Origin of the sequence: Streptomyces zinciresistens K42 (genome assembly GCF_000225525.1) — a bacterium.
GTDB lineage: Bacteria > Actinomycetota > Actinomycetes > Streptomycetales > Streptomycetaceae > Streptomyces > Streptomyces zinciresistens.
The window spans coordinates 1-57,671 of sequence record NZ_AGBF01000021.1; the positions used below are offsets into that span (position 1 = coordinate 1).

At 72.7% G+C, this 57,671-nt stretch carries 44 protein-coding genes and 3 pseudogenes (1 of these 47 running past the window's edge); 25 read left to right on the top strand and 22 right to left on the bottom strand.

The window, feature by feature from the left end:
• A partial coding sequence (locus SZN_RS09855; RefSeq protein ID WP_007493824.1) for a PucR family transcriptional regulator ligand-binding domain-containing protein occupies window positions 1-581 on the bottom strand: 581 nt, incomplete at its 3' end.
• Between the two features lie 180 nt (window positions 582-761).
• Between SZN_RS09855 and SZN_RS09860 the strand changes: the two genes are divergently transcribed.
• Genes SZN_RS09860 through SZN_RS09870 form a run of 3 tightly spaced genes read left to right on the top strand, consistent with a single transcriptional unit; the run spans window position 762 to window position 4,942 of the window.
• The gene (locus SZN_RS09860; protein ID WP_007493826.1) at window positions 762-2,222 is read left to right on the top strand and encodes a sodium:solute symporter family protein; all 1,461 of its coding nucleotides are present in this window, start codon (window positions 762-764) and stop codon (window positions 2,220-2,222) included.
• A 54-nt stretch (window positions 2,223-2,276) separates the two neighbouring features.
• Window positions 2,277-3,257, top strand: a complete 981-nt coding sequence (speB, locus tag SZN_RS09865) for an agmatinase (RefSeq protein WP_007493828.1) — start codon at window positions 2,277-2,279, stop codon at window positions 3,255-3,257.
• The gene (locus SZN_RS09870) at window positions 3,254-4,942 is read left to right on the top strand and encodes a thiamine pyrophosphate-binding protein (protein WP_007493830.1); all 1,689 of its coding nucleotides are present in this window, start codon (window positions 3,254-3,256) and stop codon (window positions 4,940-4,942) included. Before speB ends, SZN_RS09870 begins: the two co-directional genes overlap by 4 nt.
• On the opposite strand, the gene SZN_RS09875 is transcribed toward SZN_RS09870, so the two are convergent.
• Window positions 4,932-5,183, bottom strand: coding sequence for a hypothetical protein (locus SZN_RS09875; protein WP_007493832.1), 252 nt, complete (start codon window positions 5,181-5,183; stop codon window positions 4,932-4,934). The genes SZN_RS09870 and SZN_RS09875 overlap by 11 nt on opposite strands.
• A gap of 215 nt (window positions 5,184-5,398) precedes the next feature.
• Here SZN_RS09875 and SZN_RS09880 point away from each other — a divergent pair, with 215 nt between their 5' ends.
• Both SZN_RS09880 and SZN_RS09885 read left to right on the top strand, forming a co-directional pair.
• The gene (locus tag SZN_RS09880) at window positions 5,399-6,697 is read left to right on the top strand and encodes an AAA family ATPase (RefSeq protein WP_007493834.1); all 1,299 of its coding nucleotides are present in this window, start codon (window positions 5,399-5,401) and stop codon (window positions 6,695-6,697) included.
• Window positions 6,697-7,377: an RloB family protein gene (locus SZN_RS09885; RefSeq protein ID WP_007493836.1), complete on the top strand. Its 681-nt coding sequence runs from the start codon at window positions 6,697-6,699 to the stop codon at window positions 7,375-7,377. Before SZN_RS09880 ends, SZN_RS09885 begins: the two co-directional genes overlap by 1 nt.
• Window positions 7,378-7,701: 324 nt before the next feature.
• On the opposite strand, the gene SZN_RS09890 is transcribed toward SZN_RS09885, so the two are convergent.
• The 5 genes from SZN_RS09890 to SZN_RS42415 all read right to left on the bottom strand — a co-directional run bounded on the left by SZN_RS09890 (window position 7,702) and on the right by SZN_RS42415 (window position 13,292).
• On the bottom strand, window positions 7,702-8,505 hold the full coding sequence (locus SZN_RS09890; protein WP_043729614.1) for an endonuclease I family protein: 804 nt from the start codon (window positions 8,503-8,505) through the stop codon (window positions 7,702-7,704).
• 729 nt (window positions 8,506-9,234) lie between these two features.
• Entirely contained in the window at window positions 9,235-10,548 is a 1,314-nt protein-coding gene (locus SZN_RS09895; protein ID WP_043729617.1) for an ABC transporter permease, read from the bottom strand.
• Window positions 10,545-11,234, bottom strand: a complete 690-nt coding sequence (locus SZN_RS09900; protein ID WP_007493843.1) for an ABC transporter ATP-binding protein — start codon at window positions 11,232-11,234, stop codon at window positions 10,545-10,547. Before SZN_RS09900 ends, SZN_RS09895 begins: the two co-directional genes overlap by 4 nt.
• Window positions 11,231-12,613 (bottom strand): efflux RND transporter periplasmic adaptor subunit, encoded by a 1,383-nt coding sequence (locus SZN_RS09905; protein WP_244313327.1) that lies wholly within the window; start codon window positions 12,611-12,613, stop codon window positions 11,231-11,233. Before SZN_RS09905 ends, SZN_RS09900 begins: the two co-directional genes overlap by 4 nt.
• A 31-nt stretch (window positions 12,614-12,644) precedes the next feature.
• Window positions 12,645-13,292 carry a hypothetical protein gene (locus tag SZN_RS42415; RefSeq protein ID WP_244313328.1) on the bottom strand — a complete coding sequence of 216 codons (648 nt, stop codon included), beginning with the start codon at window positions 13,290-13,292 and terminating at the stop codon, window positions 12,645-12,647.
• A gap of 145 nt (window positions 13,293-13,437) precedes the next feature.
• On the opposite strand from SZN_RS42415, the gene SZN_RS09915 reads away from it, so the two are divergent.
• From SZN_RS09915 to SZN_RS09940, 6 genes are all read left to right on the top strand, one after another.
• The gene (locus tag SZN_RS09915; RefSeq protein ID WP_007493846.1) at window positions 13,438-14,172 is read left to right on the top strand and encodes a response regulator transcription factor; all 735 of its coding nucleotides are present in this window, start codon (window positions 13,438-13,440) and stop codon (window positions 14,170-14,172) included.
• Window positions 14,162-15,946, top strand: coding sequence for a sensor histidine kinase (locus SZN_RS09920; RefSeq protein ID WP_007493847.1), 1,785 nt, complete (start codon window positions 14,162-14,164; stop codon window positions 15,944-15,946). The genes SZN_RS09915 and SZN_RS09920 overlap by 11 nt, the downstream gene beginning before the upstream one ends.
• A 305-nt stretch (window positions 15,947-16,251) precedes the next feature.
• Window positions 16,252-17,130, top strand: coding sequence for a serine hydrolase (locus tag SZN_RS09925; protein ID WP_078508517.1), 879 nt, complete (start codon window positions 16,252-16,254; stop codon window positions 17,128-17,130).
• 51 nt (window positions 17,131-17,181) lie between these two features.
• Entirely contained in the window at window positions 17,182-18,210 is a 1,029-nt protein-coding gene (locus SZN_RS09930) for an esterase-like activity of phytase family protein (RefSeq protein WP_007493851.1), read from the top strand.
• An 87-nt stretch (window positions 18,211-18,297) separates the two neighbouring features.
• The gene (locus SZN_RS09935; RefSeq protein ID WP_043729628.1) at window positions 18,298-22,041 is read left to right on the top strand and encodes an ABC transporter ATP-binding protein; all 3,744 of its coding nucleotides are present in this window, start codon (window positions 18,298-18,300) and stop codon (window positions 22,039-22,041) included.
• A gap of 102 nt (window positions 22,042-22,143) precedes the next feature.
• Window positions 22,144-22,536: a hypothetical protein gene (locus SZN_RS09940; protein ID WP_007493853.1), complete on the top strand. Its 393-nt coding sequence runs from the start codon at window positions 22,144-22,146 to the stop codon at window positions 22,534-22,536.
• Between the two features lie 102 nt (window positions 22,537-22,638).
• Here SZN_RS09940 and SZN_RS09945 read toward each other — a convergent pair whose 3' ends face one another.
• The 4 genes and pseudogenes from SZN_RS09945 to SZN_RS09960 all read right to left on the bottom strand — a co-directional run bounded on the left by SZN_RS09945 (window position 22,639) and on the right by SZN_RS09960 (window position 26,849).
• Window positions 22,639-24,474 (bottom strand): glycoside hydrolase family 3 protein, encoded by a 1,836-nt coding sequence (locus SZN_RS09945; RefSeq protein ID WP_007493854.1) that lies wholly within the window; start codon window positions 24,472-24,474, stop codon window positions 22,639-22,641.
• 280 nt (window positions 24,475-24,754) lie between these two features.
• The gene (locus tag SZN_RS09950; RefSeq protein ID WP_007493856.1) at window positions 24,755-25,555 is read right to left on the bottom strand and encodes a sugar phosphate isomerase/epimerase family protein; all 801 of its coding nucleotides are present in this window, start codon (window positions 25,553-25,555) and stop codon (window positions 24,755-24,757) included.
• A 64-nt stretch (window positions 25,556-25,619) separates the two neighbouring features.
• Window positions 25,620-26,264: pseudogene (locus tag SZN_RS09955) on the bottom strand (GNAT family N-acetyltransferase); the annotation flags it as partial.
• Window positions 26,265-26,297: 33 nt separating this feature from the next.
• On the bottom strand, window positions 26,298-26,849 hold the full coding sequence (locus SZN_RS09960) for a TetR/AcrR family transcriptional regulator (protein WP_007493860.1): 552 nt from the start codon (window positions 26,847-26,849) through the stop codon (window positions 26,298-26,300).
• A gap of 110 nt (window positions 26,850-26,959) precedes the next feature.
• Here SZN_RS09960 and SZN_RS09965 point away from each other — a divergent pair, with 110 nt between their 5' ends.
• The gene (locus tag SZN_RS09965) at window positions 26,960-28,009 is read left to right on the top strand and encodes an aldo/keto reductase (protein WP_007493862.1); all 1,050 of its coding nucleotides are present in this window, start codon (window positions 26,960-26,962) and stop codon (window positions 28,007-28,009) included.
• 42 nt (window positions 28,010-28,051) lie between these two features.
• The gene (locus tag SZN_RS09970) at window positions 28,052-29,080 is read left to right on the top strand and encodes an SDR family oxidoreductase (RefSeq protein WP_007493864.1); all 1,029 of its coding nucleotides are present in this window, start codon (window positions 28,052-28,054) and stop codon (window positions 29,078-29,080) included.
• Between the two features lie 210 nt (window positions 29,081-29,290).
• Here the strand turns inward: SZN_RS09970 and SZN_RS09975 are convergent, their stop codons facing one another.
• Window positions 29,291-30,337, bottom strand: coding sequence for a LacI family DNA-binding transcriptional regulator (locus SZN_RS09975; RefSeq protein ID WP_007493866.1), 1,047 nt, complete (start codon window positions 30,335-30,337; stop codon window positions 29,291-29,293).
• Window positions 30,338-30,643: 306 nt separating this feature from the next.
• Between SZN_RS09975 and SZN_RS09980 the strand changes: the two genes are divergently transcribed.
• Genes SZN_RS09980 through SZN_RS09990 form a run of 3 tightly spaced genes read left to right on the top strand, consistent with a single transcriptional unit; the run spans window position 30,644 to window position 33,779 of the window.
• Window positions 30,644-31,801 carry a Gfo/Idh/MocA family protein gene (locus SZN_RS09980; protein ID WP_043729648.1) on the top strand — a complete coding sequence of 386 codons (1,158 nt, stop codon included), beginning with the start codon at window positions 30,644-30,646 and terminating at the stop codon, window positions 31,799-31,801.
• Window positions 31,798-32,949, top strand: coding sequence for a dihydrodipicolinate synthase family protein (locus tag SZN_RS09985; protein ID WP_007493868.1), 1,152 nt, complete (start codon window positions 31,798-31,800; stop codon window positions 32,947-32,949). Before SZN_RS09980 ends, SZN_RS09985 begins: the two co-directional genes overlap by 4 nt.
• Window positions 32,950-32,981: 32 nt before the next feature.
• The gene (locus tag SZN_RS09990; RefSeq protein ID WP_050815041.1) at window positions 32,982-33,779 is read left to right on the top strand and encodes a sugar phosphate isomerase/epimerase family protein; all 798 of its coding nucleotides are present in this window, start codon (window positions 32,982-32,984) and stop codon (window positions 33,777-33,779) included.
• Between the two features lie 375 nt (window positions 33,780-34,154).
• Here the strand turns inward: SZN_RS09990 and rbsD are convergent, their stop codons facing one another.
• The 5 genes from rbsD to SZN_RS10015 all read right to left on the bottom strand — a co-directional run bounded on the left by rbsD (window position 34,155) and on the right by SZN_RS10015 (window position 40,057).
• A complete protein-coding gene (gene rbsD, locus SZN_RS09995) occupies window positions 34,155-34,544 on the bottom strand; it encodes a D-ribose pyranase (protein WP_007493870.1) in 390 nt (129 codons plus the stop codon).
• Window positions 34,541-35,443 carry a ribokinase gene (locus tag SZN_RS10000; RefSeq protein WP_007493871.1) on the bottom strand — a complete coding sequence of 301 codons (903 nt, stop codon included), beginning with the start codon at window positions 35,441-35,443 and terminating at the stop codon, window positions 34,541-34,543. Before SZN_RS10000 ends, rbsD begins: the two co-directional genes overlap by 4 nt.
• Before the next feature lie 105 nt (window positions 35,444-35,548).
• The gene (locus tag SZN_RS10005) at window positions 35,549-37,501 is read right to left on the bottom strand and encodes an ABC transporter permease/substrate-binding protein (protein ID WP_007493872.1); all 1,953 of its coding nucleotides are present in this window, start codon (window positions 37,499-37,501) and stop codon (window positions 35,549-35,551) included.
• Window positions 37,491-39,032: a sugar ABC transporter ATP-binding protein gene (locus tag SZN_RS10010; RefSeq protein ID WP_007493874.1), complete on the bottom strand. Its 1,542-nt coding sequence runs from the start codon at window positions 39,030-39,032 to the stop codon at window positions 37,491-37,493. Before SZN_RS10010 ends, SZN_RS10005 begins: the two co-directional genes overlap by 11 nt.
• Entirely contained in the window at window positions 39,029-40,057 is a 1,029-nt protein-coding gene (locus SZN_RS10015; protein WP_007493876.1) for a LacI family DNA-binding transcriptional regulator, read from the bottom strand. The genes SZN_RS10010 and SZN_RS10015 overlap by 4 nt, the downstream gene beginning before the upstream one ends.
• A 445-nt stretch (window positions 40,058-40,502) precedes the next feature.
• Here SZN_RS10015 and recD2 point away from each other — a divergent pair, with 445 nt between their 5' ends.
• Together recD2 and SZN_RS10025 are read left to right on the top strand one after the other, a co-directional pair.
• On the top strand, window positions 40,503-42,794 hold the full coding sequence (gene recD2, locus SZN_RS10020) for an SF1B family DNA helicase RecD2 (protein WP_050815040.1): 2,292 nt from the start codon (window positions 40,503-40,505) through the stop codon (window positions 42,792-42,794).
• A gap of 229 nt (window positions 42,795-43,023) precedes the next feature.
• On the top strand, window positions 43,024-44,313 hold the full coding sequence (locus tag SZN_RS10025; protein ID WP_007493880.1) for a citrate synthase: 1,290 nt from the start codon (window positions 43,024-43,026) through the stop codon (window positions 44,311-44,313).
• 771 nt (window positions 44,314-45,084) lie between these two features.
• Here the strand turns inward: SZN_RS10025 and SZN_RS10030 are convergent.
• From SZN_RS10030 to SZN_RS10040, 3 genes are all read right to left on the bottom strand, one after another.
• Window positions 45,085-47,496 (bottom strand): heavy metal translocating P-type ATPase, encoded by a 2,412-nt coding sequence (locus SZN_RS10030; protein WP_007493882.1) that lies wholly within the window; start codon window positions 47,494-47,496, stop codon window positions 45,085-45,087.
• 8 nt (window positions 47,497-47,504) lie between these two features.
• Window positions 47,505-47,744 (bottom strand): heavy-metal-associated domain-containing protein, encoded by a 240-nt coding sequence (locus SZN_RS10035; protein ID WP_043729633.1) that lies wholly within the window; start codon window positions 47,742-47,744, stop codon window positions 47,505-47,507.
• A gap of 471 nt (window positions 47,745-48,215) precedes the next feature.
• On the bottom strand, window positions 48,216-48,917 hold the full coding sequence (locus SZN_RS10040; RefSeq protein WP_050815042.1) for a TetR/AcrR family transcriptional regulator: 702 nt from the start codon (window positions 48,915-48,917) through the stop codon (window positions 48,216-48,218).
• A gap of 176 nt (window positions 48,918-49,093) precedes the next feature.
• Between SZN_RS10040 and SZN_RS10045 the strand changes: the two genes are divergently transcribed.
• Window positions 49,094-51,322 (top strand): MMPL family transporter, encoded by a 2,229-nt coding sequence (locus tag SZN_RS10045; RefSeq protein WP_043729635.1) that lies wholly within the window; start codon window positions 49,094-49,096, stop codon window positions 51,320-51,322.
• 499 nt (window positions 51,323-51,821) lie between these two features.
• Entirely contained in the window at window positions 51,822-52,985 is a 1,164-nt protein-coding gene (locus SZN_RS10050; RefSeq protein WP_007493890.1) for a zinc-dependent alcohol dehydrogenase family protein, read from the top strand.
• On the opposite strand, the gene SZN_RS10055 is transcribed toward SZN_RS10050, so the two are convergent.
• A complete protein-coding gene (locus SZN_RS10055; protein ID WP_007493892.1) occupies window positions 52,957-53,550 on the bottom strand; it encodes a GNAT family N-acetyltransferase in 594 nt (197 codons plus the stop codon). The two genes, SZN_RS10050 and SZN_RS10055, sit on opposite strands and share 29 nt — an antisense overlap.
• A 54-nt stretch (window positions 53,551-53,604) precedes the next feature.
• Entirely contained in the window at window positions 53,605-53,805 is a 201-nt protein-coding gene (locus tag SZN_RS10060) for a helix-turn-helix transcriptional regulator (RefSeq protein ID WP_007493894.1), read from the bottom strand.
• A gap of 410 nt (window positions 53,806-54,215) precedes the next feature.
• Between SZN_RS10060 and iolC the strand changes: the two genes are divergently transcribed.
• The 5 genes and pseudogenes from iolC to mmsA all read left to right on the top strand — a co-directional run.
• Entirely contained in the window at window positions 54,216-55,196 is a 981-nt protein-coding gene (gene iolC / locus SZN_RS10065) for a 5-dehydro-2-deoxygluconokinase (protein WP_007493896.1), read from the top strand.
• Complete coding sequence (locus SZN_RS10070; RefSeq protein ID WP_007493897.1) at window positions 55,193-56,074, top strand: Cgl0159 family (beta/alpha)8-fold protein; 882 nt, start codon at window positions 55,193-55,195, stop codon at window positions 56,072-56,074. Before iolC ends, SZN_RS10070 begins: the two co-directional genes overlap by 4 nt.
• A gap of 119 nt (window positions 56,075-56,193) precedes the next feature.
• Window positions 56,194-56,301, top strand: a pseudogene (locus tag SZN_RS43455) (5-deoxy-glucuronate isomerase); the annotation flags it as partial.
• Window positions 56,302-56,488: 187 nt separating this feature from the next.
• A pseudogene (locus tag SZN_RS42420) lies at window positions 56,489-56,687 on the top strand (hypothetical protein); the annotation flags it as partial.
• Window positions 56,684-57,671, top strand: the 5' portion of a protein-coding gene (mmsA, locus tag SZN_RS10075; protein WP_007493898.1) for a CoA-acylating methylmalonate-semialdehyde dehydrogenase. 515 nt of this gene lie beyond the right edge of the window; 988 of the gene's 1,503 nt are visible here — the first part of the coding sequence; its start codon is at window positions 56,684-56,686; the stop codon falls past the right edge of the window. The pseudogene SZN_RS42420 and the gene mmsA, both read left to right, overlap by 4 nt.

Sequence of the window (57,671 nt, forward strand, 5' to 3'; positions counted from 1 at the left end):
CCCGCCGAGGCCACCTCCGTCCCCTCCGGGCCGTACAGCACGGTCCAGCCCTCCAGGCGCCGGGCGAGCTGCCGCAGCACGGCCCGCACCGGGTCCGGGCGCGAGGCCGCGGCCGCCAGGCCCTGCTGGGCCTCGGCGACCCGGCGCAGCTCGGCGAGCCGGGCGCGCGCCATCAGCTGCCACACCGCGCGGGCCACGCCCGAGAACGTCGTGCGCGGCGGGACCTCCAGGAGCGGGAGCGCGTGGGTGTCGCACGCCCGTGCCAGCGCGGGCGGGACGCTGTCGTGCACGGGGGCGAGGCCGAAGCCGAGGGCGGCGCCGCCCGCCGCGACGATCCGGGACACATAGGCGTCGAAGTAGGCCCCGCTCCCCGCTCCCCCGGGGATGTGCAGCCCGGCCGACAGCAGCAGCTCCCCGCCCAGCAGATAGGGGTACGGATCGGCCATCTCCGAGGTGTGCGCCCAGTGGATCACCGTGTCCGCGCCGACGGGGCCGGCGATCTGCCGCAGCCCCAGGTCCTCCCGGGCCAGCAGTGCCGCGAGCGGCACCGGCGGGGTGGGCGGAACGGCGGGGTCCGACATGGACGTTTCCTCCACTCGCACGGCCTGGGATGGATGAAACGTACACTTCGCAGTCGCTTTCCGGCCACCTACTGTCGTTCCGACCGGCGGCCGCGGGTACGGGCGGATGTCCCCGCGCGGCGCCGGGACCACCCCCCTCTGCACGACACGCCACCGGATGTCCGCGAAGGAGGCCCCACCATGGCCGTCGACTACACCGTCATCGTCGTCTATCTGGCCGGCATGCTGGCCATGGGCTGGTGGGGCATGCGCCGCGCCAGGTCCAAGAGCGAGTTCCTCGTCGCCGGGCGCAGGCTCGGGCCGGTCATGTACTCCGGCACCATGGCCGCGATCGTCCTCGGCGGCGCGTCCACCATCGGCGGTGTCGGGCTCGGCTACCAGTACGGGCTCTCCGGCGCCTGGATGGTCTTCACCATCGGCCTCGGCCTGCTCGCGCTGTCGGTGTTCTTCTCCGCCCGCATCGCCCGGCTGAAGGTCTACACCGTCTCCGAGATGCTCGACCTGCGCTACGGCGGCCGGGCCGGGGTCATCTCCGGCGTCGTGATGTGGGCGTACACCCTGATGCTCGCCGTCACCTCGACCATCGCCTACGCCACGATCTTCGACGTCCTGTTCGACATGAACCGGACCCTCGCCATCGTCCTCGGCGGCTCGATCGTCGTCGCCTACTCCACGCTCGGCGGCATGTGGTCCATCACGCTCACCGACATGGTGCAGTTCGTGGTGAAGACCGTCGGCGTGCTGCTCCTGCTGCTGCCCATCGCCGTCGTCAAGGCCGGCGGGTTCAGCGAGATGAGGGCGACGCTGCCGACCGAGTACTTCGACCCGCTGGGCATCGGCGGCGAGACGATCTTCACCTACGTGCTGATCTACACCTTCGGCATGCTCATCGGCCAGGACATCTGGCAGCGCGTCTTCACGGCCCGCGGCGACCGGACCGCCAAGTGGGGCGGCACGGTCGCCGGTACCTACTGCCTCGTCTACGCCCTCGCGGGCGCCGTCATCGGCACCGCCGCCAAGGTCCTCTACCCGAGGCTCGGCAGCCCGGACGACGCCTTCGCGACCATCGTCAAGGACGAACTCCCGCCGGGCGTACGGGGCCTGGTGCTCGCCGCCGCCCTGGCCGCGGTGATGTCCACCTCCTCCGGCGCCCTCATCGCCTGCGCGACCGTGGCCAACAACGACATCTGGTCACGTCTGCGCGGAGCGGTGCGGCCCGCGGGCGGGGAGCGCGACGAGGTCAGGGGCAACCGGGTCTTCATCCTGCTGATGGGGCTCGCCGTGATCGGCACGGCCATCGCGCTGAACAACGTCGTCGAGGCGCTGACCGTCGCCTACAACCTGCTGGTCGGCGGGCTGCTCGTACCGATCCTCGGCGGTCTGCTGTGGCGGCGCGGCACCGCGCAGGGCGCGCTCGCCGCGGTCGCGGTCGGCGGCGTCGCGGTGGTGGCGCTGATGGCGGCCCGCGGCATCCTGGCCAACGAGCCCGTCTACTGGGGCCTGCTCTCTTCCCTCGCCGCCTACCTCGCCGTCTCCTTGATGACGAGGCCCACCGACGCCGCGGTCCTCGCCGTCTGGCGTGAGCGCCTCGCCGGACGGGACCCCGCACCCGTGTCCGAACCGGTGCCGGCCGGCCAGTAGAGTCGTCGGTATATGTACATAAGCAACGAAACGTAGGAAAGAAGACATTCAGCTATGACTGGCAACGAGACGCCCCGCGGCCCCGTCGACTCCTCACGCGTCCCCCGGTACGCGGGCCCGGCGACCTTCGCCCGGCTCCCGCGCCTGGACGAGGTCGGCCGCGCCGACGTCGCCGTGATCGGTGTGCCGTTCGACTCGGGCGTCTCGTACCGGCCCGGCGCCCGCTTCGGCGGCAACGCCATCCGCGAGGCGTCCCGGCTCCTGCGCCCGTACAACCCGGCGCAGGACGCCTCGCCCTTCGCGCTCGCGCAGGTCGCCGACGGCGGCGACATCGCGGTCAACCCCTTCCACATCAACGAGGCCGTCGAGACCGTGGAGGCCGCCGCCGACGAACTCATCGGCACCGGGGCCCGGTTGATGACCCTCGGCGGCGACCACACGATCGCGCTGCCGCTGCTGCGCGCGGTCGCCAGGAAGCACGGGCCCGTCGCCCTGCTCCACTTCGACGCCCATCTCGACACCTGGGACACCTACTTCGGCGCCGAGTACACCCACGGCACGCCCTTCCGGCGTGCCGTCGAGGAGGGCGTCCTCGACACCTCGGCCCTCTCCCACGTCGGCATCCGCGGCCCGCTCTACGGCAAGCAGGACCTCACCGACGACGAGAAGATGGGCTTCGGCATCGTCACCGCCGCGGACGTCTACCGCCGCGGCGCCGACGAGGTCGCCGACCAGCTGCGCCAGCGCGTCGGGGAGCGCCCGCTCTACATCTCCATCGACATCGACTGCCTCGACCCGGCCCACGCGCCCGGCACCGGCACCCCCGAGGCCGGCGGCATGACCTCCCGCGAACTGCTGGAGATCCTGCGCGGCCTCGCGTCCTGCAACCTGGTCTCGGCCGACGTCGTCGAGGTGGCCCCCGCGTACGATCACGCCGAGATCACATCGGTGGCCGCGTCCCACACGGCGTACGAACTGACCACGATCATGTCCCGCCGGATCGCGGCGGCCCGTGAGGAGAACGAGGGCAAGTGACCCACGACCACGACCTGGTGCTCCGGCCGACCCCGGCGCAGATCACCGCCGCGCTGCACCCGCCGGCCGGCCGCAACGGCGGGGACCTGGTCGTGGAGACGCTGGCCGGGCTGGGCGCGACGACCGTCTTCGGGCTGCCCGGCCAGCACGCGCTCGGCATGTTCGACGCGCTGCGCCGCTCCGACCTGCGCTACATCGGGCTGCGGGTGGAGAACAACGCCGGGTTCGCCGCCGACGCCTACGGCCGCATCACCGGCGAGGCCGCCCCGCTGCTGCTGTCGACCGGGCCCGGCGCGCTCACCTCGCTCGCCGCGCTCCAGGAGGCGGCCGCGGCGAGCGCCCCCGTGCTGGCGATCGGCAGCCAGGTCCCGACGGCTGGGCTCGGCGGCGGCCGCCACGGCTATCTGCACGAACTCCCCGACCAGGCCGCCTCGTTCCGGGGCGTGGTGAAGTCCGTGCACACGGTCCGCACCCAGTCCCAGATCCCCTCCGCCCTGGAGGCCGCCTGGAAGTCGGCGCTCACCGCTCCGCACGGCCCGGTCTGGGTGGAGATCCCGCAGGACGTGCTGCTGGCCGAGACGTCGGTCCCCGTCGTCACCGGCGGCGACGCCTTCCCCGAGGAACTCGTGCCGCGCCCCGAACTGACCGCGGTGGCGGCCCACTTGCTCTCCCACGCCGAGCGTCCGGCGATCATCGCGGGCGGGGGAGTGGTACGCGCGGACGCCTCGGAAAAGCTGAGGCGGCTCGCCGAGGCGGTGCGGGCCCCCGTCGTCACGACCCCCGGCGGCAAGGGCGCCTTCCCCTGGACGCATCCGCTCTCGCTCCAGTCCTGGATCGAGGACCGGCACACCACCGACTTCCTGGAGGACGCCGACGTCCTGCTCGTCGTCGGCTCCGGGCTCGGCGAACTCTCCTCGAACTACCACACGTTCACGCCGCGCGGCCGGGTCGTGCAGATCGAGGCCGACCTCGGCAAGCTGGAGTCCAACCACCCGGCCCTCGGCATCCACGCCGACGCCCGCCTCGCCCTCCAGGCCCTGCTGGAGACGGTCACCGAACGCCCCGACCCGGGCGCGGCCCTGCGTGTGAGGGACGTCCTGGCGAAGGTCGCCGAGCGGATCGCCGGCCAGGAACTCACCCTGGAGCAGGAGGTGCTGGCGTCCGTGCGCCGTGCGCTGCCCGCCGACTCCCCGTCCTTCTGGGACATGACGATCCTCGCGTACTGGGCGTGGTCGGCCTTCGACGCCAAGGGCCCCAACCGCATGCACTCCGCGCAGGGCGCGGGCGGACTCGGCTACGGCTTCCCGGCCGCCCTCGGCGCCGCCGCCGCGGACCCCACGCGCCCGGTGCTCGCGGTGTCCGGCGACGGCGGCGCCCTGTACTCGATCGCGGAACTGGCCACGGCCCGCCAGTACGGCCTGGACGTCACCTGGCTCATCGTCGACGACGGCGGCTACGGCATCCTGCGCGAGTACATGACGGACACCTTCGGCGAGGCCACCGCGACCGAGCTGACGCGGCCGGACTACGTGGCGCTCGCCGAGTCCTTCGGCGTCCCCGGGGTCCGCACGACCCCGCAGACCCTGGAGGCCGACCTCGCCGAGGCACTGTCCGCCCCCGGCCCGTCGGTGGTCGTACTCCCGGCGGTCCTGCGGATGTTCGCGCCGACGCATCTCACGGCGTGAGAGCAGGCCCGGCGGCCCGGTCGCGCATCTCCTCGTGGTCGCGGTCGCGGCAGGCGTCGTCCACGGCGGGGCCGGTCAGCGGCAGGGCCCACGGGACGAGCGCGAGTGTCTCCTCGCAGAGGCCGGAACCGGAGTAACCGGCGATGCTGACGCGACCCCGGCCGGTGTCGTCGGCGTGGGCCGGGGCCGCGAGCCCGAGGGCTGCCACGGTGAGTGCGGCGAGCGCGCTGATCGTCTTCATGACCGGGCCAACGGGCGCGGAACGGGGCAGGTCACTCCGCTGCACAGGTGGTGTGCCCGGTGGCTGCCGGATCGCCTCGACAGACCCGGGCTCGGGCTGATCACCCGATCGGCTGTTCCTGCTGACCATGACGGGATACGTTCCGTGAGCCGCCGGGTATCGGCCGGGCCGATGTCAGACGCGGCCACTACTCTGAGCCCGGAGAGGAGGACAGTGTGCTGCTGCGGTTCCGTGTGGCAAACGTACGGTCCCTGCGAGACGAGCAGGAGCTGTCCTTCGTCGCGCCTGGCGGCGAACAGGGCCGGCCGGCGCATCCGGTGGATCTCGCAGGCGGTGCATCCATTCCCGTCCTCCCGCTGATCGGCGTTTTCGGGGCCAACGCCTCGGGCAAGTCGAACGTGCTGACCGCGATGACCGACATGCGCAACGCGGTCCTCGACTCCTACGCGCGCTGGGCCTCTCACGACGGCATCCCGCGCCAGGTGTTCGCCCTGAACCCCAGGAGCGAGAGCGAACCCTCCTTCTTCGAGGTCGACATCGCCATCGACTCGGTCCGCTGGACGTACGGCTTCGAGCTCAGTGCCACCCGCGTCGAGTCCGAATGGCTGCACAGCTATCCGCTCGGCCGCCGCCAGGAATGGCTCGACCGCGACGCCTCCCGGCCGGACGTCTTCAAGTGGCCCGGCGGACGTGTCAGGGACCGGGCCCAGCTCGTCCGGCGCACGCGGCCGAACGCACTGCTGCTCTCCACGGCGGGCACGGACAACCACCCGCAGCTCTCCCCGCTCTTCCACTGGTTCCGCCGCAACTTCCGGATGATCAGCCCTGAGGTCGAGCGGGACGAGCGCGCGCGGTACACCACGAAGGAACTGTCGGGTCCGAGGGCCACCAGGATCCAGGAGCTGTTGAGGGTCGCCGACCTCGGCATCACCGGAGCGACGGTCGTCCAGGACGGCCCGGGTCAGGACGCGGTGAAGCTGACGCACCGTTCGGCCGCCGGGGACGTGTCCTTCGACTGGCAGGAGGAGTCCTACGGCACCCGCTCCTGGTTCGCCCTCCTGGGCCCTCTGCTCCTGGCCCTCGACGAAGGCGCGGTACTGCTCGTCGACGAACTCGACGCCAGCCTGCACCCCCGCTTCGCAGCCGAGGTCGTCCGGCTCTTCCACGACCCGTACGCGAACCCCAGGGGCGCCCAGCTGGTCTTCACGTCGCACGACGCGACGGTGCTGACCACCCCGAGCGGTGAGCGACTCCTCGACCCGGCACAGGTGTGGCTGACGGAGAAGGGCAAGGACGGTGCGACCGCGCTGTACCCGCTCACCGATGCGGAGCCTGGCGAGGACGAGGACCTCACGCAGTCCTATCTCGCAGGGGCCTTCGGCGGCGTTCCGGCTCTTCTGGAGGGGCAGATCGCGCGGCGGCTGCTGGTCGCGCGCGAGGCCGACACGTACGACGAGACAGGCCAGCGAGCGGACGGGGCGGGCGAGCGAGCGGACGGGGCGGGGCGCGACTGATGGGGCGGGCGCAAAAGGGCAGGGACTCGTGGGAGCGTCCGGCCCGGCGGGGTGGACAGCGCAAGCGCCAGGTCTTCGTTCTCACCGAGGGCAAGGTGACCGAGCCCTCGTATCTCGACATCCTCAAGGACCACGGCGTCCCCTTCGCAGACAAGGTCCCGGTGGAGATGCACATCGCCAACCGCAGGGCCGACAGCGGACGCAAACCGCTCGACCTCGTCGAGCAGGCGATCAGCCTGAAGCGCGAAGAGGACCGCAAGGCGAAGCGGGCCAAGCTGGAGGCGAAGTACCTGCCCCAGGTCTGGTGCCTCTTCGACCACGACAACTACACCTACGTCCGTGACGCACTGGAGCGGGCGAGGGCGGCGGACATCGGAGTCGCCTTCTCGCATCCGTGCTTCGAGGTGTGGCGCCTCGCGCACTACAAGCCGGTCAGCGGCTCGTTCGCCGGGGTGTGCGACGGGGCGGCCGAGCGGCTCCCGTTCCAGCGGGGTTCCCAGGACGCCAAGACCCCCAAGGTCGTCCTGCCGCACCAGGTCCTGGGCCGCTACGGGACGGCCCGGACGAATGCCGAGCGGATGAACGAACAGCACCCGGCACACAAGGGCGAGTGGGACAAGGACCCTTACACGGACGTGCACGAGTTCGTGGAGAAGGCCCTGAACATCTCCACGTACTGATCTCTCTCGGTCGTGGTCACGAGCTGGCCCCGGGATGGCCCCGGCCGGGCCGTAGGGCTCGAAGCGGCTACCCCGCGCCACCGATCTGCTCGCGGACCGCGAGGTCACCGCACCCCCACTCCGGTACTGCGTCGCGTGACTGACCGAATCCCCGCTGACGTGCACCGCATCGCGCGGTCGCCGGGCTCCTGCCCGTGGCGCACGCCGATGGCGAGGTTCCCGAGGAGGGCCGTGACGCCCGGGCCGCCTGTCCCGCCGGACGTGCGGACGTACGTGCCTCAGCAACGCCTCGTACGTCCGCACGCCCGGTTGCCGTCACGGCGTCTACCAGATCGACTCCACCCACTCCGGGTGGTCGATGAACGGGTTGCGGTTGCCCTGGTAGGAGTCGTAGATGACCTGGTTGCGGCGCTTTTCGAAGGCGTCCGGCGGGTCCTCGTCGTTCCACTGCTTCAGGACCGACAGCCGTCCGTGGAAGGGGACGCTGCCGTTGATGGCGTCGTTGGCCTCCAGGTCGGGCCAGCTGTCGTCGCCCTCGTAGCGGACGGCCATGTAGAGGATCATGCGGGCCACGTCGCCCTTGACGGCGTCGCGCGGCTCGAAGGAGTCGGAGTCGGTCAGGCTGCCGCCCGAGTTGGTGAAGGCGCTGCCGCCGTTGTCGAAGTCCTTGTTCCCGCGCGCGCCGTTGACCTGGACGTCCTCGGCCCGCAGATGGTGCAGGTCGGTGCCGGGGCCCGTGGCGGTGCCGAAGTTGCCGTGGGACTGCGCCCACACGTGCTCGCGGTTCCAGTTGCCGGTGCTGCCGCCGTTGAGCGACTTGCTGCGCGAGATGCCGCTGTACAGCAGGATCACGTTGCCGCTGTTGTTCGGGTCCTGGTCGGTGACCTTCAGGGCGTTCCAGACGGCGGAGTAGGAGATCGTGCGCTGCGCGCTGATGATCTCGTGCAGCGAACTCTTCAGCGTGGCGCCCGTCTTGCCCATCGCGTCGGCGTAGTACGTGGTGTCGTACGGCGTGGTCGTCGCGGCGGCGGGGGTGGCGGTGAGGGCGGGGGTGGTGAGGCCGGCCAGGAGGGCGGCGGTCGCCAGTGCCACTGTCCTCCAGCGGCGGTGGCGTATGGGTGTCGCCATGTGGGGTTCCCATCTACGCGGGTTGAATGAAGGCGGCACTCGGGAGAGTGACATGGACATGGAGCCCTGTCGAGGGCCTGCGCGTGTCCATCGGGTGACGGGAGACGTCAAAGAGGGTCAGGGGCGGGCGAGTCGGATGGGCGAGCCGGAACAGGGGCGCCCCCCGCCCCCGGCCCCGCGGATAACCACCGGCCCCCGCCTCCCGCCCCGCGGCAGACCACCGCCCCCGAGCGGCGGCGCTCGCTGCCACGGGTGGGCCGGATGACATCCAGCGGGGCGTGAGCTGGGTGGCGTCGTTCAGACCTGCCGCGTCCCTCGGTGTGCCGACTTCGCCCGGCCACCTCTCCCGCTGTCGACCTGCGCCGGGCCGCGGGTCTGCCCGACGCCGTCGCCCACCGGTTCGCGGGAGCGCGGGCAGCCGCTCCGCACGTCACGTTGTTCGCGAGCCTCTGCACGGCACCCGGCCGAGTCGACGCTCAGGTCCCCCGTGATCGAGCCCCCCGTGATCGGACCTCTGCCTCGGGTCGGGCAGGGACCGGAGCCGGGCGGGGATCCGCTGCCAGGCGCCGTCCTGCTGCCGTCGGCGGAACAGTTCGCGGACCCGGTTCCACGGACCGTACTCGACCGGGGTTCGTGAGACGGGCCGCCGGAAGCACCCGCCGGGGCCGGTGGCTCCCCTCACGCCGGCCCGGAGTCGCTCGGGTCTCCGCGCGTTCGTCCGCGGGTCGTTCACGCCGAGGCCAGCGCCTCTGTCGGGGGGAGCCTGGCCGCACGGACCGAGGGGTAGACCCCGGCCACCATGCCGACCGCTACGGCACCGAGGCAGCCGGCTGCGACCGAGGTCAGGGGGATGACGGACGGCCAGCCCTGAGAGGTCGCGTAGCCGACGGCGGCGAGTACGCCGAGCGCTGTTCCGGCGAGGGCGCCGAGCAGGGAAAGCGCCACCGACTCGGTGAAGAACTGGACCCGTATCTGGCCCCGGGTCGCACCCAGCGCGCGGCGGAGCCCGATCTCGCTGCGGCGCTCCAGAACCGAGATGACCATGGTGTTGGCCACGCCTATCCCGCCGACCAGCAGGGCGACACCGGCCAGCCCGAGGAAGAGCGAGGAGAAGGAGTTCTGCGTTGCCCGCTTGGCGGCCAGGGCGTCGGACGGGCGGCTGACCTGAACCTGCCCCGGCCGCTCCGGGAACACGGTGGCGGGCAGTACATTCCGTACGTCTTCCAGGTATTCCTCCCCGGCCTTGATGTAGATCACCGTGGGGTTCCCTTTGAACCGCAGCGTGTTCTTGGCGGCGGTCCATCCCGTCAGTACGGCGACGTCGAGTTCCTCGGCCAGGGGCACGGAGCGGAGGATGCCGACGACGGTGAACCACGATCTGCCGATCCGTATCTCCGGAGCCGGCTCATCCGCGGGGATCTCCCCGATACCGAGACGGCTGGCCGCCTGGTAACCCAGGACCGCGGTGGGAAACCGTTCATCGGCTTCGCTGAAGAACCTTCCCGACAGGACCGTGCCCCCCACGACATCCAGTAGATTCCGCCGGGCCGCCAGAACGCTCAGTCCCGCGCTGGAGAAGTCCTCCCCCGAGGTGAGATCGGAACGCTGCACCTCCGTATTGGTGTTGGCCACCGCGCTCACTCCGGTGACCGGCCCGATACGGCGTGCCATGTCGACCGATCCCTCGGGCAGGGGGACCGGCTTGGACTGCCCGGCGACCGGCTGTACCCGCAGCATGTTGGAGCCCAACGCCGATATCTCCTCGATCAGCGCCCGGTGGCTGGAGGCCGGGATCGCCGTCACTATCACCATGGTGGCGACACCGATGGAGATGCCGAGCGCCGACAGCATGGCGCGCATCTTGCGGGTCCGCAGGCCGAGCATGCCCAGGCTCAGCAGATCCGGAAAGGCCAGCCGGACGGGCTTGACGCTGCTCGTAGCGGACCTGCGCGAGTGCGGGGACGGGGCACTTGAGTGCCGGGTGGAGAACGGTTCGGAGCGGCGGCGCTTGGAGCGGGCGGGTTTGGAGTGGGCGGCTGTCATGTGAGGCTCTCGGTCAGTGCGGTGTCCGCGACCTTGTGGCCGTCGCGCATATGGACCCTGCGCGGCAGCCGGTCGGCGATGTCCCGGTCGTGGGTGATGAGCGCGATCGTGGTGCCTGCCGCGTTGAGTTCGGTCAACAGGGCGAGCGCCGCCTCGCCGTTCGCCGTGTCGAGCGCACCGGTCGGCTCGTCGGCGAGGACGAGGGCCGGGTCGTGGACAACCGCGCGCGCTATGGCAACCCGCTGGCGCTCTCCCCCGGAGAGCTGGTGCGGGAGATGGCCGGCGCGGTGCGCGAGACCGACGCGGGCCAGGGCTTCCGCGGCCATCCTCGTGCGGTGCTTGCGCGGGACGCCGGCATACAGCAGACCGGTCGCCACGTTCTCCGTCGCCGTGAGTCCGTCCGTCAGATGGAAATGCTGGAAGACGAAGCCCAGGCGGCGCCCGCGCAGGGCGGACAGTTCGCGGTCGGAGAGCTCCGCCACGTCGTGTCCCTCGATGATCACACTGCCACTGGTCGGCGGGGCCAGTGTGCCCATGATGTTGAGCAGGGTGGACTTGCCCGAGCCGGAAGGGCCGAGGATCGCCAGCAACTCGCCCTGTGCGACGGACAGGGATACGCGGTCGAGGGCTCGTACCTCGGGCGGGTAGACAACGCTCGCCTCCAGGACGCTGATGACCTCCGTCATGCTGTGGCTTCCACCTTCATGCCTTCGGCGACGCCCTCGCCGCTGATCTCGACCAGTCCCCGGGCGAACATGCCCGTGTCCACCGGAACGAGCCGTCCCCCGGAACGCCCCTCAAGGGAACGGCCTTCGGCCAGACGCACCGCGTAGCCTCCCTCGCGCAGAGCGAGCAGAGCCCCGACCGGGACGGCGAGTACGCCCTTCTTGGCCTCGCCCTCGAACCGCACCTGCACGGGCGCGGCGTCGATACCTTCGACGGCTTCGGCATCGTCGACCGAGACGGTGACATTGATCTTGGCCACTCCCGCGCCGTTCCCTCCTTCCTGGTCTGCCTTGATGGTCGTACCGATCGTGGCGACCTCGCCCGCGGTTCCGGTCCCGTCCGGAAGCGTCACGGTGACCTTCTGACCCGCCTTGATGGTCCCGAGGTCAAGCGTCTCCACCGGAATGCGCACGGACTTGGTGGTGGCGGAGACCGACAACAAGTCGTTCGCCGCCGCGTCCCCCGTCTGGGCGGAGACCTCCGAAACACGGACCGCCGAGCGTGTCACCACCACATCGGAGCTCTCCAGAACACCGGTCGGCTCGATGCCGACGGACTTCTGCCACCGCTTGATCGCGGACATCAGGCCCTCGGTGAGCACACCGTCACCCTCCTTGACCCTGACCTGCCGGGCGGGCGTGGGCGACTGGCCCACCCCCGTCGGGCCTTCCGGCGGCCGGCCGGCTCCGGTCCCCTGGCCGGCATCGTCGCCCTGAGCCGACGGGGGCGGGCCGGAGCCCGGCTCGGCGGTCTCCTGATCCGTTCCGGTCGCTGTCGAAGGACCGGCGTCCGCCGGCATCTGCTGATCCACTGGTGGCCGCTGCCGAACGGCCGTGCCCACAGCCGGCTGTGGGCCGATGTCGTAGCCGGCGGCCTTCAGGTTGTCGGCCACGACCCGTACGTCACGGCCGACACTGCCTGGAGTGTCGAGCCTGCGGTACATGGGGGTGCTGCCGTAGAAGACCACGGTGGGACGCTCGTCGACGCGGTACAGCTGCTCACCGCGTGCGACCGTCGCACCCTGTTTCGGAAGCCAGGTCACCACTCCTTCACCAGCGCCCCGGACGGTGCGTACGGAGTCGTAGCCGAGCGTGCCCTCCATCTCCCTGACCCCGGCCATGTCCGTCCTGGCCACCGCAACCCGCCGGATCTTCGGACCAGCCTCGGGCGCGGCGGTCTTTCCGCCACCGCCCGCCCCCAGCAACCCGGCTCCCACTCCTGTCGCCACGAGCACGGCGGCGACACCGAGAACCACCGCCTTCTTCCGGCCGCGGACCGTCGGCTCAGGGAGGTCCGTCTCATCGGCAAGGACCTCCCCGCCTTCTTCCTGAACGGCCACGCGCAGAGGCATCGTCTCGGCAGGATCGCGGTCACTTTGCACTGAACGCCTCGATCATGCATTCCTGATCGATCTGATCGGCGTTCCTGGGCGGCGTCGCGCCCGCTTTGTAGTTCCAGCCCTCACCATTGGGAAGGGGTTCCACTTTGAGCCCCCTCCCATTCATGCAGTCAATATAGTCAGCGTAGTCACCCATGTAATTGGGGTTCTTTTTCGGGTCCGTCTCCGGGGGCTGAAGAGGCTTCTTCCCCAGACACTTCTTCTCCGCCTCGGGATTGTCTACGGATACGTCCCCGCCAGGCCATCCCAGAAGTTCTGGATCACCCCCCTCCAGCTTTGACCCGATCTTCATAATCTGCACCCCGTTCTCCTTCAAGCACTGAAAATACCCTTGGCTCATCCGCACCTCTTCGACCGCCGAAGTGTCCATCCGGAGCTGAGGGCGACCGGCCTCCGGGTCATTCGCCTTGGCGTCCGCACCGCCCCCTCCCCCCGATTCCGCCTTCTCTGCCGTCCCGGTGGACCGATCGACGGAATCGACACCGGGTCCCTTGTTCCCCCCGGAGCCGGAGCAACCTGCCAGCAGCATCACCGCCGTCACGGCCCCGGTGATGAGCAGGAGCTTTTCACGTGAAGGACGCGACGAACGGAATTCCGTCCCGCTCGGAAGTGTTCTCATGCGGCACAGCGTGGCATGAGATTGTCAGGAAAATATCAACGCCTGTGTGCGAGCCGGCCACTAGCACGCAATTGTCAAGAAGTTGTCAGGGAAGCGATCCGCTGCCGGCACTTCCATCCCCGCACGACAGGCTTATGATCTGGCCATGTCCACATACGTGCTGGTGGCGGAAGACGATCGGAAGCAGGCGGAGCTGATCCGCCGCTACCTTGTGCACAACGGCTATGCGGTGACCGTCGTACACGATGGTGGTACAGCGCTCAGGGAAGCCACCCGCCGGCCACCGGACCTCCTCGTCCTCGACTGGATGCTCCCCGGCCTGGACGGACTGGAGATATGCCGACGACTGCGCGTGGCCGGCGAGTTGCCCATCCTCATGCTCACCGCCCGCTCCACCGAGGACGACGTTCTGCAGGGTCTGGATCTCGGAGCGGACGACTACATGACGAAGCCCTTCAGACCGCGCGAACTGGTCGCACGCATCCGCACCCTGCTGCGCCGCAGCCACCACACGGCCCGTCCGGCCTCCGCGGCCCCCGTATCTCCTGCGGCGCCCGGGAACCGAGCAGTTCTCACGGTCGGCCGACTGACCGTGAACGCGGCCCGGCACCAGGTATTCGTGCACGATCGCCCGGTGGACTGCACCCCTGGCGAATTCCGCATACTCAGCGCGATGGCCGCCTCGCCCGATCGGGTCTTCACCAGATCCCAACTGCTGGACTGCCTGACGGACCACGGCAGAACCGTCTCCGAACGCACCGTGGACGTACACATACTGAACCTGCGGAAGAAGATCGAGACCTCACCCCGCCAACCCCAGCACCTCCTCACGGTCCACGGCATCGGATACAAACTGGCCCGCGGCGACCATGGCGCCTGAAGTGCCGCTGCGCGACAGCCTGCTGCTCCGCCTCCTGATCGCCTCCTTTGCGATCTCCCTGGTCTCCATCGCCGCCACGGCCTGGCTCACGGCACGTAGCACCACGATCGCCATCAAGCAGGAACGGGGCCAGATCCTCGCGGACGACGCCACCATCCAGAACACGCTCGAAGGCTTCGCGGCCGTGCAGCCGAACTGGGACGAGGCCGGGCGCACCGTCCGGGATCTCGCCCGCAGAACCGGGCGCGGCATCGTCATCACCACGCGGGCCCGCGAGGTCATCACCGCCTCGGACCGGTCAGCCGCCGACCGGCTGCCCCTCACCGCGAGCGCCGTCATCGATCCTCTGAACCTCAGTCCGCCTTCGGAGCAGGGCGCCGGCCCGCCGGAGCAGGTCTCCCGGATCGACCCACGGGCGGTCGGCCCCTACCTGCTTCCCGCCGCGGAACGGAAGAAGCTGAGGGAACTCGCCCGTCAGGAGGTCGCCTGTCTCAACGGCACACAGGGGCTGCGCACATACATCGTCGAGGAACCCAGCGGCAGGCCCGCCATCCGGGATCTCCACGCCGGAGCGGTCACCCCGCAGGCCTGTGCGACCAAGGAACTGTACGCGCCCACCCCGACCGAGGCGAAGGCCCTCACCGAACTCACCGCGCTCGTCCGGACCTGCGCGGTACGCAACCGCATACGCGTCGAAGAACCCCTGACCATCGATCCGCAGTTCCGGTTGGGCGAGGCCGGCTTCGAGCAGGGCGCCTCCGCACTCGACGATTGCGTGGAGGAGGGCCGGCGCGAACAGCTGGCGCCCCATGTCGCCCCGGCGGCCCTGCTGTTCGTCACCAGCCCCTCCCAGACGGCCACTCCCGTTTTCGATCTGTCCAGGGCCGGAACCCTGCGCGTACTGGGAACCACCGGTCTGATCCTCACCGTGACCACCGCCATCACCGCCGTCGTGGCGATCCGGCTCATACGTCCGTTGCGGACGTTGACCGACGCGGCCCGCGACCCCTCGGGCCGACACCTCCGGATGCCCCTCACCACCAAGGACGAGATCAGCTATCTGGCTGCCGCCCTCAACGAGCTGTCGGAACGGCGCGAACGCACCGACCAGCAGCGCAGGGTCATGGTCAGCGACATCGCGCACGAGCTGCGGACCCCGCTCAGCAACATACGCGGCTGGCTGGACGCAGCCCAGGACGGTCTGGCAGATCCGGACTCCTCGCTCGTCGCCTCGCTCCAGGAGGAGGCGGGCCTGTTGCAGCACATCATCGACGACCTCCAAGTGCTCGCTTCGGCCGACGCCGGCTCCTTGCGCCTCAACCCCCGCGAGCTGAGCCTGCGGGAGCTGGCGGAACAGTCACTCGACGCCCACCGAACGGCCGCGCAGACAGGCCGAGTCGCACTGACCGGCTCCTTCACGGACGACCTCACCATCGAAGGCGACCCCGTCCGCCTGCGCCAAGTACTGGGCAACCTCCTGTCGAACGCGATACGCCACACACCGCCGAACGGCTCCGTCACCGTCAGCGCCCATCGGGTGGAAGGCGGCGTCGAGCTCCACGTCGCCGACACCGGCGGCGGCATCCGACCAGAGGATCTGCCCCGGATATTCGACCGCTTCTGGCGAGCCGAACAGTCCCGCAGCAGGAACGGCGGGGGCAGCGGTCTCGGACTCTCCATCGTCAGACACCTCGTGCGAGCGCACGGCGGAGAGGTGTACGCGGTGAGCAGCCCGGGGACGGAGACCGTGTTCACAGTCCGGCTTCCGACCTGATCGACCGCGAGAGCGCGGAGCACTGCTCAAGGCCTGTGGACCAGCTTCGGGCCGGCGCGTGAAGGGCGTGCCTTCCCGAACGATGCTGTGACGGTCATGGAGTAGGCCGCCAGGGCGGTGAACCGCCGCGGTTCCGGATCCGGGCAGGCGGAGCCGATGGGGTCGCGTCTCTCGTCGCCGAACCGGGCGAACCGCACGCAGCGGCGCGTGCGCGGGCGATCAGCTCATCCCGCCGGCTGAGAACGCGTCAGCCCTGCCTTCGGCCCCCGTACAACCTTTTCGGCCCGCTCGTTGGTCAACAGGCCATGACTCACGGGAGAACGAGCGAGAAGCCGAGGGCCGCGTCCCGGCGGGCGAGGATCGCGGTCGCGGCCGGAGCGGGCGCCGCGATAGTCGCGGCGTCCGTCGCCGCCGCGAGCCCCGCCGCGGCCGCGGGGCCGGCCGTCGGCTGCACCTCCGCCAGGGCGGGGCTCGCCGAGAAGCTGACCAAGGACATCACCGCCGCGCTCGCCGGGCGCGGCGGAACCGTGGCGGTGGGGCTGTACGACCGCGCCACCAACACCACCTGCTCGCTGCGCGCCTCGACGGCGTTCGACTCCGCCAGCGTCGTGAAGGTCACCGTGCTGGCCGCGCTGCTGTGGGACGCCAAGAAGCAGAACCGCTATCTGACCACCCGTGAGGCCACCCTCGCCAAGGCCATGATCACCACGTCGGACAACGCCGCGACCAGCGCGCTGTGGAAGCAGCTCGGCCTGACGAAGATCAAGGGCTTCCTCACCGCCGCCGGCATGACGCAGACCAGGCCCGGCGCGGACGGCTACTGGGGGCTGACCCAGATCACCGTCACCGACGAGCAGAAGCTCCTCAAGCTGGTCACCGCCAGGAACGCCGTCCTCAGCGACAGCGCCCGCGCCTACGTCCTGAAGCTGATGGGCCAGGTCGTCCCCGCGCAGCGCTGGGGCACCCCGTACGGCGTGCCGTCCGGCGTCACCGTGGCCGTCAAGAACGGCTGGCTGCAACGCGCCTCCGACGGCTGGCGCGTGCACAGCGTCGGCGCCTTCAAGGGCGGCGGCCACGACTACGTGATCACGGTGCTCACGCAGGGCAACAGCACCATGGCCTACGGCATCGCCACGATCCAGGGCGTCGCGAAGGCCATCCACCGGGACCTCGCGGCGAACTGACCTTCACACGGCGGCCCACCGCGCGTCACCGGACCGCCCTACGGTGACCCCATGCGCCTGAGATCCGTACTCGCGACGACCGCCGCGGTGCTGGCGGCGGCCACCTGCCTGACCGCCGCCGGCCCGGCGAACGCCCGCCCCGGACCCCCCGGGGACACCGCCTGCTCCCCGTCCGTCTCCCTCGACCGCTTCTCCGACGCCCTCGACAAGACGACCTACGACGGCACCTTCACGGGCAACCTCTCCGCACTCGCCCGCGACCGCGACGGCTCCCTCGCGGCCGTGTCCGACCGCTCCGCCCTCTTCCGCCTGGACGGCACCACGCTCCGGCCCCGGGGCGTCGTCCCGCTCGCCGCCGAGGACGGCACCGCCCTCGACGCCGAAGGGCTGGTCGTCGACCGCGACGGCACCCGGCTCGTGACCTCCGAGACCGAGCCCTCCGTACGCCGCTACGCCCCCGACGGCCGGCTCCTGGGCCGCCTCCCCGTGCCGGACGCCCTGAAGGTCGCCCCGGCGGGACGCGGCGCCGCCAACGGCACCTTCGAAGGGCTCACCCTCCTGCCCGGCGGGCGCACCCTGCTCGCCTCGATGGAGTACGCCCTGTCCGGCGACGACGCGGACCTCGTCCGCATGCAGACCTGGCGGCGTGCCGCCGGCGGCTTCGAGACCGCCCGCCAGTACGCCTACCGGGCCGACCCCGGCCTCGGAGTCCCCGAGGTCCAGGCCCTCGCGGACGGACGGCTGCTCGTCCTGGAGCGCGGCTTCACCGCGGGCGTCGGCAACACCGTCCGCCTCTACGTCGCCGACCCGCGCCGGGCGACGGACACCTCCGGCGTGGAGTACCTGACGGGCGGGGGCGGGGTGCGCCCGGCCGCCAAGAGGCTGCTCGCCGACCTCGTGACCTGCCCGTCACGGGGAGCGACCGCCGGGCAGCCGCAGCCCAACCCCCTGCTCGACAACTTCGAGGGCATGGCCGTCACCGGCCGCGCGGCCGGCCGGCTGAAGGTGCTGCTGGTCAGCGACGACAACCAGAACGCCGCGCAGAAGACCCGCCTGCTGTTCCTGCGGGTCCGCGTCTGACCTCTCCCCGACTGTTGCGGAGGGATGAAATCCGCTTCCGTCCGTGTTGGTGCCTTCCGGTAGAACAGATCGACGGAAGGCACCCGCGTGGCAGCGCAGCAGGGGGAGACCAGGGGCTGGGCGCGAAGGCTGGCCGGATACGCGTGGCGTCATCCGAAGGACGTGGTCCTCGCGCTCGGCTCCTCGCTGGCCGGCATGGCCGTCCTGGCGGTCGTCCCGCTGGTCACCAAGGTGATCATCGACGACGTCATCGGCGCCGGCACCCGCGACATGGCGCCCTGGGCGGGCCTGCTGATAGCCGCGGCCCTCGTCGTGTACGTCCTCACCTACATCCGCCGCTACTACGGCGGCCGGCTCGCCCTGGACGTCCAGCACGACCTGCGGACCGACATGTTCGGGACGATCACCCGCCTCGACGGACGCCGGCAGGACGAGCTGTCCACCGGGCAGGTCGTCGGCCGCGCCACCAGCGACCTCCAGCTCATCCAGAGCCTGCTGTTCATGCTCCCGATGACCATCGGGAACTTCATGCTCTTCCTGGTCTCGCTGGTCGTCATGGCCTGGCTGTCGATCCCGCTGACGCTGGTCGCGCTCGCCGTCGCCCCCGCCCTGTGGTGGATCGCCCGGCGCAGCCGGGCCCGGCTGCACCCCTCCACCTGGTACGCCCAGGCCCAGGCCGCCGCCGTCGCGGGCGTCGTCGACGGAGCCGTCAGCGGCGTACGCGTGGTCAAGGGGTTCGGGCAGGAGGACCAGGAGACGGGCAAGCTGCGCGAGGTCGGCCGGCGGCTCTTCGCGGGCCGCCTGCGCACCATCCGGTTCAACTCCCGCTACACCCCCGCGCTCCAGGCCGTGCCCGCCCTCGGCCAGGTCGCGATGCTCGCCGTCGGCGGCTGGCTGGCCGTGCGCGGGCACGTCACCCTCGGCACCTTCGTGGCGTTCTCCACCTACCTCGCGCAGCTCGTCGGCCCGGTCCGGATGCTCGCCATGGTCCTCACGGTCGCGCAGCAGGCCAGGGCCGGCACCGAGCGCGTCCTGGAGCTGATCGACACCGAGCCCCACCTCCGGGACGGCACCCGGACCCTGCCCGCCGACGCCCCCGCGGGCGTCGAGTTCGACGACGTCTCCTTCGGCTACGAGGACGCCTCCGGGCCCGTCCTCGACGGACTCAGCTTCGAGATCCGCCCCGGCGAGACCCTCGCCGTCGTCGGCTCCTCCGGCTCCGGCAAGTCCACGGTCTCCCTGCTCCTGCCGCGCTTCTACGACGTCACCCGCGGAGCGGTGCTGGTCGGCGGACACGACGTGCGCGAGCTGACCCTCGACTCGCTGCGCGCCGCGATCGGGCTGGTGCCCGAGGACTCCTTCCTCTTCTCCGACTCCGTGCGCGCCAACATCGCCTACGGCCGCCCCGACGCCACCGACGAGGAGATCGAGACGGCGGCGCGCGCCGCCCGTGCGCACGGGTTCATCACCGAGCTGCCCGAGGGCTACGGCACCAAGGTCGGCGAGCACGGCCTCACCCTCTCCGGCGGCCAGCGCCAGCGCGTCGCCCTCGCCCGCGCCCTGCTCACCGACCCCCGCCTGCTCGTCCTGGACGACGCGACCTCGGCCGTGGACGCCAAGGTGGAGCACGAGATCCACGAGGCGCTCAAGCAGGTCATGGCGGGCCGCACCACCCTGCTCATAGCCCACCGCCGCTCCACCCTGAACCTCGCCGACCGCATCGCCGTCCTCGACGGCGGCCGGCTCGCCGACCTCGGCACCCACGAGGAGCTCCAGCGGCGCTCCGCGCTCTACCGCCGCCTGCTGACCGACCCGGACGGACTCGGCGGCGTCTCGCCCGGCCACGCGCTGCCCGTCCGCCCGCCGGAGGACACCTCCGTACGGGACGAGCTGAACGCCGGGTTCGACGCCGAGCGCGGGGTGACGCCCCGGCTGTGGAGCGGTGACCGCGAGCGCAAGGACCTGGCCCTGGCCGGCTCCCCGGCCACCCCCGAACTCCTCGCCCAGGTCGAGGCGCTGCCCCCGGCGACCGACACCCCCGGCATCGACGAGGCCCGCGCGGTGCGGCCCGAGGAGTCCTACGGGCTGCGGCGGCTGCTGCGCGGCTTCGGGCGCCCGCTGCTGATCAGCCTCGGCCTGGTCGCCGTGGACGCCGGCATGGCGCTGCTGCTGCCCGTGCTCATCCGGCACGGCATCGACCAGGGCGTCTCCGCGGCGGCCGTGGGCGCGGTGTGGGCGGCGTCGCTGCTGGGCCTGCTCGCGGTGCTCGTCCAGTGGGCGGCGCAGGTCGGCGAGACCCGGATGACCGGCCGCACCGGCGAGCGCGTGCTGTACTCCCTGCGCCTGAAGATCTTCGCCCAGCTCCAGCGGCTCGGCCTGGACTACTACGAACGCGAGCTGACCGGCCGGATCATGACCCGGATGACGACGGACGTCGACGCGCTGTCGACGTTCCTGCAGACCGGCCTGGTCACCGCCTTCGTCTCCGTCGTCACCTTCTTCGGCATCATGGGCGCCCTGCTGGTGATCGACCTCCAGCTCGCGCTCGTCGTCTTCGCCACGCTGCCGCCGCTGATCGTGGCGACGTACTACTTCCGGCGGGCGAGCGTGAAGGCGTACGAACTCGCCCGTGAGCGGGTGTCGGTGGTCAACGCCGACCTCCAGGAGTCGGTGTCCGGGCTGCGCGTCGTGCAGGCGTTCCGGCGCGAGGAGGACGGCAGGGCGTCGTTCGCGCGGGGCAGCGACAGCTACCGCCTGGCGCGTATCCGCGGCCAGTGGCTGATCTCGGTCTACTTCCCGTTCGTGCAGTTCCTGTCGTCGGCGGCCGCCGCGGCGGTGCTGATCGTGGGCGGGGTGCGGATCGACGCCGCGACCCTGACCACCGGGGCGCTGGTGGCGTACCTGCTCTACATCGACCTGTTCTTCGCGCCGGTCCAGCAGCTCTCCCAGGTCTTCGACGGCTACCAGCAGGCCACGGTCTCCCTCGGCCGCATCCAGGAGCTGCTGCGGGAGCCGACCTCCACGAGGACGGCCGCCAAGCCGCTGGAGGTGCGCGCGCTGCGCGGCGAGGTCGCCTTCGAGGACGTGCGCTTCCGCTACGGCGGCGGCGACGGCGCGGAGGCCGCGCTCGACGGGGTCGACCTGCGCATCCCGGCCGGGCAGACCGTCGCGTTCGTCGGCGAGACCGGCGCCGGAAAGTCCACGCTGGTGAAGCTGGTGGCGCGGTTCTACGACCCGAGCGACGGCCGGGTGACGGTCGACGGCACCGATCTGCGGGCCCTGGACCTCGCCTCGTACCGGCACCGCCTCGGGGTGGTGCCGCAGGAGGCGTACCTGTTCCCGGGCACGGTCCGCGACGCCATCGCCTACGGCCGTCCGCAGGCCACCGACGCCGAGGTCGAGGCCGCGGCCCGCGCGGTGGGCGCCCACGAGATGATCGCGACCCTGGACGGCGGCTACCTCCACGAGGTCGCCGAGCGCGGCCGCAACCTCTCCGCGGGCCAGCGCCAGCTGATCGCGCTCGCGCGCGCCGAACTGGTCGACCCCGACGTACTGCTCCTGGACGAGGCGACGGCCGCGCTGGACCTGGCCACGGAGGCCCAGGTCAACCTGGCCACCGACCGGCTCGCGGGCCGCCGTACGACCCTCGTGGTCGCCCACCGGCTGACGACGGCGGCGCGGGCGGACCGGGTGGTCGTGATGGACCACGGACGCGTCGCCGAGGACGGCACCCACGAGGAACTGCTGGCGCTGGACGGCCGGTACGCCGAGCTGTGGCGGACCTTCGTCGGCCGGTCCGAGCCGGAGGAGCCGGTCGGGGCGACACGCTGAGGAAACCCTCCGGGGCCGCGGGGCGGCCGTGCAACCATCGGGCATACGTCCGGCGTCCGTACACCAGTACGCTCATGGCCGGTGTGCGGGGAGGACGAGACGGTGGACAGTGGTGCGACACGCAGGCGGCCGGCGGCCGTCCTCGCGTTGCTGACGGTCGCCGCACTGCTCGTGCTGGCGGCCCCGGCCCAGGCGCGGGCCGCCGAGGCCACGCGCTGCGAGGGACGCAAGGTCAGGACGTACCCGTTCGCCACCGGCACCCTGTACGTCTACAGGCAGCGCGGCTACGTCTGCGCCGTCACCGTCCCCAGGCACCCCGGCGCCGGGCAGCGGATGAAGGTCAGCGTGCAGGCGTACCGGGCCAAGCCGGTCAGGGACCAGGGCGTCTACAGCCGCCGGGCGGGCCCGGTCACCGTGCACGCCGGCCAGCGCTGCGTGTGGGTGAGGGGGCAGGTGGGAGGCGGCTCGGTGAGCAAGGGCTGGATACTGTGCTGACCTGACCCCGTCCCCGTCCCGTGCGACCCGCCGGAGCGGGTCACGCGGGACGTGCGGGCAGGAGTGCGCCCGCCGGGCGGCGTACGCGCGCCGCGCCCGGTGTCAGCGCGCGCGGTACGACAGCCCGTACCCGACCGGGTGAAGCACCTGTGTGGCGTCGTCCGCCCGCTGCACCGGCACCGGGAGCCGGCCGCGCGGGGAGACCCGGCCGGCGATGACCCGGGCGGCGGCGCGCAGTTCGACGTCCGTCCAGGAGTAGGACGCGAGGAACGCCGGGACGCCGGGCAGGTGGGCCACGTCGTAGGGGTTGCGGATCGCGACGGCCACGACCGGTCTGCCCGTGGCGAGCAGCCGCTCGACCAGCGTCCGCTGCGTGCTCCCCGCGGTGACGTTGTAGGTGGCCACCACGACCGCGTCCGCCTGCCCGGCCGCCGCGACGGCCCGCGCGACGGTGCCGTCCGAGGGCGCCGTCCCCGTCGACAGGGCGGTCGCCGTGAAGCCCAGCTCGGTGAGGGCGGCGGCGAGCACCGAGGTCGGCGGACCCGTCGTGCCGGTCGGCGAGGCCGGGTCCGCGCCCACGACCAGCACCCGGCGATGGCTGCGCCGGGACAGCGGGAGCAGGGCGTCCCGGTTGGCCAGCAGCGTCGTGGTGCGCTCGGCGATGCGGTCGGCCTCGCGCAGATGGGCCGGGGTGCCGACGGTGCGCGCGACACCGCCGCGGCTGACGTACGGCTCCTCGAACAGCCCCAGCCGCGCCTTCATCCGCAGGACGCGCAGGACGGACTCCTCCAGCCGTGCCTCGGTCAGCTCGCCGTCCGCCACGGCCCTGAGCACCGCGTTCCACGCGACGTCCAGGGACGGGGGGTTGAGCAGTTGGTCCACGCCCGCCCTGAGCGCGAGGACCGGCACGCGGTCGTCGCCGTACTTCGTGCGGACGCCCTCCATGCCGAGCGAGTCGGTCACCACCACCCCGTCGTAGCCCAGCTCGCCGCGCAGGACGCCGGTGAGGATCGGGCGGGAGAGGGTGGCCGGGTCGCCGGAGTCGTCCAGGGCGGGGACCATGATGTGCGCGGTCATGACGGAGTCGATGCCGGCCCGGATCGCGGCCCGGAACGGCGGAGCGTCCAGGCGCTCCCACTGCTCCCGGGTGTGGGTGATGACCGGGAAGCCGTAGTGGCTGTCGACGGAGGTGTCGCCGTGCCCGGGGAAGTGCTTGGCGGTGGCCGAGACCTGGCGGGCCCGCTGGTACCCGGCGACCTCGGCGGCGACCAGGCCGGCCACCGCCGCCGGTTCGGAGCCGAAGGAGCGCACGCCGATCACCGGGTTGGCCGGGTTGACGTTGACGTCGGCCACGGGGGAGTAGTTCTGCCGGATGCCCATCGCGCGCAGCTCCCGGCCGGCGATCCGGCCGAGGGTGCGGGCGTCGTCGGGGGAGCCGCCCGCGCCCACGGCCATGGCGCCGGGGAAGAGGGTCGCGGGTTCGCCCACGCGGCAGACGGCGCCGTGCTCCTGGTCGGTGGAGATGAGCACGGGCACCCCGCGGGGCTGGGCGAGGGACGCCCGCTGGATGCCGTTGGAGAGGTCCGCGATCTGCTGCGGGTCGCGGGTGTTGTTCGCCCAGGTGAAGTAGATGACGCCGCCCACCCGGTACCTGGCGATCATCTCGGCCGCCGTGCGGACGCCGATCTCCTTGAGGTTGGCGTCGATGTCGGCCTGGGCGGGGTCGGTCGCCGAGTGGCCGTAGACCCGCATCACGAAGAGCTGCCCGACCTTCTCGGGCAGGGTCATGCGCGCGATCAGCGCCCGCAGCCGGCGGTCGTCGGGGGCGGCGGCGCGGGCGGGTCCGGCCGCGGCCAGCGCGGTGGTCAGGCCGGCGCCGGCCGCGAGGACCGTACGTCGCGAAGGTGGTGCGGTGCGTCCCGTGCTGGTGTCGGGCACGTGCGCTCCTTCCGCAGTGGGGTGCTCTGAAGGAAACTTCCGAGGAGTCAGCAATATCCGGGAAGTTTCCTTCAGTCAAGGGAGCGGGCCGTGTCCGAAGAGGGGCCGCCGTCGGCGCAGTTGGGGCGACGCCCCGTCGGACCCGGGCGCGGCCTCGCCGTCGCCCGCGACCGCGCCGCCTCCGGGTCCCGCCGGTGCCCGGCGCGGGCGGGCGGACGGGCAGGCGCCCCGGCCCCGGAGGGAGCCGCACCGGACGCCGGCCCGGTGGGACGAACAGGTGCTACGCCGACTCGTTCAGCAGCCGGGCCAGGTGCCGCCGGCCCTGGTCGAGCAGCCCTTCGAGCGGCGGCGCCTCCTCGTGCCAGCGCTTCTCGTACTCCCAGCACAGCCAGCCGTCCCAGCCGTGCCGGGAGAGGACCTCCACGCACTCCGCGAGCGGCAGCACCCCGGCGCCGAGCGCGAGCGGGGCCGTGTCCTCGGCGGAGGCGATGTCCTTGAGCTGGACGTAGCCGAGATGCGGGGCGAGCGCCGCGTAGCTCTCCGAGGGCTGCTCGCCGCCGAGCCACGTGTGCATGACGTCCCAGAGGGAGCCGACGTGCCGGTGCCCGACCAGTCCGAGCACCCGCATCGCGTCGGCGGCGGCACCGTGCGAGTCATGGGTCTCCAGCAGGATCCGCACGCCCCTGTCGGCGGCGTGCTCCGCGGCGGTGCCCAGGCGCCGGGCGGCGACCGCGTCCGCCTCCCGCGCGTCCTGCCCGGGGTCCGCCCCGGGGAAGACCCGCACGAAGGGCGCGCCGAGGTCGTGCGCGAGGTCGACGAGCCGGCGCGTCTCCTCGATCACCGGTCCGTCGGCGCCGGGCGCGGCGACCCGCACGTATCCGGCGAGGCCCACGGGCTCGACGCCGGCCGCCTTGAACTCGGCCGCCACGGCGGCCCGTTCACCGGGGCCGAGCCCCGGATGCACCGGCTCCTCCGGATGGGTGCGCAGCTCCACGCCGTGATACCCGTGCGCGTTCGCGAGCCGCAGCACGTCGGGGAGGGGGAGACCGGGGACGCCGAGGGTGGAGAACGCCAGTTTCATGTACCTCACCTTGCCAGGGAAACGGGGCCCACACATCCGGCCGGGCATCGCGGCGGTCGCGGTGTCACCCGGCGGGGCCGCGCAGCTCCGGCCGCCGGTCCTGCCCGGTCAGGTCCTTGCCGAAGGAGCGGTGGGGCCTCTCTCCGGTGAGCGCGAAGCCCTGGCGCCGGTGGATCCGGCGGGCGGCGGTGCGGACGTCGTTGGTCCACAGCGCCAGGTCGCGGTAGCCGGCGCCGCGGGCGAAGCCGACGGCCGCCGTCACCAGCCGGCCGCCGACGCCGAGGCCCCGGGCGTCCGGTTCGACCAGCAGCAGCCGCAACCGGGCCGTGCCGGGCGCCTCGTCCCGTACGCACATCGCACAGCCCACCGGACGCCCGTCCAACTCGGCCGTCCGCACCCGCTCCAGATGCGGGTCGTGGTCCTGCGCGAAGTCCGCGACGATCCTCGCGACGAGGCCCTCGTAGTCGGTGTTCCAGCCGTACTCGGCGGCGTGCAGCGCGGCGTTGCGCTGCACGATCCAGCCGAGGTCGCCGGGTCCCGGCTCGCACAGCAGGACGTCCTCGCGGCGGGGCGGGCGGCCCTGGGGCAGGATGGTACGGACGGTCGCCATCGCCTCGGTGCGCCGCGGCCGTTCGGGCGCCGGCACCCTGGCCAGCAGCGAACCGTCCGATTCGGCCGCCCGCTCCTCCAGCGACCGGCCCGTCTCGCGGTCCAGGGGCCCGGGTGTCCGCCGGGGGCAGGATCAGGGGCGGAAGCCCTGGATCGCCAGCTCCATCAGGCGCTCGGCCCGGACCGCGCCCTCCGGGGTCGCGGGGGTGCGCCACAGGCAGCTCAGCAGCATGATCACGTCGACCGGGTCGATGCCGGGGCGGATCTCGCCCGCGCGCTCGCAGGCGTCGAGGAGCCGGCCCACGGCGGCGCTGACCGGCGGCCAGGACTCGCTCACGACCGCCTGCGCCGCCGCGGAGTTGAGCGCTTCCCCCACGCCGTGCTTGATACGTGCGTAGCTCGCGAGGTCGGTGAACCACCGGCGCAGTGCGTCCAGCGGCTCCCGCGTGGCCAGCAGGTCCGGCACGGACGCCACCAGCAGGCCTATGTCGCGGCGGTAGACCTCCAGCATCAGCACCTCCCTGGTCGGGAAGTGCCGGTAGAGCGTGCCGGGGCCGACACCCGCGCGCTTGGCGATGGAGTTCAGCGAGGTGTCCGGGTTCTCGGCGAACGCGTCATGTGCGACCTGGAGGATCGCCTCCCGGTTCTTCAGTGCGTCGGTGCGCTGCGGTCGTGTGCCGGCCATGGCCCCCTCCGTCGTCGGCGGTCGGCCGGGATTGCCAACCGGAGACCTCTCCGTTAATGTCGAACTCGAAGCGGAGAGCTCTCCGCTACCGTTCGATCATAGGAGTCGGCATGCGTTACATCAAGCTCGGCCGCACCGGCCTCGACGTGTCCCCGGTGGCCATCGGCGCCATGACCTACGGCGACCCCGGCCGCGGCCACCCGGTCTGGTCCCTCGACGAGGAGTCGAGCCGCCCGCTGATCAAGCACGCGCTCGACGCGGGCATCAACTTCTTCGACACCGCGAACCTCTACTCCTACGGCTCCAGCGAGGAGATCCTCGGCCGCGCGCTGAAGGACTACGCCGACCGCGACGACGTGGTCGTCACCACCAAGGTCCGCAACACCATGCGCCCGGGGCGGCCCAACGGCGGCGGCCTGTCCCGCAAGGCGGTCATGAGTGAGATCGACGCCAGTCTGCGCCGGCTCGGCACCGACTACGTCGACGTCTACATGGTCCACCGCCTCGACAGCGAGACCCCGCTGGAGGAGACCCTGGAGGCCCTGAACGACGTGGTGCGGGCCGGGAAGGCCCGCTATCTGGGGGCCTCGTCCATGCACGCCTGGCAGTTCGCCAAGGCCCTGCGGCTCCAGGAGCGGCACGGCTGGGCGCGGTTCGTCACCATGCAGGACCACTACAACCTCCTCGCCCGCGAGGAGGAGCGCGAGATGCTGCCGCTCTGCGCCGACGAGGGCATCGCCACCACCGTCTGGAGCCCGCTGGCCCGCGGCCGGCTGGCCCGCCCCTTCGACCGGGCCCACGAGGGCGCCCGCGCCGCCACCGACGGCGGCTACGCCGACCAGCTCTACCGGGCCGACGCCGAGGGCGACCGCCGTATCCTCGACGAGGTCGGCGCGCTCGCCGAGGCGCACGGCGTCTCCCGCGCCCAGGTCGCCCTGGCCTGGCTGCGCCGCAACCCCGTCGTGGCCGCACCGCTGGTCGGGGCCCGCACGGTCCGCCAGATCGACGAGGCGGTGGCCTCCCTCGACCTCACCCTCACCGACGACGAGGCCCGCCGCCTCGAAGCGCCCTACACCCCCCGCGACGACTTCCAGGGCGTCTCCGACCCGGCGGAGATGGAACGCATCAAGGCGGCCGTCCCCGGCTTCGCCAACGTCTGACCCGCACGACCCACGGCACGACGATCGAGGAGAGCGACGAACATGGCCGACGTACTGGTGACAGGCGGATCGGGCTACATCGGGAGCTGGTGCGTCCTGGCCCTGCTGGACGCGGGCCACTCGGTCCGCACCACGGTCCGCGACCCGTCCCGCGAACCGGGACTGCGGGAGATGCTGCGGCGCGGCGGAGCCGCCCCGGACGCGCCCCTGCAGGTCGTGGCCGCGGACCTCACGCGGGACGAGGGGTGGCCGGAGGCGGTGCGCGGGTGCGACGCCGTCCTGCACGTCGCCTCCCCGACCCTGACCAGCGCCCCGCGCTCGGACGACGAGATGGTCGGGCCGGCCCGCGACGGAGTGCTGCGGGTCCTGCGTGCGGCCCGGGACGCGGGCGTCCGGCGGGTGGTCCTGACCTCGGCGATCGGTGCCGTCGCCTACGGCCACCCGGACCGGGACACGCCGTTCACGGAGGACGACTGGACGAACGTGGACGCGGGCGTCGAGCCCTACCAGAAGTCCAAGACGCTTGCGGAGCGCGCCGCCTGGGACTTCGTACGGACCGAGGGCGGCGGGCCGGAGCTGGCCACCGTGAACCCGACCGGCGTCCTCGGCCCGGTCCTCGGACCCGACTACTCCCCCTCCCTCGGGCTGATCCGGCGGATGGTGGACGGTTCGATGCCGGTGGCCCTGCCCTTCGCCTCCGGCTACGTGGACGTGCGGGACGTGGCCGACCTGCATCTGCGGGCCATGACCGATCCGGCCGCCGCGGGGGAGCGGTTCATCGCGACGTCCGGCCGCAGCCTGTGGGTCCGCGAGGTCGCGGCCGTGCTGCGCGCCCGCCTGGGCGACCGCGCGGCCGCCGCGCCCACCCGCGAGATGCCGCTCTGGGCCGCCCGGGGGCTGTCCCTGGTCAACTCCGACCTGCGGACGCTGCGCAGACTGCTCGGCAAGAACCTCGACGCCACCTCCGAGAAGGCCCAGCGCCTGCTGGGCTGGCGGCCGCGTCCCGTCGAGGACACCCTCGCCGAGACCGCCGAGAGCCTCCTCGCGCTCAGCGCCGCCGACACGGCCTGAGCGGCCGGAACCCCGCTCCCGGGCTGGTGATGCGGCCGGGAGGGTTCGCCGGGTGGCTCGCGGCGTCCGGTGCGGTCCCCCGCAGGGCGGGAGCGTCACCCGCGTACGGGACTTGCTCGGGTGAGGCGACAACGCGGCGTGGGGTCCCCCTGCTCGCGGAGCCCGGGGGAGCCGCGGCGGGCGGCGGATGCCGTCAAGGGGCGGCGGCCCTCACCTCCGCGGCCCCCCGGTGGACCCCCGCACCATCAACTCGCCCCGTATCGTGGCGATTCCGCCGGGCGGTGGTTCCTCGCGGCCCATCGCGATGCGGCCCGCGCGCGCGCCCGCCTCGGCCAGCGGCAGCCGGACGGTCGTGAGGGACGGCACCGTGTCCACGCTGAACGGCAGGTCGTCGAAGCCCGCCACCGAGACGTCCTCCGGGATGCGCAGGCCGGCGTCCCGCAGGGCCGCGCACGCGCCGAGGGCGACGGAGTCGTTGGCCGCGACCACCGCGGTCAACGCCGGTTCTCTGCGCAGCAGTTCGAGGGTCGCCTCATAGCCGGACCGCCGGTCGTAGCGGCCGTGCACCGTCCGCTTCCCGTCGTCGTCCAGGCCGTGCGCCGCCAGCGCGGCACGGTGGCCCTCCAGGCGGTGCCGGGTGGTCGTGCGCTCCTCGGGGCCCGCGATGTAGCCCAGCCGACGGTGGCCCAGCGCGATCAGATGCTCGGTCAGCTCCCGCCCGCCCCCGCGGTTGTCGAAGGTCAGCGCGATGGCCCCGGTGTCCGGCGCGGGCGGGCGCCCGCACAGCACCACGCGGGTCCCCGCCTCCGACAGCCTGCGCAGCTTGGCCGCGACGGCCGCCGCGTGCGGCGCGTTCTCCATGGCGCCGCCGGTCAGCACGACCGCCGCCGCGCGCTGGCGCTGGAGCAGGGTCAGATAGGTCAGTTCACGCTCCGGCGACCCCCCGGTGTTGCAGACGACCGCCAGCCGCTCGCCGCCGGCCCGGCCGCCGGGGCCGCCTATCTCGGACTGGATGGCGCTCGCCATGATCCCGAAGAACGGGTCGGCGATGTCGTTGACGAGGATGCCGACCAGGTCGGAGGTGGCGGCGGCCAGGGAACTGGCGGGACCGTTCAGCACGTAGTCCAGCTCGTCCACCGCGCGCAGCACCCGCTCCCGGGTGGAGGCGGCGACGGGGTAGTTCCCGTTCAGTACGCGCGACACCGTCGCGGGCGAGACCTGGGCGCGGGCCGCCACGTCCGCCAGGGTCACCGTCATCTCGTCGTCCTCCGGTCGTGCATCGTCGTACCACCTCGTGCGGCTCGCCGCCCGGCCGTCCCGTCCTCCCGGGCGGGCCCGGCGCGGCCGCGGTTGTGTGCATGTCGAGCAGACCTTAAGGCCAACCGCCCCGTCTGTTCGTCCCCTCGAACAACTCAACCCCGTCACGGTCTTGTCCCACCGCTGACCAGAGGCTAGCTTCTCCTCAGATAGAAAGCGCTTGCTGCGACCCTCATCAGGAGAAGTGCGCGCGGGCGCACACCACCGCGCACGAACGCCGTGTACGGCACCGACGAAGGGAACGACGTGACACGCAAGACGGTGCGTATCGCCATGAACGGTGTGACCGGGCGCATGGGCTACCGCCAGCACCTGGTCCGCTCCATCCTGGCCCTCCGCGAGCAGGGCGGCCTCGACCTCGGCGACGGCACCCTGCTGTGGCCGGAGCCGATCCTGCTCGGCCGCCGCGAGTACGCCCTCAAGGCGCTCGCCGAACGGCACGGCCTCGACCCGCAGAACGTCTCCACCGACCTCGACGCGGTCCTCGCCGACCCGGACGTCGACATCTACTTCGACGCCCAGGTGACCTCCGCCCGCGAGGAGGCGCTCACCAGGGCGATCGCCGCGGGCAAGCACCTCTACACCGAGAAGCCCACCGCCACCGGACTGGCCGGCGCCCTGCGGCTCGCCCGGCTCGCCGCCGACGCCGGCGTCAAGCACGGCGTCGTCCAGGACAAGCTGTTCCTGCCGGGCCTGCGCAAGCTGAAGCGGCTCATCGACGGCGGCTTCTTCGGCCGGATCCTCTCCGTGCGCGGCGAGTTCGGCTACTGGGTCTTCGAGGGCGACTGGCAGAGCGCCCAGCGCCCCTCCTGGAACTACCGCGCCGAGGACGGCGGCGGCATCGTCGTCGACATGTTCCCGCACTGGGAGTACGTCCTGCACGAGCTGTTCGGCCGGGTGACCTCCGTGCAGGCCCTCGCCACCACCCACGTCCCGCAGCGCTGGGACGAGAACGGCAAGCCCTACGACGCCACGGCCGACGACGCCGCCTACGGCGTCTTCGAACTCGAAGGCGGCGCCGTCGCGCAGATCAACTCCTCCTGGGCGGTGCGCGTCCACCGCGACGAACTCGTCGAGTTCCAGGTCGACGGCACGGAGGGCTCCGCCGTCGCGGGCCTGCGCACCTGCCGTGTCCAGCACCGCTCCCTCACCCCGAAGCCGGTCTGGAACCCGGACATCCCGGCCACCTACTCCTTCCGCGACCAGTGGCAGGAGATCCCGGACAACGACGACTTCGACAACGGCTTCAAGGCCCAGTGGGAGCTGTTCCTGCGCCACGTGTACGCCGACGCCCCCTACCACTGGGACCTCCTCGCCGGCGCCCGCGGCGTCCAGCTCGCCGAACTGGGCCTGCGCTCCTCGGCCGAGGGCCGCCGCCTCGACGTACCGGAGATCACGCTGTGACGATCCGACTGCCCCGCCCCGGCGGCGCCCTGCACACCTACGAGCCGCGCGCCGAACCCCTCGCGCCCGCCCCCGGCGCGCCCCTCGCCTCCCGTACGGTCTTCTCCGCGGCCCATGTCGTCGCCGACCCGTACGCCGACGTCCCGCCCGGCGCGCCCGCCGCCGTCGACTGGGACGCCACCCTCGCCTTCCGCCGCCATCTGTGGTCGCACGGGCTCGGCGTCGCCGAGGCCATGGACACCGCCCAGCGCGGGATGGGCCTGGACTGGGCCGGCGCGGCCGAACTGATCCGCCGCAGCGCCGCCGAGGCCAGGGCGGCCGGCGGCCGGATCGCGTGCGGAGCCGGCACCGACCAGCTCACCGCCGGCTCCCTCGCCGAGGTCCGCGCGGCCTACGAGGAGCAGCTCGCCGTCGTCGAGGAGAGCGGCGCGCAGGCCGTCCTCATGGCCTCGCGCGCGCTCGCCGGCGCCGCCTCCGGCCCCGAGGACTACCTGGAGGTCTACGGCCATCTGCTGCGCCAGGCCGCCGAGCCGGTGATCCTGCACTGGCTCGGCCCGATGTTCGACCCCGCGCTGGAGGGCTACTGGGGCGCGGACGACCTCGACGCGGCCACGGAGACCTTCCTGGAGATCATCGCCGCGCACCCGGACAAGGTGGACGGCGTCAAGGTCTCGCTGCTGGACGCCGGGCGCGAGATCGCCCTGCGCCGCGCCCTGCCCGACGGGGTCCGCTGCTACACCGGCGACGACTTCCACTACCCCGAGCTGATCGCGGGCGACGACCAGGGCTTCAGCCACGCCCTGCTCGGCATCTTCGACCCGCTGGGCCCGCTGGCCGCCGAGGCCGTACGGGTGCTGGACACCGGGGACGCCGAGGGCTTCCGCCGACTCCTCGACCCCACGGTCGAGTTGTCCCGGCACCTGTTCGCGCCCCCGACCCGCTTCTACAAGACCGGCGTCGTCCTGCTGGCCTGGCTGGCGGGCCACCAGGACCACTTCGCCATGGTCGGCGGGCTGCAGTCGGCCCGCTCCCTGCCGCACCTGGCCCGCGCCTACGAACTCGCCGACGACCTGGGGCTGTTCCCCGACCCGAAACTCGCCGAAGAGCGGATGAAGAACCTGCTCGCCGTGTACGGAGTGAACCAGTGACCGCCGACCTGTCCCGCTTCTCGATCAACCAGATGACGGTCAGGCAGCTGTCGCTGCCCGAACTGGCCGACGCCTGCGCCGCGTCGGGGGTGGGCGCCGTCGGCCTGTGGCGCGAACCGGTCCGGGAGTACGGCCTGGACGCGGCGGCGAAGCTGGTCCGGGACGCCGGTCTGAGGGTCACCACCCTGTGCCGCGGCGGCTTCCTCACCGCGATCGACCCGGAGGAGCGGGCGAGGGCGCTGGCGGACAACCGGCGCGCCGTCGACGAGGCGGCCGTGCTGGGCACGGACGTCCTGGTCCTGGTCTCCGGCGGGCTCCCGGCCGGCTCCAAGGACCTGCCCGGCGCCCGCGAGCGCATCGCCGACGCGCTGGCGGTGCTGGCCCCGTACGCCGGGGAGCGCGGTGTGAAGCTGGCCGTCGAGCCGCTGCACCCGATGTACGCCGCCGACCGCTGCGTGGTGTCGACCCTGGCCCAGGCCCTCGACATCGCCGAGCGCTTCCCCGCGCACCAGGTCGGCGTCGCGGTCGACACCTACCACGTCTGGTGGGACGAGGACGCGCCCGCGCAGATCGCCCGCGCGGGCGCGCAGGACCGTATCCACACCTTCCAACTCGCCGACTGGACCACCCCGTTGCCCGAGGGCGTCCTCAACGGCCGGGGCCCGCTCGGTGACGGCGCCGTCGATCTGCGGGAGTGGCGCGGCCACGTCGAGGCGGCGGGCTACACCGGGGCCGTCGAGGTCGAGCTGTTCAACGACGCGCTGTGGGCCCGGGACGGACGGGAGGTGCTGGCGGAGACGGTACGGCGGTTCGTGGACCACGCCTGCTGACGCCGACCGGTCCGCGTCCGCCCCGCCCGCCGCGGCGCAGCGGGCAGCCCGGTGGGCAGGCGGGGTCCGCGGGGTCTGCGGGGTCCGCGGGGTCCCCGAGTCCGCGAGGCCCGTGAGGTCCGGCAGCTCCGTGAGGGCCGCCGTCCCGCGGAGAGCGGCTCCGGCGACCGGTGGGGAAACTTTCCGGGAAATCCGTGCAACCCTTCGCGGACGCCGCGGGTCATACGTGGCGGCAGGGCTTCTGCGGGGGGATTCGGGGGATCGCGGGAGCGCTGTCGGGAGGGGAGACGCGAGGGGCCCGGTCGACGGACCGGGCCCCTCGAAGCTCTCCCGGGACCGGCTCTCCCGGGGCCGCCGCGCTCCCGGGACCCGGGGTCAGAAGAACACGCCGCAGCGCAGCAGCACGTTCGCGTACGGCCGGGCCTCCCCGGTCCGCACCACCAGCCGCGCCCCCGCCGACAGCTCCTTGAGCCGCTCGTGCGCCACCAGCTCCAGCGCGGGGAACTCGCCCGCCAGCAGCGCGGCCGCCGCGGGATTGGCCTCCCGCACCTCCCGCGCGGCCGTCGCGCCCTCCACCACCAGCTCGGCCAGCAGCCCCTCCAGCACCTCCGCGAAGGACGGCACCCCGGCCCTGAAGGCGAGGTCCACGACCCGGGGTCCGGCCGGTATCGGCATGCCCGCGTCGCAGACCAGGACGCCGTCGCCGTGGCCCAGCTCGGCGAGGGCGCCCGCCAGATGACGGTTGAGGATTCCGGCGCGCTTCACAGGGCGTCGACCTCCGCCGCCGTCGGGAAGGACGCCTGCGCGCCCCGCCGGGTCACGGCGACCGCGCCGACCTGGGCCGCGTAGGCCGCCGCCTCGGCGAGCGGGGCGCCCGTGCCGAGCCGCCAGGCGAGAGCCGCCGTGAAGGCGTCGCCCGCCCCGGTGGTGTCCACCGCGTCCACCCGTACGGCCGCGATCCGGGCCGTGCCCCGCGCCGAGGCCACCAGCGCGCCCTCGGCGCCGAGGGTCACGACCACCGAGCGCGGCCCTCTGGCCAGCAGCGCCCGCGCCCAGTCGTCCGGTGTCCCGCCGGCCGCGGTGTCACCGAGGATCACCTTCGCCTCGTGCTCGTTGACGATCAGCGGATCGCAGGCCGCCAGCACCTCGTCGGGCAGCGGCCTCGGCGGCGAGGGGTTGAGGACGAACCGGCTGCCCTCGGCCAGGGCGCGGACCGCCTCCACGACCGACTCCAGCGGGATCTCCAGCTGCGCCGAGACCACCCGCGACGCCCGGACGAGGCCGGCCGCGGCCCGGACGTCGGCCGGGGTGAGCCTGCCGTTGGCGCCCGGCGACACCACGATGCTGTTGTCCCCCGACGGATCCACCGTGATCAGCGCGACGCCGGTCGGCGCTCCGCCGACCAGCACGCCCGCCGTGTCGACGCCGGCCGAGCGCTGCGAGTCGAGCAGCAGCCCGCCGTGCGCGTCGTCGCCGACGCGGGCCAGCAGGGCCGTACGGGCGCCGAGCCGCGCGGCCGCGACCGCCTGGTTGGCGCCCTTGCCGCCCGGGTGGACGGCCAGGTCGGAGCCGAGCACCGTCTCCCCGGCGCCCGGCCTGCGCTCGACACCGATCACCAGGTCGGCGTTGGCCGACCCCACGACCAGCAGGTCGTAGTCGTACATGAGGTTGCTCCCCTGATCAGATCCCCGTGGGGGCGTCCGGCCGGGCGGCCGCGGTCGGTTCCATGCTCCTGCGACGGCCGCCCGGCCGGACGCCGTTCACCGGCGTCAGCCCTTGAAACCGGCCACGTTCTCCCGCGTGACCACCTTCACCGGCACCTTCACCGTCTTCTCGACCTTCTCGCCCTGGAGCGCCTTGAGGGCGTTGTCCACGGCGATCCGGCCCAGCTGGCTCGGCTGCTGCGCGACGGAGGCGTACAGGGAGCCGCCCTCGACCGCCTTCAGGCCGTCCGGCGTGCCGTCGAAGCCGACCACCGGTACCGAGGTGCCCGCCCTGGAGCCCAGCGCCTTGATCGCGCCCAGCGCCATCTCGTCGTTGGCGGCGATGACGCCCTGGACGTCCGGGTTCGCCTGGAGCAGGTTCGCCATCACGTCGAGCCCCTTGGTGCGGTCGAAGTCCGCCGGCTGCTGGGCGACGACCTTGACGCCCGGGAAGTCCCTCAGCCCTTCGGCGAAGCCCTGGGCGCGCTCACGGGCGGCGGACGTGCCCGCCTGGCCCTGGAGAATCACGATCCTGCCCTTGCCGCCGAGCTTCTCGGCGAGCGACTTCGCGGCGAGCCTGCCGCCCGCGACGTTGTCGGAGGCCACCAGGGTGTCCACCGGCGCCTTGTTGACGCCGCGGTCCACGGCGACCACCGGGATGTCCGCCTTGCCGGCGGCCTGCACGGAGTTGCTCGCCGCGTCGGAGTCCACCGGGTTGACGATGATCGCGCCCATGCCCGAACTGGTGAAGTTCTGCAACTGGTTGGCCTGCTGCGAGGCGTCGTTCTGCGCGTCGGTGACGGTCAGGTCCACCCCCCGCTTCCTCGCCTCGGCCTGGGCGCCCGCCCGGATCTGCACGAAGAAGGGGTTGTTGAGGGTGGACAGCGACAGGCCCATCTTCCGGTCGGACGACGAGGAGGAGCCGTTGTGCAGGAAGGAGGTCGCGCCGACGATCGCCACGGTGACGACCGCCGCGAGCGCGTACGTCCACGCCTGCCTGCCCCGGCCGCCGCCCGCACCCGTGCCCGCCGCCACCGGGGTCGCCCCGGCCTTGCGGCGCAGTGTGTCGAAGAGCACCGCCAGCGCGATCACGACGCCGATGACGACCTGCTGCCAGAACGCGGACACGTTCAGCAGGTTCAGGCCGTTGCGCAGCACCGCGAGGATCAGCGCGCCGATGAGCGTGCCGGACGCCTTGCCGGTGCCGCCCGCGAGGGAGGCGCCGCCGATGACGACGGCGGCGATGGCGTCGAGTTCGTAGCCGTCGGCGGCCTGGGGCTGCGCGGAGGACAGCCGCGACGCCAGCACGACACCGGCGACGGCGGCGAACACGCCGGACAGGGCGTAGATGGCGAGCTTCTGCCGCTTCACCCGCAGTCCGGACAGGCGGGCGGCCTCCTCGTTGCCGCCGATCGCGTACATCGAGCGGCCGATGTAGGTCCGGCCGAGCACGAAGGCGGCGACCAGCCCCATCACGATCATCACCAGGACCGGCACCGGCAGCCAGCCGCCGAGCGTGTCACCGAGGTGCGAGACCGACTCGGGGAAGGGGATCGGGGAGCCCTCGGAGATCACCAGCGACAGACCGCGGGCCACCGACAGCATGGCGAGCGTGGCGATGAACGGCGGGAGTTTGCCGTAGGCGATGAGGAACCCGTTGACGAGACCGGCCGCGATGCCGGTCGCGACGGCGAGCACCACCGCGACGGCGACCGGGACGCCCTGCGAGGTGGCGCTCCAGGCGAGGACGGTGGCCGACAGGGCCGCCACCGAACCGACCGACAGGTCGATGCCCGCCGAGACGATGACGAAGGTGACGCCGAAGGCGAGCACGGCGGTCACGGCCGCCTGCACGCCGACGTTCAGCAGGTTGTCGGCGGTCAGGAAGTCGCCCGACAGCGCCGACATGGCGATGACGAGCACGATGAGCGCGGTGAGCGCGCCGTTCTCCAGCAGCAGCCGGCGTACGGCCGAGGCGCCACCGGCGCCCGATGGGCTCTTGAGCGTGTCAGCGGCCACGATCGGCCTCCTTGTCGGACGTGGGGTTGTCGTCGGGGGCGGGGGGATGGCTGACGGCGAGGGCCATCACGGAGTCCTGGGTGGCCTCCTCGGCGGTCAGCTCGCCCGCGATCCGGCCCTGGGCCATCACCAGGACGCGGTCGCTCATGCCGAGCACCTCCGGCAGATCGCTGGAGATCATGACCACGGCGGCACCGGCCGCGGTGAGTTCGTTGACGAGCTGGTAGATCTCGACCTTGGCGCCGACGTCGATCCCGCGCGTGGGCTCGTCGAGGATCAGCACCCGGGTGTCGGCCAGCAGCCATTTGCCGATGACGACCTTCTGCTGGTTGCCGCCGGACAGCGTGCGCACGTGCTGGCCGAGCCCGGCCATCCGCACGCCGAGCTGCCGCGCGATCCGCGCGGCGGCCGCGCGCTGGCCCTTGAGGTCGACCAGACCCGCGCGCGTGGCCGAGCGCAGGGTCACCAGGCCGAGGTTCTCCTCGACGGAGGCGTCGAGCAGCAGGCCCTGGCCCTTGCGGTCCTCGGGCACGAGCCCGACCCCGGCCGCCAGGGCGGCGTTGACGTCATGGCGGCGCAGGGCGGTCCCGGCGACCTTCACGGCGCCCCGGTCGTAGGGGTCCGCGCCGAACACCGCCCGCACGACCTCGGTGCGGCCGGCGCCGACCAGTCCGGCGATGCCGACCACCTCGCCGGCGTGCACCTCGAAGCTGATGTCGTCGAAGACGCCGTCGCGGGTCAGCCCCTCGACGGAGAGCAGCGCGGCCCCCGTCCCGGCGCGCTCCCGCGGGTACTGCTGGTCGATCGAGCGGCCCACCATCAGCCGTACGAGTTCGTCCTCGGGCGTGCGGGCCGGGACCTGGCCGACGCTGCGGCCGTCCCGGATCACCGTCACGCGGTCGCCCAGGGCGGCGATCTCCTCCAGGTGGTGGGTGATGAAGACGATGCCGACGCCGTCCTCGCGCAGCCTGCGCACGATCGCGAAGAGCTTGTCGACCTCCTCGGAGGTGAGCACGGCGGTCGGCTCGTCCATGATCAGCACGCGCGCGTCCAGGCTGAGCGCCTTGGCGATCTCCACCATCTGAAGGCGCGCGATGCCCAGTTCCCGCACCAGCGCGCGGGGCGAGACGCTGACGCCGACCCGCTTCAGCAGGACCTCCGCGTCGGCCTCCATGCGCCGCCGGTCGATCATCCCGAAGCGGCGCGGCTGGCGGCCCAGGAAGATGTTCTCGGCGACGGTGAGGTCGGGGACGAGGTTGAACTCCTGGTAGATGGTGGTGATCCCGAGGCGCTCGGAGTCCTGCGCGCCGTGGATGCGCACCTCCTCGCCGTCGACGACGATCCGCCCGGCGTCGGGGGTGTAGGCACCGGAGAGCATCTTGATCAGCGTGCTCTTGCCCGCGCCGTTCTCGCCGAGGAGCACATGCACCTCGCCGCGCCGCAGGTCGAAGTCGACGCCGTCCAGCGCGACCACGCCGGGGAAGGTCTTGCGGATGCCCTCGATGCGCAGCAACTCGTTGCGGTCGCTCACGACGTGCTCCTGTTCTTCGCGGGGTTCTCGGCGGGCGGGGCGCCGCAGGAGCGGCGCACGACGAGCCGGGCGGGCAGCGTCACGGACGCCCCGGGCCGCCCCTCCACCCGGTCGACGAGGGCCCGTACGGCGGCCCGGCCCAGCTCGCCCGTCGGCTGGGCGATCGCCGTGACCGGCGGATCGGTGTGCACGAACCACCGGATGTCGTCGAACGCCGCCAGGGCGATGTCCCGCGGCACGCGCAGCCCGCGCGCGCGGACGGCGTCCAGCGCGCCGAGCGCCATCAGGTTGTCGGCCGCGAAGACGACCTCGGGCGGCTCGGGGAGGTCGAGGAAGCCCTCGGTGACCCGCCGGCCGCTCTCGGCCTGGAAGTCGCCCTGCCCGACGTAGGCGCCGGGAAGGTCGAGGCCGTACAGGGCGAGCGCCTCGCGGAAGGCGTCGACGCGTTCGCGGCCGGTCGTGGTCGCCGCAGGTCCGGCGATGATCGCGAGCCGCCGGTGCCCGAGCCCGTGCAGGTGGGCCACGAGGTCCCGGACGGCGGCTCGCCCGTCGGACCGCACCACCGGCACGTCCACCCCGGGGATCCACCGGTCGACGAACACCATCGGCGTCCCCCCGCGCGCGGCGTCCAGCATCAGCGGCGAGCCGCCGTCGGTGGGGGAGACCAGCAGACCGTCGATCCGGCGGTCGAGCAGGGTGCGGACGTGATGGTCCTGGAGGTCGGGCCGCTCGTCGGCGTTGCCGATGATGACGCTGTAGCCGAGCGCGCGGGCCTCCTCCTCGACGGAGCGGGCCAGTTCGGTGAAGTAGGGGTTCATCACGTCGCTGATGACCAGGCCCAGGGTGCGGGTCTGGTCGGTGCGCAGGGAGCGCGCGACGGCGTTGGGGCGGTAGTCCAGATCCCGCACGGCCGCCAGCACGCGCGTGCGTGCCGCGGCGCTGACCGACGGATGGTCGTTCAGGACGCGCGAGACCGTGGCGACGGAGACCCCCGCCGCCGCGGCGACGTCCTTGATGCTCGCCATCGGCGCCCCACCTCCTCGTGGAATGCATGGAATCGATTACATCGACGTGTACTGAGGATTGGAAACGATTACACGCGGGTTAATCAAGCCCTCAACCACATCCCGAGACCGGATCGTGATGTCGCGGGGCGGTCGGGGTGGGGTGTCGGGAGAGGCGGTCGGGAGGGTGCGGTCGGGAGGGTGCGGTCGGGCTGGGACGGGTCGCCCCGGGTGCGGGTGCGGGTGCGGGCGCGGGGCCAGTGCGGGGGTGACCCGAGGTCCGGGGCGGGGACGGCGGGTCCCGGGACCGCGCGCACCGGGACGGCGGGTTCCGGCCGCCGCGTCCCGTGACCGCGCGCACCGGCCTGCCGCGCCCCGGTCCGCCGCGCCCCGGAGCGGCGGGTTCCGGGCGCCCGCCCTTTCGGGCCCGTCCCGCGATGTCGGACCCGGGCGGTAGCGTCGGATCATGTCCAATCAGGCGGGGACCTCCGCGGGTGAGCCACGACTGGCCGTGCTCGAAGGCGTCCTGGAGCGCATCACCTACGCCAACGAGGAGAACGGCTACACGGTCGCCCGGGTCGACACCGGCCGCGGCGGCGGCGACCTCCTGACGGTGGTCGGCGCGCTGCTCGGCGCCCAGGTCGGCGAGTCGCTGCGGATGGAGGGCCGCTGGGGCTCCCACCCGCAGTACGGCAAGCAGTTCACCGTGGAGAACTACACGACCGTGCTCCCCGCCACGGTCCAGGGCATCCGCCGTTACCTCGGCTCCGGCCTGGTCAAGGGCATCGGCCCGGTCTTCGCGGACCGCATCACCCGCCACTTCGGCATGGACACGCTGAAGATCATCGAGGAGGAGCCCAAGCGCCTGGTCGAGGTCCCCGGCCTCGGCCCCAAGCGCACCAGGAAGATCGCCGAGGCGTGGGAGGAGCAGAAGGCGATCAAGGAGGTCATGCTCTTCCTCCAGACCGTGGAGGTGTCCACCTCCATCGCCGTGCGGATCTACAAGAAGTACGGCGACGCCTCGATCTCCGTCGTCAAGGACCAGCCCTACCGTCTCGCGGCCGACGTCTGGGGCATCGGCTTCCTCACCGCCGACCGGATCGCCCAGTCCGTCGGCATCCCGCACGACAGCCCGGAGCGCGTCAAGGCGGGCCTGCAGTACGCCCTGTCGCAGGCCACCGACCAGGGCAACTGCTATCTCCCCGAGGAGCAGCTGATCAAGGACGGGGTCAAGCTCCTCCAGGTCGACACCGGGCTGGTCATCGAGTGCCTCGCGGAGCTCGCGCGGGTCCCGGAGGACGGCGGCGACCCGGGGGTCGTCCGGGAGAAGGTGCCCGGTCCCGACGGCGACGCCGAGCCGGTGACGGCCGTGTACCTGGTCCCCTTCCACCGGGCCGAACTCTCCCTGTCGGCCCAGGTGTTGCGCCTGCTGCGCACCGACGAGGACCGGATGCCCGCGTTCCGTGACGTGGACTGGGGGAAGGCGCTGGGCTGGCTGAGGGGGCGGACCGGAGTGGACCTCGCCCCCGAGCAGGAGGCCGCCGTCAGGCTGGCGCTCACCGAGAAGGTGGCCGTGCTGACCGGCGGCCCCGGCTGCGGGAAGTCCTTCACCGTGCGCTCGATCGTGGAGCTGGCGCGCGCCCGCGGGGCGGAGGTCGTCCTGGCCGCCCCCACCGGCCGCGCCGCCAAGCGTCTCGCCGAGCTCACGGGCGCGCAGGCGTCCACCGTCCACCGCCTGCTGGAGCTCAGGCCGGGCGGTGACGCGGCCTACGACCGCGACCGGCCGCTCCAGGCCGACCTGGTGGTGGTCGACGAGGCGTCCATGCTGGATCTGCTGCTGGCCAACAAGCTGGTCAAGGCCGTTCCGCCGGGTGCGCACCTGCTCTTCGTCGGCGATGTGGACCAGTTGCCCAGCGTGGGCGCGGGCGAGGTGCTCAGGGATCTGCTCGCCGAGCGCGGACCCGTCCCCGCCGTGCGGCTCACGCGGGTCTTCCGCCAGGCCCAGCAGTCCGGCGTGGTGACCAACGCGCACCGGATCAACGCCGGGCGGCATCCGGTCACGGACGGCATGAAGGACTTCTTCCTCTTCGTCGAGGACGACACCGAGGCCGCCGGACGGCTCACGGTGGACGTGGCGGCCCGCCGGATCCCGGCCAAGTTCGGCCTCGATCCGCGCCGGGACATCCAGGTGCTCGCGCCCATGCACCGCGGCCCGGCCGGCGCCGGCACGCTCAACGGGCTGCTCCAGCAGGCCATCACCCCCGGCCGCCCCGATCTGGCGGAGAAGCGGTTCGGCGGCCGGGTCTTCCGCGTCGGCGACAAGGTCACCCAGATCCGCAACAACTACGACAAGGGCGAGAACGGCGTCTTCAACGGCACCGTGGGCGTCGTCACCTCGCTCGACCCGGTCGACCAGCGCCTGACGGTGCTGACGGACGAGGACGAGGAGGTGCCGTACGACTTCGACGAACTGGACGAGCTGGCCCACGCGTACGCGGTGACCATCCACCGTTCGCAGGGAAGCGAATATCCCGCGGTCGTGATCCCCGTCACGACGGGAGCATGGATGATGCTCCAGCGCAACCTGCTCTACACGGCGGTGACCCGGGCCAAGCGGCTGGTCGTCCTCGTCGGTTCGCGCAGGGCCATCGGCCAGGCGGTGCGCACGATGTCGGCGGGCCGGCGCTGCACGGCACTGGACTTCCGGCTCGCGGGCGGCGGAACCTCGGAGCGGACCCTTTCGCGCGCACCCGGCTGACCTGCCGGTTCGTGAGGCGGCGAAAAAAATGATCGATCAAACGAGTCGTGAAGGTCACAGAGCACTTCCCGTGAGGGAAGACACGGTGCAGGATGGCAAGTTGGCGGCACTCAGTGCCGCCAATAGGCCCAATGGTCGACCCCGAGTGCACTCTCCTGAGCCGAATGGGGGAGGGTAGAGACAGTCAGGGCAACCTCGAAGATGAGGCACAACGTCGGTGAGGGAAGACGTGAGCGACAACTCTGTAGTACTGCGGTACGGCGACGGCGAGTACACCTACCCGGTGATCGACAGCACCGTCGGCGACAAGGGCTTCGACATCGGCAAGCTCCGCTCCCAGACCGGTCTGGTGACGCTGGACAGCGGATACGGCAACACCGCCGCCTACAAATCCGCGATCACCTACCTCGACGGTGAGAAGGGGATCCTCCGGTACCGCGGCTACCCGATCGAGCAGCTGGCCGAGCGCTCCACCTTCCTGGAGGTGGCGTACCTGCTGATCAACGGCGAGCTGCCGACCGTCGACGAGCTCTCCACGTTCCAGACCGAGATCACGCAGCACACCCTGCTGCACGAGGACGTCAAGAACTTCTACAAGGGCTTCCCGCGCGACGCCCACCCGATGGCCATGCTGTCGTCGGTGGTCTCGGCCCTGTCCACGTTCTACCAGGACAGCCACAACCCCTTCGACGAGCGGCAGCGCAACCTCTCCACGATCCGGCTGCTCGCCAAGCTCCCGACGATCGCGGCGTACGCGTACAAGAAGTCGATCGGTCACCCGTTCGTCTACCCGCGCAACGACCTCGGCTACGTCGAGAACTTCCTGCGCATGACCTTCTCGGTGCCCGCCCAGGAGTTCGAGCTGGACCCGGTCGTGGTCTCCGCGCTCGACAAGCTCCTCATCCTGCACGCCGACCACGAGCAGAACTGCTCGACCTCGACGGTCCGCCTGGTGGGCTCGTCGCAGGCGAACATGTTCGCGTCGATCTCGGCCGGCATCTCCGCCCTCTGGGGCCCGCTGCACGGCGGCGCCAACCAGTCCGTCCTGGAGATGCTGGAGGGCATCCAGGCCAACGGCGGCGACGTCGACTCCTTCATCCGCAAGGTGAAGAACAAGGAGGACGGCGTCCGCCTGATGGGCTTCGGCCACCGGGTGTACAAGTCCTTCGACCCGCGCGCGAAGATCATCAAGGCCGCCGCGCACGACGTCCTCTCCGCCCTCGGCAAGTCCGACGAGTTGCTGGACATCGCCCTGAAGCTGGAGGAGCACGCGCTCTCCGACGAGTACTTCGTCTCGCGCAACCTCTACCCGAACGTCGACTTCTACACGGGTCTCATCTACCGGGCCATGGGCTTCCCGACCGAGATGTTCACGGTCCTGTTCGCCCTCGGCCGCCTCCCGGGCTGGATCGCCCAGTGGCACGAGATGATCAAGGAGCCGGGTTCCCGCATCGGCCGCCCGCGCCAGATCTACACGGGCGTCGTCGAGCGCGACTTCGTCCCGGTCGAGGCGCGCTGACCCCGCCCTCGCCCTGACCGGAGCCTCGTGCCTGACATGGTTGGGTACGGGGCTCTCGCATGTCCGGGGCCGGACGCATCCCCTGGGGCGGGCCGGGCGGCCGGACCGCGGTGGCGGCGCGGCGTGCGGGGGGGGCGGGGGAGGCGCGGCGGCGGGTGCCCGGCCGCTGAAGCCGTCCGGAAGAAGTGGTCCCGGTGAAGTGGTCCGGGTGAAGTGGTCCGGGAGAAGAAGTTCAGGAGGAGGGGGTCGGGGGAAGCAGAAGGCGCCCTGGCGGCGGTCCCCCCACGGGCCGACGTCCAGGGCGCCTTCCCATGTCCCGGTGCGGATTCCCCCCACGGGATCCGGCCGGGCGTCTGTGAGGACAGCGCCTGAATCGCTGTTTGAGTACATCGAGCCGAACTCGTCGTACTCATGTATGAGGTTGTGGTGCGGTCTGCCGGGACAGCGCACGGTCGGGAGGGCCGCTCAAAGCTTCCCGAAGTGCGTGCCCCGGCAACGCGACTCTGAGGAAGTCCCCCAAGACATCCCCAGACGCCAGCAGACGCCCCCCAAGACGTCGTCTGACATCGCCAACTTAGACCTTCGAATCCCTTCGATGGTTACGTTCACAGCACTGTGATCTGCGTCTCTTGCATTTGTCCGTTAGGTGCGCAAGAGCCCGGGTACGCCGACCGGGACCCCAGCGTAAGGATGATGCGTGAGCCTTGTGAAGAGCTTATGTGAGCCTGGCGCCGGACTCCAGAGGGGTCCGGGAGGGTTCTTCCCGCGAATTCACCGGAACGTCCTCAGCCGCAGGCTGTTCGTCACCACGAACACGGACGAGAAGGCCATCGCCGCCCCCGCGATCATCGGGTTCAGCAGTCCCGCCGCGGCCAGCGGCAGGGCCGCGACGTTGTAGCCGAAGGCCCACACGAGGTTGCCCTTGATGGTGGCCAGCGTCCGCCGGGAGAGCCGGACCGCGTCCGCCGCCACCCGCAGGTCCCCGCGTACGAGGGTCAGATCGGCGGCCTCGATCGCCGCGTCCGTCCCCGTGCCCAGGGCGAGCCCGAGATCGGCGGCGGCCAGCGCGGCCGCGTCGTTGACGCCGTCGCCGACCACGGCCACGCACCGCCCCTCGGCCCGCAGCCGCCGTACGGTCTCGACCTTGTCCTCCGGCAGCACCTCCGCGATCACCCGCTCGATGCCGACCGCGTCCGCGACCGCCTCGGCCACCGCGCGGTTGTCCCCCGTCAGCAGCACCGGCGTGAGCCCCAGCGCGCGCAGCGCGCGCACCGCCTCGGCGCTGGTCTCCTTGACGGCGTCCGCCACGGTCACCACGCCGCGCGCGGCTCCGTCCCACCCGACCACGACCGCCGTACGGCCCTCCCGCTCGGCCTCCTGGGCCGCACGGGCGAGTTCGGGGGGCAGGGCGCCGCCGTTCTCCGCGAGGCGCCCCACGGCCACGTCACGGCCCTCCACGCGCCCGCGTACGCCCCGCCCCGGGACGCTCCGGAAGTCCGTGACCGCCGGCAGCCTCCCCAGGCGCTCCCCGGCCCCCGCGGCGACGGCGCGCGCCACCGGGTGCTCGGAGGCGTGCTCCACGGCGCCCGCGAGCCGCAGCACCTCCTCCTCGGCGGTGCCCCGTGCGGCGTGGACCGTCCGCAGGGTCATGCGGCCCGTGGTCACGGTGCCCGTCTTGTCGAGCAGGACGGTGTCGATCCGGCGCGTGGACTCCAGTACCTCGGGGCCCTTGATCAGGATGCCGAGCTGCGCGCCGCGGCCGGTGCCCACCAGGAGGGCCGTCGGCGTGGCGAGTCCCAGCGCGCAGGGGCAGGCGATGATCAGGACCGCCACGGCCGAGGAGAAGGCGGCGGCCGTGTCGCCGGTCAGGCCGGACCAGGCGCCGAACGTGGCGGCCGCGAGCACGAGCACGACCGGGACGAACACCGCCGAGATCCGGTCGGCGAGCCGCTGCACCCGCGCCTTGCCGCTCTGCGCCTCCTCCACCAGCCGCGCCATCCGCGCGAGCCGGGTGTCCGCGCCGACGCGTACCGCCTCCACCACGAGCCGTCCGCCGGCGTTGACCGTGGCGCCGGTGACGGCGTCGCCGACCGCCACGTCCACCGGCACCGACTCGCCGGTGAGCAGGGCGGCGTCCACCGCGGAGGCGCCCTCGACGACGGTGCCGTCGGTGGCGATCTTCTCGCCGGGCCGTACGACGAACCGGTCGCCGACGGCCAGCAGGCCGACCGGCACACGGACCTCGCGGCCGTCGCGCAGGACGGTCACGTCCTTCGCGCCGAGCTCCATGAGCGCGCGCAGCGCGGCCCCCGCCCGGCGCTTGGAGCGCGTCTCCAGATACCGGCCCAGCAGGAGGAACGTGACGACGCCCGCGGCCACTTCGAGGTAGATCCGGGAGGCGCTGTCCGCGCGCGAGACGGTGAACGAGAAGCCGTCGTGCATCCCGGGCATGCCCGCGTCGCCGAGGAACAGGGCCCACAGGGACCAGCCGAACGCCGCGAGGGTGCCCAGCGAGACCAGGGTGTCCATGGTGGCCGCACCGTGCCGCGCGCCGGTGAACGCCGCCCGGTGGAACGGCAGTCCGCCCCAGACGACGACCGGGGAGGCGAGGGTGAGCGCCAGCCACTGCCAGTTGTCGAACTGGAGGGCCGGGATCATCGACAGCAGCACCACCGGGACCGCGAGCAGGGCGGAGACCGTGAGACGACGGCGGTAGGAGGCCGGTTCGGCGTCCCGCCGCGCGTCCTGGGCGTCCGGCGCTGCCGCGGTGCCCGGTGTGGCGGGCACGGGGGTAGCGGCGGGAGCGGGTTCCTCGGCGGTGTAGCCCGTCCTCTCCACCACCGCGATCAGATCGGCGACGCCGACGCCCGCGGGGCAGGTCACCCTCGCCTTCTCCGTGGCGTAGTTGACCGAGGCCGTGACGCCCGGCACGCGGTTCAGCTTCTTCTCCACGCGGGCGGCGCAGGAGGCGCACGTCATGCCGCCGATCAGCAGCTCGACCCGGGTGGCGGCGGCTTCGGCGGAGGACGCTCCGGGGGTGTCCGCGGGTACCCCGGCGGCCGGGGCCGCGCCCGCGGCCCCGGCCGGCTCGGCTCTCTGCGCCGGTCCGCCGGTTCCGACCGGGGCGGAGGCCGGTGCGGCGGTCGGGGCGGAGGTCTGCGGTTCGCCGGTGGTGCGGGTCATGGCAGGGGTCAGATCGTGCCGACCAGCTCGAAGCCGGCCTCGTCGACGGCGGCGCGCACGGCCGCCTCCTCCAGCGGGGCGGCGGAGACGACGGTGACCTCGCCGGTGGAGGCGACGGCCTTCACCGAGCTGACGCCCGGCAGTTCGGAGATCTCGCCGGAGACGGCACCCTCGCAGTGCCCGCAGCTCATGCCGCTCACCTTGTAGACGGCGGTGACGGTACCCGGGGTGTCGGTCTGGGCGGTCATGTCGTTCTCCTCGTCGAGGCACGTGGGGCTGTCGGGACCCGCGGGTCCCGCTTTCTCCACGGTATACCCCTAAGGGGTATTACTCCAGCGAGGTCCGGCCGTCACGGGTACCCCGGCGCGCCCGGCCCGTGCCGCGCGGGAGCGCCCTGTCTGCGCCGGGCGGGAGCGCCCTGTCCGTGGCGCGGCGGAGCGCCCTGTGGGGCGCCGGGCGGACCGGGGCGCGGGGGGCGGACCGGGGGGCTCCGGAGCGGTCCCGGGGTGTGCGGGCCGGGGCGTACTGGGGGTGTGCGGGGGCGTACGGGCCCAGGGCGTACGGGGGTGTGCGGGGCGTACGGGCCCAGGGCGTACGGGGGTGTGCGGGGCGCACGGGCCCGGGATGCGCGGGTGTGCCGCGCGGTGGACAGTGGGTCGGGTGTCCGACGGGGGACGTCGAACCCGGGAGCTGGATCATGCGTGACTGCGGCGGCGGCCTCACCGGCCGGTTCGGGGCGCTCCCGCGGCTCCGGGCCGGTCGCCCACCAGCGGGTCGAGATAGCGGACCAGGAGGTGCTTCAGCTCCTGGACGTACGCGTCGCGCTCGGCGCCCTCGTGGGCCAGGACCAGCTCCAGACCGGCCTTGTACACCCCCAGGCACATGTGCGCGGTGCGGGCCAGGTCGGCCGGGGCCGCGTCGGGCAGGAGCGACGACAGCAGGACCTCTGTCCGGGCGAGCAGGCTCGCGTGCAGCGCGTCGTGCTCCTCGGCCAGGCGGCCGGGGATGTCGGGGCCGTGCATCAGGGAGAAGAACGCCGGGTGCGCGCAGTTGAAGGCGATGAAGCGGTCGACGGCCGAGTTGACGGCCTCCTCCAGCGGCGTCGCGGGATCGACCGGGGCGAGCGCCTCGCCGTACATCTCGCGCAGTTCGTGCATGAGGCGGTCGCCGAGCTCGATGGCGATGGCCTCCTTGTTCGGGAAGAACTGGTAGAGGGTGCCGGGCGACACGCCCGCCGCGCGCGCGATGGCGTTGGTGCTGGCCGCCGTGTAGCCGGCGGTGGTGAAGACGTCCGACGCGGCCTCCAGCAACTGGGCGATGCGGCGCTCGCCGCGGGCCTGGCGGCGGCGCGGCTGCTCCTTCTCCTGGCCGTCCTGATCGCTCCGAGGGTCCTGCTGCTCCTGCGGCTCCTGGTGGTCCATCTCCCGGTTGGCGGACACGCGTTATCCCCAGCTCTCCGAACGCGATTGACAAACGCGAGCGGTCGCTCGCATTCTTGAGGAACGCGAGCGATGTCTCGTGTTTGCCAGTCTATGGCAGTGATGGCTCCGTGCCGCCCGCTGCGCGCCACGGATCAGGGTGAAGGGGACACCGCACCATGACCGAAGTCAACAGGCCACCCCGAGTCGGAGGCTGGACCCGCTTCGTGACCGCGCGCCCACGGCTGTCGCTGCTGGCGGCCCTGGTGATCACCGCGCTCGCCGTGCTGGCCGGCGGCGGTGTGGCCGACCGGCTCGGCAGCGGCGGCTGGGAGGACCCGGACGCCGACTCCACCTACGCGACCCGGGCGCTGGAGCGCGAGTTCCCCGCCTCCCAGCCCAATCTGCTGCTGCTGGTGGACGCGGGCAGGGCTTCGGTGGACGACCCCGCGGTCGCCGCGGAGGCCCGTCGCCTCGTCGCGGGCCTGGCCGCCCAGAAGGGCGTGGTCGGGGTGGGCTCCTACTGGCAGGCGGACCGGGCCTCCGCCCCCGCCCTGCGCGCGAAGGACGGCCGCGAGGCGCTGATCGCGGCCCGCATCACCGGCGACGAGAAGGCGGCGGGGGAGACCCTGGACCGCGTCGCGGCCGAGTTCCGGGGCACGCGCGGCCCGGTCGAGGTCAGCGTCGGCGGCCCGGTCGCCGTCCGCCACGAGATGCAGACGATCATCCAGGAGGACCTGGTGCGGGCCGAGCTGATCGCCCTGCCGGTCACCCTGGTGCTGCTGGTGATGGTCTTCGGCAGCGCGGTGGCGGCCCTGCTGCCGCTCGGCATCGGCATCGTCGCGATCCTCGGCACCAACGCGGTACTGCGCGGCCTGACCGAGTTCACCGACGTCTCCGTCTTCGCGATGAACCTCACCACGGCCCTCGGACTGGGCCTGGCCGTGGACTACGCCCTGTTCATCGTCCGCCGCTTCCGGGAGGAGCTGGCGACCGGCGCCGAACCCCTCGCGGCGGTCGGCACCACCCTGCGCACGGCGGGCCGCACGGTCCTGTTCTCGGCGCTGACGGTCGCGGTGTCCCTCGCGGCGATGCTTCTCTTCCCGCAGTACTTCCTGCGGTCCTTCGCCTACGCCGGGATCGCGGTCGTGCTGCTGGCCTCGGCCGCGGCGCTGATCCTGCTCCCCGCGGCCCTGATCCTGCTCGGCCACCGGGTCAACTCCCTCGATCTGCGCAAGCTGTTGCGGCGCGGAAGGGCGCGCGGAGAGTCGCACGGCCCGGACGCCGAGGGCCGGGGGTGGTCCCGGACCGCGGGCCTCGTGATGCGCCGCGCCCCGTACTTCGCGCTGGGCACCACCGCCGTGCTCGTCCTGCTGGGGCTGCCGTTCCTCGGGGTGAAGTTCGGCACGGCCGACGACCGGCAGCTGCCGTCGAGCGCCGAGTCCCGGGTGGTCCAGCAGCAGATCCGCGAAGGCTTCCCCGGCAGCCCCGGCGGCGGTCTGGAAGTGCTGGCCGAAGGTTCCGCGACCCCGGCCCAGTACGCCGCCTACAAGGAGCGGATCGCCGGCCTGCCGGAGGTGCTGCGGGTCGACGGACCGCTGGTGAAGGGCGAGTCCGCCTACTTCACGGTGCAGCCCGAGGGAGAGGCGGTGGACGGCCCGGCCCAGCGGCTGGTGGACGAACTGCGCGCCACCCCGGCCCCGTTCGACACCAAGGTGACCGGAGCCGCCGCGGTCCTGGTCGACTCCAAGGACGCGATAGCCGAACGCCTGCCGGTGGCGGCCGCGTTCATCGCGATCGTCACCCTGCTGCTGGTCTTCCTGCTCACCGGCAGTCTGCTGATCCCCCTCCAGGCGGTGGTGCTCAACGCGCTCAGTCTGACGGCGATGTTCGGCGCGGTGGTGTGGGTCTTCCAGGACGGGAACCTGTCGGGGCTGCTCGGCTTCACCAGTCCCGGCTCGATCGAGACGACTCTGCCGGTGCTGATGTTCTGCGTCGCCTTCGGACTCTCCATGGACTACGGCGTCTTCCTGCTCTCCCGCATCAAGGAGGAGTACGACGCGACCGGCGACCACGACCGGGCCGTCCGGCTCGGGTTGCAGCGCACCGGCGGGCTGATCACCGCCGCGGCCGTGATCCTCGGGGTGGTGATGGTCGCTATCGGTACCTCGCGCGTGACCAACACCAAGATGCTCGGCCTCGGCATCGCCCTCGCGGTCGTGATGGACGCGATGATCGTCCGCAGTCTGCTGGTCCCGGCGGTCATGCGTCTGACGGGCCGGGCCACCTGGTGGGCCCCGGGACCGCTGCGCCGCTTCCACACCCGCTTCGGCCTCAGCGAGGGCGAGCCGGCGGCGCCGCGAACCGAACCCGACCGCGCGCGGGACAAGGTCGGCGCGAACGGCTGACCACACGACCGGCCGGCATCCCCCGCCGCAGGCATCCTCCGGCCACCGCCACTGCCGCCACCCTCCTCCGGCCTTCCCCGGTGTCCGGGCGGGGCGGCCCGGCGGCCGGCGGGGCGAGGGCGCGGCCCGGCGGGCCGGGCGAGGGTCCGCATCGGGCGGGAGGGTCGGCAACCGGGCCGAGAGGTCCGCGGCGGGGCGGGGCCGTATGCGGGGGAGCGTGCAGCCGGACGGCAGGGCGGGGCGCAGTCCGGCCGGGAGGCCCATCCGGGTGGGGCGGGGGCGCGGTCCCGGCGGGAGGCCCGCAGGCGGTCGGCAGAGTGAGCCGCAGTCGGGCAGGGGGCACCTCCTGTGGGGCGCGCGACCGAGGGAGGCAGGTTCGCCGTCCGGCAAGGGGGAGTGCCGCAGGCGCGGCGGCTGGGGGGCGTACCGCGAATGTCGCGGAGCGTCTAGCGTTCGCGAGTGGATCTCCCCGTGGGGGGCGTGGCCGGAAGGAGCCGGGATGCGGGCTGTGGTGTTCGAGCGGTTCGGGGAGCAGGCGGGCGTCCGCGAGGTGCCCGACCCGCGTCCGGCGCCCCATGGAGCGACCGTGCGGGTGGAGGCCACGGGGCTGTGCCGCAGCGACTGGCACGGCTGGCAGGGCCACGACCCCGACATCACGCTGCCGCATGTCCCCGGTCATGAACTCGCCGGGGTCGTCGAGGAGGTGGGTGCGCGGGTGACCGGCTGGCGGCCCGGCGACCGGGTCACCGTGCCGTTCGTGTGCGCCTGCGGGCACTGCGCGGCCTGCGCGGCGGGCGACCAGCAGGTGTGCGAGCGCCAGACCCAGCCCGGCTTCACCCACTGGGGCTCCTTCGCCCACTACGTCGCGCTGGACCACGCCGACGTCAATCTCGTCGCCGTGCCCGAGGAGATGTCGTTCGCGACGGCCGCCTCGCTCGGCTGCCGCTTCGCCACTGCCTTCCGCGCGGTGGCGCGGCAGGGCCGGGTCGCGCCGGGGGAGTGGGTCGCCGTGCACGGCTGCGGAGGGGTCGGACTGTCCGCGGTGATGATCGCGGCGGCATCCGGCGCGCGGGTGGTCGCCGTGGACGTCTCGGCGCGCGCCCTGGACCTGGCGCGGGAGTTCGGGGCGGCGCACTGCGTGGACGCCTCGCGCACGCCCGACACCGCGGCGGCGGTCCGGGAGCTGACCGGCGGCGGCGCGCATCTCTCCCTCGACGCCCTGGGCGCCCCCGCCACCTGCGCCGCCTCGGTGAACGGCCTGCGGCGGCGGGGCCGGCACATCCAGGTCGGCCTGCTGCCCTCGGAGTCCGGCACCACCCCGGTCCCCATGGCCCGTGCCATCGCCCTGGAACTGGAGATCCTCGGCAGCCACGGCATGGCCGCCCACACCTATCCGGCGATGCTGGAACTGGTGCGGGCGGGCGTCCTGCGCCCGGACCGGCTGGTGACCTCGACGATCCCGCTCGACGCCGTACCGGCCGCCCTGGCGGCGATGGGGACGCCCCCCTCGCCCACGCCCCCCTCGCCCACGCCCCCCTCGCCCCCTTCGCCGGCGGTCCTCGCGCCCACGCCCCCCTCACCCACAGCCCCGGGGACGCTCCCCTCACCCACGGCCCTGGGCGCGGGGGCGACGGTCATCGAGCCGTGGGCTCCGGTCCGGTGAGGCCGGGCCTGCCGCGGTGGACCGCCCACTCGCGGTCGAGGACCGCCATCATGACCCAGTCCCGCCAGAGACCGTCCCGGAAGTCCGCCTCGCGCCGCACCCCCTCCACCACGAACCCGGCCTTCTCGTAGACCCGCCGGGCACGGTGGTTGTGCCCGTAGACCTCCAACTGGACCCGGTGCAGCCCCAGTTGCTCGAAGGCGTGGCCGACGATCAGCCGGGTGGCCTCCGTGCCCAGCCCCCGGCCGCGCCCGCGGGGCCCGATCAGGGTGCGGAACGTACAGCCGCGGGCGGCGGCCTCCCGGTCGTGCAGCACGACCTCGCCGACGAGTTCGCCGGTCGCGCGGTCGGTGACGGCGAGGTCGAGACGGTCGTCCTGCTCGGAGCGGGTGCCGTACCAGGCGCGCAGCCGCCGCGGGGTGAGGTCGCCGGCGGGCTCGCCGGTGAGGCGGACGACCTCCGGGTCCTCGATGATCGCGCCCATGACGGCGGCGTCGGCCTCGGTGAAGGGCCGCAGCACGGTCAGCTCACCCGTGAGCACGGGCTTGACGGAGAAGTCGCTCATGGAGCCGACTGTGCCCCACGGGGCGCGTGGGGCACAGTCGGTTGAACCGGCGGGTCAGTCGGGACGGCGGCCGCGGTTGCCGGGACGGGCGGCCACCCAGGCGCGGACGGTGTCGGCATACCAGTAGGGCTTGCCGCCCTCCACGTGGTCGGGCGGCGGCAGCAGCCCGTGTTTGCGGTAGGACCGCACGGTGTCCGGCTGCACCTTGATGTGCGCCGCGATCTCCTTGTAGGACCAGAGACTTCGGTCGGTCATCGGTGGCACCTCCCCGCGCGCGCCGCGGCGGCGACCGGGGCCGGTCGTCGGGGGGACCGAGCGCTGCGCTGGTGATCACTAGCCTGTGACCGGTCAACGACAGGCGGTGAGGGGCGGCAGGGCCTGTACTCCGGGTGTGACGTACATCCCGCGTACGCGCGACATGTGTGACACGGGAGGGGCTTTTGTGACACACGTGCAGCAAAGGCGCACTCGGGCACCCGGGCGCGGCGGGTTGACAGGGGTCGACAGGAGTGAATCGGAGGCATTGCCGGGGTCCTCGTTCGAATGTCTGGACAAAACATTGACAGGCCTCCCCCGGCGGGGCTACAAAACCGTGGAGGGCCGACCGCCGCCGAGACCGCGCGGCCGGTGCCGGGAGCCGTGACGAGGGAGACCGAGGGACACCGATGGCGTACGACCTGATCACCATGGGCCGGATCGGAGTGGACCTCTACCCGTTGCAGACCGGCGTGCCGCTGTCGCGGGTCACCACCTTCGGCAAGTTCCTGGGCGGCTCGGCGAGCAACGTGGCGGTCGCCGCGGCCCGCCTCGGACGCCGTACCGCGGTGATCACCCGCACCGGCGACGACCCCTTCGGCACCTATCTCCACGAGGCGCTCAGGGACTTCGGCGTCGACGACCGCTGGGTCACCCCCGTCCCCGGCCTGCCCACCCCGGTGACCTTCTGCGAGGTCTTCCCGCCGGACGACTTCCCGCTCTACTTCTACCGCCGGCCCAAGGCGCCGGACCTGGAGATCGACGCCCACGACCTCGACCTCGACGCCATCCGCGACGCCCGCGTCTTCTGGGTCACCGGCACCGGGCTGAGCGAGGAGCCGAGCCGTACGGCGACCCTCGCCGCCCTCGCCCACCGCGCGCGCTCCGGCATCACGGTCTTCGACCTGGACTGGCGGCCCGTGTTCTGGCCCCAGGCCCCCGACGGTTCCGGTGCCGCACAAGGCCCCGAGGCGGCCCGCCCCTTCTACGCCGAGGCCCTGAAGCACACCACGGTCGCGGTCGGGAACCTCGACGAGGTCGAGGTCGCCACCGGCGTCCGCGAACCGCACGCCGCAGCCCGCGCGCTGCTGGCCGCCGGAGTCGAGATCGCCGTGGTGAAGCAGGGCCCCAAGGGAGTCCTCGCCGTGAGCCGGGACGGCGAGCACGCCGAGGTCCCGCCGCTGCCGGTGAACGTCCTCAACGGCCTCGGCGCGGGCGACGCCTTCGGCGGCGCCCTCTGCCACGGCCTGCTCGAAGGCTGGGACCTGGAGCGGACGATGCGCCACGCCAACGCGGCGGGCGCCATCGTCGCCTCCCGCCTGGAATGCTCCTCCGCGATGCCGACGCGGGACGAGATCGAGGCCGCGCTCGCCGCGGGAGCCGTCACATGAGCCTCGACATCACCGAACTCGTCCGGCTGCGCGCCGAGCGGCCCGAGGCGGTCGCCGAGGCCGCCGCCCGCCGGGTGCGCCGCCCGCTGCTCGGCGACGCCGGCCGGCTGATGATCGTCGCCGCCGACCACCCGGCCCGCGGCGCGCTGGGCGTCGGCGACCGGGCGCTCGCCATGGCCAACCGGGCCGAACTGCTGGAACGCCTGTGCCTCGCGCTCTCGCGCCCCGGCGTCGACGGTGTCCTCGCCACCGCCGACATCCTGGACGACCTGCTGCTGCTCGGCGTGCTCGACGGCAAGGTCGTCATGGGCTCGATGAACCGCGGCGGCCTCCAGGGCGCCCGCTTCGAACTCGACGACCGCTTCACGGGGCACCGCGCCGAGGACATCGAGCGGCTGCGCTTCGACGCGGGCAAGCTGCTGCTGCGCGTCGACCTCGACGACCCCGGCTCGCTGACCACCCTGGAGTCCGCCGCCCGTGCCGTCGACGCGATGGCGGCCCGCGGGCTCCCCGTGTTCGTGGAACCGTTCATCAGCCGGCGCGCCCCCGGAGGCCGGGTCGTCAACGACCTGTCCGCCGAGGCCGTCACCCGGTCCATCGCCATCGCCTCCGGCCTCGGCGGCACCTCCGCCTACACCTGGCTGAAGCTCCCGGTCACCGAGAACCCCGACGACATGGCCGAGGTGACGCAGACCTCCACGCTGCCCGCGGTCCTGCTCGGCGGAGAGGTCGGTGACGACCAGGACGGGGCATACGAGAAGTGGCGGGGCGCCCTCCGACTGCCCACCGTGCGGGGCCTGGTGGTGGGCCGGTCCCTGCTCTACCCGGCCGGCGGGGACGTGGCCGCCGCCGTCGACACCGCCGTGGGACTGCTGTGAGGTCCCCCTGACCACCGCCGGGCGCACCGCCCCGGCGGGTCGCGAGGCGCGAACGCCCCCGGCCCGCCGAGCGGCCCCGCCCGGCCCCGTACGACCGCACCACCCGCCGGCACTCCGCACGGAGCGCCGGCACACCGATCGCCTCCGGCGCGGTAGGCCGCTTTGCTTTGGCAGGAGCGAAGTGCGAGCGACAACTCCCCGCCCGCTACGGCCCCGCGCCGGAGGTCTCTTTTCCCCCAACACACCGCGCGCCGCCCCGCGTACGCCCCGCGCACTCGCCCGCGCGCACCCTCGCCCGGCAGCCCCGCCCGCACCCGTACGCCCGCCGCCCGGAGGGCCCCGCGCACCCACTCACCTGCCCGCCGCCCGCAGGCCCCCGGACACCCTCCGCCACCCCCGGCGGCGCTCGCCCCGTCCGACACTCCCACTTGTGTCTACGTCGGGAGCGAAACGGCAGACACTGTGTCGGGCGCGCCGCCGGCGCGGGACTGGTGGGATGTTCCTGTGGCCGGGACCGCGACCCGACCGACCGTCGGCGGTCACGGCACGGGAGCTGTACGAACGGCACGTCTGGACCCGACGCCGCCATCTGCGAAGGAGTAACCGGGAATGACGAAGATCGTCAACCACTGGATCGGCGGCAGGACCGCCGAAGGCGCGTCGGGCAGGTTCGGGCCGGTGACCGACCCGGCGACCGGCGCGGTCACCACGAAGGTCGCCTTCGCCTCCGTCGAGGAGGTGGACGCGGCGGTCGCGTCCGCCAAGGACGCCTACGCCGCCTGGGGCCAGTCCTCGCTGGCCCTGCGCACCTCGATCCTGTTCAGGTTCCGCGCGCTGCTGGACGCCCACCGCGACGAGATCGCCGAGCTGATCACCGCCGAGCACGGCAAGGTGCACTCCGACGCCCTCGGCGAGGTGGCCCGCGGCCTGGAGATCGTCGACCTGGCCTGCGGCATCACCGTGCAGCTGAAGGGCGAGCTGTCGACACAGGTCGCCAGCCGCGTCGACGTGGCCTCGATCCGCCAGCCGCTCGGCGTCGTCGCGGGCATCACGCCGTTCAACTTCCCGGCGATGGTGCCGATGTGGATGTTCCCCCTCGCCATCGCCTGCGGCAACACCTTCGTGCTCAAGCCGTCCGAGAAGGACCCGTCGGCCGCGATCAGGATCGCCGAACTGCTGGCCGAGGCCGGGCTGCCCGACGGCGTCTTCAACGTCGTGCACGGCGACAAGCAGGCCGTCGACCGCCTCCTGGAGCACCCGGACGTCAAGGCCGTCTCCTTCGTCGGCTCGACCCCGATCGCCCGCCACATCCACACCACCGCCTCCGCCCACGGCAAGCGCGTCCAGGCACTCGGCGGCGCCAAGAACCACATGCTGGTCCTGCCCGACGCCGACCTCGACGCGGCCGCCGACGCCGCCGTGTCGGCCGCCTACGGCTCCGCGGGCGAGCGCTGCATGGCGATCTCCGCGGTCGTCGCGGTCGGTGCGATCGGCGACGAGCTGGTCGGGAAGATCCGCGAGCGCGCCGAGAAGATCAAGATCGGCCCCGGCGACGACCCGGCCTCCGAGATGGGCCCGCTGATCACCGCCGCCCACC

Excerpts from the sequence above, each read along its gene's own strand:
- SZN_RS09875 (WP_007493832.1), bottom strand. The coding sequence starts at position 5,183 with ATGAAGACGATCAGCGCGCTCGCCGCACTCACCGTGGCAGCCCTCGGG.
- SZN_RS10015 (WP_007493876.1), bottom strand. The coding sequence starts at position 40,057 with ATGGCGAGCATCAAGGACGTCGCCGCGGCGGCGGGGGTCTCCGTCGCC.
- SZN_RS09860 (WP_007493826.1), top strand. The coding sequence starts at position 762 with ATGGCCGTCGACTACACCGTCATCGTCGTCTATCTGGCCGGCATGCTG.
- SZN_RS42415 (WP_244313328.1), bottom strand. The coding sequence starts at position 13,292 with ATGAGAACACTTCCGAGCGGGACGGAATTCCGTTCGTCGCGTCCTTCA.
- SZN_RS10070 (WP_007493897.1), top strand. The coding sequence starts at position 55,193 with ATGAGCCTCGACATCACCGAACTCGTCCGGCTGCGCGCCGAGCGGCCC.
- SZN_RS09990 (WP_050815041.1), top strand. The coding sequence starts at position 32,982 with ATGACGGTCAGGCAGCTGTCGCTGCCCGAACTGGCCGACGCCTGCGCC.
- SZN_RS09930 (WP_007493851.1), top strand. The coding sequence starts at position 17,182 with ATGCGCCTGAGATCCGTACTCGCGACGACCGCCGCGGTGCTGGCGGCG.
- SZN_RS10045 (WP_043729635.1), top strand. The coding sequence starts at position 49,094 with ATGACCGAAGTCAACAGGCCACCCCGAGTCGGAGGCTGGACCCGCTTC.
- iolC (WP_007493896.1), top strand. The coding sequence starts at position 54,216 with ATGGCGTACGACCTGATCACCATGGGCCGGATCGGAGTGGACCTCTAC.
- SZN_RS09970 (WP_007493864.1), top strand. The coding sequence starts at position 28,052 with ATGGCCGACGTACTGGTGACAGGCGGATCGGGCTACATCGGGAGCTGG.
- SZN_RS09890 (WP_043729614.1), bottom strand. The coding sequence starts at position 8,505 with ATGGCGACACCCATACGCCACCGCCGCTGGAGGACAGTGGCACTGGCG.
- SZN_RS10060 (WP_007493894.1), bottom strand. The coding sequence starts at position 53,805 with ATGACCGACCGAAGTCTCTGGTCCTACAAGGAGATCGCGGCGCACATC.
- SZN_RS10055 (WP_007493892.1), bottom strand. The coding sequence starts at position 53,550 with ATGAGCGACTTCTCCGTCAAGCCCGTGCTCACGGGTGAGCTGACCGTG.
- SZN_RS09925 (WP_078508517.1), top strand. The coding sequence starts at position 16,252 with ATGACTCACGGGAGAACGAGCGAGAAGCCGAGGGCCGCGTCCCGGCGG.
- SZN_RS10050 (WP_007493890.1), top strand. The coding sequence starts at position 51,822 with ATGCGGGCTGTGGTGTTCGAGCGGTTCGGGGAGCAGGCGGGCGTCCGC.
- SZN_RS09915 (WP_007493846.1), top strand. The coding sequence starts at position 13,438 with ATGTCCACATACGTGCTGGTGGCGGAAGACGATCGGAAGCAGGCGGAG.
- SZN_RS09920 (WP_007493847.1), top strand. The coding sequence starts at position 14,162 with ATGGCGCCTGAAGTGCCGCTGCGCGACAGCCTGCTGCTCCGCCTCCTG.
- SZN_RS09885 (WP_007493836.1), top strand. The coding sequence starts at position 6,697 with ATGGGGCGGGCGCAAAAGGGCAGGGACTCGTGGGAGCGTCCGGCCCGG.
- SZN_RS10000 (WP_007493871.1), bottom strand. The coding sequence starts at position 35,443 with ATGTACGACTACGACCTGCTGGTCGTGGGGTCGGCCAACGCCGACCTG.
- SZN_RS10030 (WP_007493882.1), bottom strand. The coding sequence starts at position 47,496 with ATGACCCGCACCACCGGCGAACCGCAGACCTCCGCCCCGACCGCCGCA.
- speB (WP_007493828.1), top strand. The coding sequence starts at position 2,277 with ATGACTGGCAACGAGACGCCCCGCGGCCCCGTCGACTCCTCACGCGTC.
- SZN_RS10040 (WP_050815042.1), bottom strand. The coding sequence starts at position 48,917 with ATGGACCACCAGGAGCCGCAGGAGCAGCAGGACCCTCGGAGCGATCAG.
- SZN_RS09975 (WP_007493866.1), bottom strand. The coding sequence starts at position 30,337 with ATGACGGTGACCCTGGCGGACGTGGCGGCCCGCGCCCAGGTCTCGCCC.
- SZN_RS09965 (WP_007493862.1), top strand. The coding sequence starts at position 26,960 with ATGCGTTACATCAAGCTCGGCCGCACCGGCCTCGACGTGTCCCCGGTG.
- recD2 (WP_050815040.1), top strand. The coding sequence starts at position 40,503 with ATGTCCAATCAGGCGGGGACCTCCGCGGGTGAGCCACGACTGGCCGTG.
- SZN_RS09900 (WP_007493843.1), bottom strand. The coding sequence starts at position 11,234 with ATGACGGAGGTCATCAGCGTCCTGGAGGCGAGCGTTGTCTACCCGCCC.
- SZN_RS09960 (WP_007493860.1), bottom strand. The coding sequence starts at position 26,849 with ATGGCCGGCACACGACCGCAGCGCACCGACGCACTGAAGAACCGGGAG.
- SZN_RS09895 (WP_043729617.1), bottom strand. The coding sequence starts at position 10,548 with ATGACAGCCGCCCACTCCAAACCCGCCCGCTCCAAGCGCCGCCGCTCC.
- SZN_RS09950 (WP_007493856.1), bottom strand. The coding sequence starts at position 25,555 with ATGAAACTGGCGTTCTCCACCCTCGGCGTCCCCGGTCTCCCCCTCCCC.
- SZN_RS10035 (WP_043729633.1), bottom strand. The coding sequence starts at position 47,744 with ATGACCGCCCAGACCGACACCCCGGGTACCGTCACCGCCGTCTACAAG.